This is a genomic window from Pseudomonas sp. PHC1 (assembly GCF_046487845.1).
Taxonomy (GTDB): domain Bacteria; phylum Pseudomonadota; class Gammaproteobacteria; order Pseudomonadales; family Pseudomonadaceae; genus Aquipseudomonas; species Aquipseudomonas sputi.
The window spans coordinates 228,975-286,645 of record NZ_JBJXHJ010000003.1; the positions used below are offsets into that span (position 1 = coordinate 228,975).

The 57,671-nt window shown below is 59.9% G+C and carries 47 protein-coding genes and 2 tRNA genes (2 of these 49 cut by a window edge); 34 read left to right on the top strand and 15 right to left on the bottom strand.

The genetic code is table 11. The features are described 5' to 3' along the window. From ACKJSM_RS06060 to ACKJSM_RS06080, 5 genes are all read left to right on the top strand, one after another. Positions 1–786, top strand: the 3' portion of a protein-coding gene (locus ACKJSM_RS06060; protein WP_410236931.1) for an esterase-like activity of phytase family protein. 204 nt of this gene lie to the left of the window's left edge; the window shows 786 of its 990 coding nt (coding positions 205–990); its start codon lies off the left edge, out of view; its stop codon occupies positions 784–786. A gap of 314 nt (positions 787–1,100) precedes the next feature. Further along, entirely contained in the window at positions 1,101–2,108 is a 1,008-nt protein-coding gene (locus tag ACKJSM_RS06065; RefSeq protein WP_410237068.1) for an esterase-like activity of phytase family protein, read from the top strand. Continuing rightward, positions 2,105–2,629, top strand: coding sequence for a TIGR02281 family clan AA aspartic protease (locus ACKJSM_RS06070; protein ID WP_410236932.1), 525 nt, complete (start codon positions 2,105–2,107; stop codon positions 2,627–2,629). The genes ACKJSM_RS06065 and ACKJSM_RS06070 overlap by 4 nt, the downstream gene beginning before the upstream one ends. 7 nt (positions 2,630–2,636) lie before the next feature. Beyond that, positions 2,637–4,901 (top strand): DNA topoisomerase IV subunit A, encoded by a 2,265-nt coding sequence (gene parC / locus ACKJSM_RS06075; RefSeq protein ID WP_410236934.1) that lies wholly within the window; start codon positions 2,637–2,639, stop codon positions 4,899–4,901. A 177-nt stretch (positions 4,902–5,078) separates the two neighbouring features. Then, entirely contained in the window at positions 5,079–5,789 is a 711-nt protein-coding gene (locus ACKJSM_RS06080; protein WP_410236936.1) for a membrane integrity-associated transporter subunit PqiC, read from the top strand. Between the two features lie 149 nt (positions 5,790–5,938). Here the strand turns inward: ACKJSM_RS06080 and ACKJSM_RS06085 are convergent, their stop codons facing one another. Continuing rightward, positions 5,939–7,447, bottom strand: a complete 1,509-nt coding sequence (locus tag ACKJSM_RS06085; protein WP_236181189.1) for an AhpA/YtjB family protein — start codon at positions 7,445–7,447, stop codon at positions 5,939–5,941. Between the two features lie 134 nt (positions 7,448–7,581). On the opposite strand from ACKJSM_RS06085, the gene serB reads away from it, so the two are divergent. Next, complete coding sequence (serB, locus tag ACKJSM_RS06090) at positions 7,582–8,796, top strand: phosphoserine phosphatase SerB (protein WP_410236938.1); 1,215 nt, start codon at positions 7,582–7,584, stop codon at positions 8,794–8,796. A 39-nt stretch (positions 8,797–8,835) separates the two neighbouring features. On the opposite strand, the gene ACKJSM_RS06095 is transcribed toward serB, so the two are convergent. Beyond that, on the bottom strand, positions 8,836–10,590 hold the full coding sequence (locus ACKJSM_RS06095) for a molecular chaperone (RefSeq protein ID WP_410236939.1): 1,755 nt from the start codon (positions 10,588–10,590) through the stop codon (positions 8,836–8,838). Positions 10,591–10,812: 222 nt separating this feature from the next. On the opposite strand from ACKJSM_RS06095, the gene ACKJSM_RS06100 reads away from it, so the two are divergent. Beyond that, a complete protein-coding gene (locus tag ACKJSM_RS06100) occupies positions 10,813–11,214 on the top strand; it encodes a hypothetical protein (protein WP_064379080.1) in 402 nt (133 codons plus the stop codon). A 60-nt stretch (positions 11,215–11,274) separates the two neighbouring features. Here the strand turns inward: ACKJSM_RS06100 and asd are convergent, their stop codons facing one another. Genes asd through ACKJSM_RS06115 form a run of 3 tightly spaced genes read right to left on the bottom strand, consistent with a single transcriptional unit; the run spans position 11,275 to position 14,547 of the window. Beyond that, on the bottom strand, positions 11,275–12,135 hold the full coding sequence (asd, locus tag ACKJSM_RS06105) for an archaetidylserine decarboxylase (protein WP_134021611.1): 861 nt from the start codon (positions 12,133–12,135) through the stop codon (positions 11,275–11,277). A gap of 18 nt (positions 12,136–12,153) precedes the next feature. Continuing rightward, positions 12,154–12,969: a rhodanese-like domain-containing protein gene (locus ACKJSM_RS06110; RefSeq protein ID WP_236181191.1), complete on the bottom strand. Its 816-nt coding sequence runs from the start codon at positions 12,967–12,969 to the stop codon at positions 12,154–12,156. Between the two features lie 39 nt (positions 12,970–13,008). Further along, complete coding sequence (locus ACKJSM_RS06115) at positions 13,009–14,547, bottom strand: HDOD domain-containing protein (RefSeq protein ID WP_410236940.1); 1,539 nt, start codon at positions 14,545–14,547, stop codon at positions 13,009–13,011. Between the two features lie 167 nt (positions 14,548–14,714). Between ACKJSM_RS06115 and motA the strand changes: the two genes are divergently transcribed. Beyond that, the gene (gene motA / locus ACKJSM_RS06120; protein WP_236181193.1) at positions 14,715–15,566 is read left to right on the top strand and encodes a flagellar motor stator protein MotA; all 852 of its coding nucleotides are present in this window, start codon (positions 14,715–14,717) and stop codon (positions 15,564–15,566) included. 3 nt (positions 15,567–15,569) lie between these two features. After that, positions 15,570–16,637, top strand: coding sequence for a flagellar motor protein MotB (gene motB / locus ACKJSM_RS06125; protein WP_410236942.1), 1,068 nt, complete (start codon positions 15,570–15,572; stop codon positions 16,635–16,637). A gap of 55 nt (positions 16,638–16,692) precedes the next feature. Here motB and ACKJSM_RS06130 read toward each other — a convergent pair whose 3' ends face one another. The 4 genes from ACKJSM_RS06130 to rsgA all read right to left on the bottom strand — a co-directional run bounded on the left by ACKJSM_RS06130 (position 16,693) and on the right by rsgA (position 19,790). Beyond that, positions 16,693–17,178 (bottom strand): toll/interleukin-1 receptor domain-containing protein, encoded by a 486-nt coding sequence (locus ACKJSM_RS06130; protein ID WP_236181195.1) that lies wholly within the window; start codon positions 17,176–17,178, stop codon positions 16,693–16,695. Then, on the bottom strand, positions 17,178–18,137 hold the full coding sequence (locus ACKJSM_RS06135; protein ID WP_410236944.1) for a caspase domain-containing protein: 960 nt from the start codon (positions 18,135–18,137) through the stop codon (positions 17,178–17,180). Before ACKJSM_RS06135 ends, ACKJSM_RS06130 begins: the two co-directional genes overlap by 1 nt. 2 nt (positions 18,138–18,139) lie before the next feature. After that, positions 18,140–18,547 carry a TIR domain-containing protein gene (locus tag ACKJSM_RS06140; protein WP_236181197.1) on the bottom strand — a complete coding sequence of 136 codons (408 nt, stop codon included), beginning with the start codon at positions 18,545–18,547 and terminating at the stop codon, positions 18,140–18,142. A 211-nt stretch (positions 18,548–18,758) separates the two neighbouring features. Then, positions 18,759–19,790, bottom strand: a complete 1,032-nt coding sequence (gene rsgA / locus ACKJSM_RS06145; RefSeq protein ID WP_039766628.1) for a small ribosomal subunit biogenesis GTPase RsgA — start codon at positions 19,788–19,790, stop codon at positions 18,759–18,761. 107 nt (positions 19,791–19,897) lie between these two features. On the opposite strand from rsgA, the gene orn reads away from it, so the two are divergent. The 6 genes from orn to ACKJSM_RS06175 all read left to right on the top strand — a co-directional run bounded on the left by orn (position 19,898) and on the right by ACKJSM_RS06175 (position 30,184). After that, on the top strand, positions 19,898–20,440 hold the full coding sequence (orn, locus tag ACKJSM_RS06150) for an oligoribonuclease (RefSeq protein WP_007950739.1): 543 nt from the start codon (positions 19,898–19,900) through the stop codon (positions 20,438–20,440). Positions 20,441–20,523: 83 nt separating this feature from the next. Further along, entirely contained in the window at positions 20,524–21,135 is a 612-nt protein-coding gene (locus tag ACKJSM_RS06155; protein ID WP_064379088.1) for a trimeric intracellular cation channel family protein, read from the top strand. Positions 21,136–21,305: 170 nt separating this feature from the next. Beyond that, positions 21,306–22,337, top strand: a complete 1,032-nt coding sequence (locus ACKJSM_RS06160; protein ID WP_410236945.1) for a hypothetical protein — start codon at positions 21,306–21,308, stop codon at positions 22,335–22,337. A 185-nt stretch (positions 22,338–22,522) separates the two neighbouring features. Next, positions 22,523–24,040, top strand: coding sequence for a leucine-rich repeat domain-containing protein (locus ACKJSM_RS06165; RefSeq protein ID WP_410236947.1), 1,518 nt, complete (start codon positions 22,523–22,525; stop codon positions 24,038–24,040). A 354-nt stretch (positions 24,041–24,394) separates the two neighbouring features. After that, a complete protein-coding gene (locus ACKJSM_RS06170; RefSeq protein ID WP_410236948.1) occupies positions 24,395–25,381 on the top strand; it encodes a hypothetical protein in 987 nt (328 codons plus the stop codon). A gap of 81 nt (positions 25,382–25,462) precedes the next feature. Then, positions 25,463–30,184: an RHS repeat domain-containing protein gene (locus ACKJSM_RS06175; protein WP_410236949.1), complete on the top strand. Its 4,722-nt coding sequence runs from the start codon at positions 25,463–25,465 to the stop codon at positions 30,182–30,184. A gap of 49 nt (positions 30,185–30,233) precedes the next feature. On the opposite strand, the gene queG is transcribed toward ACKJSM_RS06175, so the two are convergent. Continuing rightward, positions 30,234–31,334 (bottom strand): tRNA epoxyqueuosine(34) reductase QueG, encoded by a 1,101-nt coding sequence (gene queG, locus ACKJSM_RS06180; RefSeq protein ID WP_236181202.1) that lies wholly within the window; start codon positions 31,332–31,334, stop codon positions 30,234–30,236. A 63-nt stretch (positions 31,335–31,397) separates the two neighbouring features. Between queG and ACKJSM_RS06185 the strand changes: the two genes are divergently transcribed. The 12 genes from ACKJSM_RS06185 (at position 31,398) to ACKJSM_RS06240 (ending at position 46,393) form a co-directional block, all read left to right on the top strand. After that, entirely contained in the window at positions 31,398–32,897 is a 1,500-nt protein-coding gene (locus tag ACKJSM_RS06185; RefSeq protein ID WP_410236951.1) for an NAD(P)H-hydrate dehydratase, read from the top strand. After that, positions 32,885–33,355, top strand: a complete 471-nt coding sequence (gene tsaE, locus ACKJSM_RS06190; RefSeq protein ID WP_007950729.1) for a tRNA (adenosine(37)-N6)-threonylcarbamoyltransferase complex ATPase subunit type 1 TsaE — start codon at positions 32,885–32,887, stop codon at positions 33,353–33,355. Before ACKJSM_RS06185 ends, tsaE begins: the two co-directional genes overlap by 13 nt. Before the next feature lie 51 nt (positions 33,356–33,406). Beyond that, positions 33,407–34,792: an N-acetylmuramoyl-L-alanine amidase gene (locus ACKJSM_RS06195; protein ID WP_410237069.1), complete on the top strand. Its 1,386-nt coding sequence runs from the start codon at positions 33,407–33,409 to the stop codon at positions 34,790–34,792. Then, positions 34,789–36,696, top strand: coding sequence for a DNA mismatch repair endonuclease MutL (mutL, locus tag ACKJSM_RS06200; RefSeq protein ID WP_085667723.1), 1,908 nt, complete (start codon positions 34,789–34,791; stop codon positions 36,694–36,696). The genes ACKJSM_RS06195 and mutL overlap by 4 nt, the downstream gene beginning before the upstream one ends. Then, positions 36,696–37,667: a tRNA (adenosine(37)-N6)-dimethylallyltransferase MiaA gene (gene miaA / locus ACKJSM_RS06205; RefSeq protein WP_410236953.1), complete on the top strand. Its 972-nt coding sequence runs from the start codon at positions 36,696–36,698 to the stop codon at positions 37,665–37,667. Before mutL ends, miaA begins: the two co-directional genes overlap by 1 nt. A 93-nt stretch (positions 37,668–37,760) precedes the next feature. Continuing rightward, entirely contained in the window at positions 37,761–38,021 is a 261-nt protein-coding gene (gene hfq / locus ACKJSM_RS06210) for an RNA chaperone Hfq (protein WP_007902656.1), read from the top strand. Between the two features lie 12 nt (positions 38,022–38,033). Next, entirely contained in the window at positions 38,034–39,335 is a 1,302-nt protein-coding gene (gene hflX, locus ACKJSM_RS06215) for a ribosome rescue GTPase HflX (RefSeq protein WP_236181917.1), read from the top strand. A gap of 96 nt (positions 39,336–39,431) precedes the next feature. Then, positions 39,432–40,604, top strand: coding sequence for an FtsH protease activity modulator HflK (gene hflK, locus ACKJSM_RS06220; RefSeq protein WP_410236956.1), 1,173 nt, complete (start codon positions 39,432–39,434; stop codon positions 40,602–40,604). Beyond that, on the top strand, positions 40,604–41,473 hold the full coding sequence (gene hflC, locus ACKJSM_RS06225; RefSeq protein WP_410236957.1) for a protease modulator HflC: 870 nt from the start codon (positions 40,604–40,606) through the stop codon (positions 41,471–41,473). Before hflK ends, hflC begins: the two co-directional genes overlap by 1 nt. 313 nt (positions 41,474–41,786) lie before the next feature. After that, the gene (locus ACKJSM_RS06230) at positions 41,787–42,974 is read left to right on the top strand and encodes an ATP phosphoribosyltransferase regulatory subunit (RefSeq protein ID WP_011332186.1); all 1,188 of its coding nucleotides are present in this window, start codon (positions 41,787–41,789) and stop codon (positions 42,972–42,974) included. A gap of 54 nt (positions 42,975–43,028) precedes the next feature. Beyond that, positions 43,029–44,318, top strand: a complete 1,290-nt coding sequence (locus ACKJSM_RS06235) for an adenylosuccinate synthase (protein ID WP_236181920.1) — start codon at positions 43,029–43,031, stop codon at positions 44,316–44,318. Positions 44,319–44,458: 140 nt separating this feature from the next. Then, positions 44,459–46,393 (top strand): methyl-accepting chemotaxis protein, encoded by a 1,935-nt coding sequence (locus ACKJSM_RS06240; RefSeq protein ID WP_236181921.1) that lies wholly within the window; start codon positions 44,459–44,461, stop codon positions 46,391–46,393. A gap of 41 nt (positions 46,394–46,434) precedes the next feature. On the opposite strand, the gene ACKJSM_RS06245 is transcribed toward ACKJSM_RS06240, so the two are convergent. The 4 genes from ACKJSM_RS06245 to ACKJSM_RS06260 all read right to left on the bottom strand — a co-directional run bounded on the left by ACKJSM_RS06245 (position 46,435) and on the right by ACKJSM_RS06260 (position 49,555). After that, positions 46,435–48,000, bottom strand: a complete 1,566-nt coding sequence (locus ACKJSM_RS06245; RefSeq protein WP_236181922.1) for an ABC transporter permease — start codon at positions 47,998–48,000, stop codon at positions 46,435–46,437. Then, positions 48,000–49,010 carry an extracellular solute-binding protein gene (locus ACKJSM_RS06250; protein WP_410236959.1) on the bottom strand — a complete coding sequence of 337 codons (1,011 nt, stop codon included), beginning with the start codon at positions 49,008–49,010 and terminating at the stop codon, positions 48,000–48,002. Before ACKJSM_RS06250 ends, ACKJSM_RS06245 begins: the two co-directional genes overlap by 1 nt. A 191-nt stretch (positions 49,011–49,201) precedes the next feature. Next, a tRNA-Leu gene (locus ACKJSM_RS06255) sits at positions 49,202–49,288 on the bottom strand. A 180-nt stretch (positions 49,289–49,468) separates the two neighbouring features. After that, positions 49,469–49,555: transfer RNA gene (locus ACKJSM_RS06260), tRNA-Leu, on the bottom strand. A gap of 224 nt (positions 49,556–49,779) precedes the next feature. On the opposite strand from ACKJSM_RS06260, the gene rnr reads away from it, so the two are divergent. The 7 genes from rnr (at position 49,780) to dnaB (ending at position 57,013) form a co-directional block, all read left to right on the top strand. Next, positions 49,780–52,410 (top strand): ribonuclease R, encoded by a 2,631-nt coding sequence (gene rnr, locus ACKJSM_RS06265; RefSeq protein WP_236181924.1) that lies wholly within the window; start codon positions 49,780–49,782, stop codon positions 52,408–52,410. Next, the gene (rlmB, locus tag ACKJSM_RS06270; protein ID WP_236181925.1) at positions 52,407–53,174 is read left to right on the top strand and encodes a 23S rRNA (guanosine(2251)-2'-O)-methyltransferase RlmB; all 768 of its coding nucleotides are present in this window, start codon (positions 52,407–52,409) and stop codon (positions 53,172–53,174) included. The genes rnr and rlmB overlap by 4 nt, the downstream gene beginning before the upstream one ends. Before the next feature lie 240 nt (positions 53,175–53,414). Next, the gene (rpsF, locus tag ACKJSM_RS06275) at positions 53,415–53,843 is read left to right on the top strand and encodes a 30S ribosomal protein S6 (protein WP_236181926.1); all 429 of its coding nucleotides are present in this window, start codon (positions 53,415–53,417) and stop codon (positions 53,841–53,843) included. A 28-nt stretch (positions 53,844–53,871) separates the two neighbouring features. Beyond that, positions 53,872–54,102 (top strand): 30S ribosomal protein S18, encoded by a 231-nt coding sequence (gene rpsR, locus ACKJSM_RS06280; protein WP_002551829.1) that lies wholly within the window; start codon positions 53,872–53,874, stop codon positions 54,100–54,102. 36 nt (positions 54,103–54,138) lie between these two features. Next, the gene (locus ACKJSM_RS06285) at positions 54,139–55,029 is read left to right on the top strand and encodes a hypothetical protein (protein ID WP_011332192.1); all 891 of its coding nucleotides are present in this window, start codon (positions 54,139–54,141) and stop codon (positions 55,027–55,029) included. A 19-nt stretch (positions 55,030–55,048) separates the two neighbouring features. Next, positions 55,049–55,495 (top strand): 50S ribosomal protein L9, encoded by a 447-nt coding sequence (gene rplI / locus ACKJSM_RS06290; RefSeq protein ID WP_003186385.1) that lies wholly within the window; start codon positions 55,049–55,051, stop codon positions 55,493–55,495. Between the two features lie 120 nt (positions 55,496–55,615). After that, positions 55,616–57,013, top strand: a complete 1,398-nt coding sequence (gene dnaB / locus ACKJSM_RS06295) for a replicative DNA helicase (RefSeq protein WP_011332193.1) — start codon at positions 55,616–55,618, stop codon at positions 57,011–57,013. Between the two features lie 102 nt (positions 57,014–57,115). Here dnaB and ACKJSM_RS06300 read toward each other — a convergent pair whose 3' ends face one another. After that, on the bottom strand, positions 57,116–57,671 hold the 3' end of the coding sequence (locus tag ACKJSM_RS06300) for a hypothetical protein (RefSeq protein WP_410236966.1). 1,964 nt of this gene lie beyond the right edge of the window; the window shows 556 of its 2,520 coding nt (coding positions 1,965–2,520); the start codon falls outside the window, past its right edge; its stop codon occupies positions 57,116–57,118.

Consider the following 57,671-nt stretch of genomic DNA (forward strand, 5'->3'; position numbering starts at 1 on the left):
CGCGACCGGGTCTGGCAGGCCACGGCCGTGCGTATCGATCCGCCGAAAGTGCCGGACAGCGGTTTGCCGTGGGGCATCAGTTCGCGCACCTGGGCGGCGTCATTCATTCGTGGCGGCGATCTGGATTTCGAGGGCATCAGTTGCGACGGGGCCGGCAACCGTTACATCGTCAGCGAGGCCCATGCCGCGGTGTTGCAAGTGCCGCCGCAGGGGCCTTCGGCGTGGCTGAAAATCTCGCCGATGATGGTTCGCGAAGCGCGGGCCAGCGGGATGCTGCTGCAGTTCAACGCTCTGTTTGAAGGCTTGGCGATCAACCCGGCGGGCGACCAGATGTGGCTGGCTGCCGAGCGGCAGAGTCGCGGCTTGCTGCTGATCAAGCGCCAGCAAACGGTGTGGGATTGTGACGGCCGCTGCGTATTGCTCAGCGAAGGCGGGATGGAAATGCAACCGCCGCAGTTCCCGAAAGCCCGGCCGGTCAATCGCGATTTTTCCGACGTGTCCCTGTTCAACGGCAAACTGTTTACCCTTGAGCGCAACGCCTACCAGATCTGCCGTCGCGATGCGCAGACGGCCAAGGTCGAGCTCTGCTGGTCGTATGCGGCCGAACTGTTGCAGGCCAATCGTCGTTACGAGCAGAACTTCGGTCTGGAAGAGGCGCTTGTGGTTGATGCACAGGGTGCCTGGATCGGCGTCGACAACAATTTCGGCCCTCGCGCCGATGGCGAGGTTCGCCCGATCATCTGGCGTTTCGCCGCGCCGGACGGTGGCTGGAGTGCCAAACCTTAAGCTTCCATTTTCTCGCGTTGCTGATTGTTCTCCATCCGCAGCAGAACCGGAATCCCTGTAATACTGGAGTCAGGAACGATTTGCCCATCATTGAAGCTCTTGCCCGAACAGGCTTGTGATACGCACGCTGATGATAAGAAGCGCTCAATGATTTACAGCTTTGCTGCATTGGCCAGTGGTTGAAATCATTGGCCTCAAGTGCAGGCAATGAAGCTCTGAAGCAATGCTGTCGAGACAGTAGTGAAGTCGTTGAATTCCGACATGTCGTGCAAGGCTCGGGGAAACTTGAAACGCCGACTGCGGGAGATTCAATGATGAAACTCAATTATGTTGTTGCGGGTATTTTGTTCGTCTGTAGTTCACTGGTACTGGCCGCTGATCCTGAGTTACGGATGCTGTCGGAGCATCCGGTAGATGGCATGCGCGGTGGTAATCTATCCGGCCTGGCCAGGTGCGGTGAGCAGTTGTGGACGATTTCGGATCGGGATGACGATCGCCTCTACAAGCTCGATACACGAGCCACGGTGTGGCAGGCCGAGGCTGTTTTGATTAATGTTCCACCAGTGCCTGACGATATCGGGCGGACTCTGGGCATGAAAACCCAGAGCTTTTTCAGGTCGCTTGCGGGTAATGGTGCGTTGGACTTTGAAGGCATCACCTGCGACTCTGCCCGGAATCTGTACGTTCTCAGTGAAACGTATTCGGCGATTCTCAAGGTCCCGTCAGATGGAGCCTCGGCCTGGTTTTTGACCATCTCACCGAAGGTGCTGTCGAAGGCGAGGGAAGCCGGGTTGTTGGCGCACGCCAATGCGCTGTTTGAAGGGTTGGTGATTACTGGCATCGCCAGTACTGAAATCTGGCTGGCTGCGGAGCGGCAAAAAAGAGGGTTGGTAAAAATCGAGCGACGTATTACTCCCATTTATTACACATGGGTTTGCACGCCTGGTTGTGTGGTGATGGCCGAAGCAGGGCTGGCGCCACAACCGCCCCAATTCCCGGGTTCAAAATTGGTCGAGAAGGATTTTTCGGATATTGCTCTATTCAATAACAAGCTGTTTCTGCTGGATCGCAATGCTTTCAAAATCTGTCGCCATGAAATGCTGACGGGCAAGCAGGAGCGTTGCTGGTCATTCGCTGCGGATGCATTGGTTCCGAGCCGTCAATACAACGCCGAACACGGAATGAGTGAGGCCTTGCTGGTCGATGCTCAAGGCGCGTGGATAGGTGTCGACAACAATTCTTCAACCCGCGCCGATGGCGAGTCTCGCCCTATTGTGTGGCGTTTTGCTGCTCCTGCGGGCGGCTGGGATGCGAGCCTTTGAGTCAGCAACCACCAGGCAAGCGCGCCGGCCGGGTGCTGATGATTCTGGCGTGGTGTGCGGCGCTGTTTCTGGCCACGCGGTTTTTCGGCCAGTGGGAAGAACGCCAGCGTAATCCCAATGTGGAAGTGGCTTCGCAGCAGGGTAAGGGCTTTATCGAAGTGAAATTGATCGGCAACGCCCAGGGACATTTTGTCGCCAGCGGCCTGATCAACGGTCGGCCGGTGGAGTTCATGCTCGACACCGGCGCGACCGACGTGGCAATCCCGGCCAAGGTGGCGAAAGATCTCAGGCTGGAAGAAGGTTTCGGTGTGACCCTGAGCACGGCCAATGGCCTGAGCCAGGGCTATCGCACCCGTATCGACCGCCTGCAACTGGGCGACATCGTGCTGCGGGACGTCCGCGCACTGGTGGCGCCCGGCCTGCATGGCGATCAGGTGCTGCTCGGCATGAGCGCCCTGAACAAACTTGAATTTACCCAGCGCGGTGGCACCATGCTGCTGCGCCAGACAACGAACCGATGAGGCCCGCATGAGCGACTCCCTTGATCTCAGCCTGGACGGTGTAGAACGCCGCTCGCTGGCTGACTTCACCGAAAATGCCTACCTCAACTACTCCATGTACGTGATCATGGACCGCGCCCTGCCGCATATCGGCGACGGCCTGAAACCGGTACAGCGGCGTATCGTCTACGCCATGAGCGAGCTGGGGCTGGATGCCGATTCCAAGCACAAGAAGTCGGCGCGTACCGTCGGCGACGTGCTCGGCAAGTTCCACCCGCACGGCGACTCGGCGTGTTACGAAGCGATGGTGCTGATGGCCCAGCCGTTCAGCTACCGCTACACGCTGGTGGACGGCCAGGGCAACTGGGGTGCGCCGGACGACCCCAAATCCTTCGCCGCCATGCGTTACACCGAAGCGCGGCTGTCGCGTTACTCCGAAGTGCTGCTCAGCGAATTGGGCCAGGGCACCGCGGACTGGGGTCCGAACTTCGACGGTACCCTGCAGGAGCCTTTGGTGTTGCCGGCACGTTTGCCGAACATCCTGCTCAACGGCACCACCGGTATCGCCGTGGGCATGGCCACCGACGTGCCGCCGCACAACCTGCGCGAAGTCGCCACCGCGTGCGTGCGCCTGCTCGATGAGCCAAAAGCCACGGTCGAACAGCTCTGCGAACACATTCAGGGTCCGGACTACCCGACCGAAGCGGAAATCATCACCCCGCGCGCCGACCTGCTGAAAATGTACGAAACCGGCAAGGGCTCGGTGCGCATGCGCGCCGTGTACCACGTCGAGGACGGTGACATCATCGTCACCGCGCTGCCGCACCAGGTCTCCGGGGCCAAAGTGCTGGAGCAGATCGCTGCGCTGATGCAGGCCAAACCGTCGAAAGCGCCGCAGATTGCCGATCTTCGCGACGAATCCGACCACGAAAATCCGTGCCGCATCGTGATCATCCCGGTCAACAGCCGCGTCGATCACGACGCGCTGATGCAGCATCTGTTCGCCAGCACCGAGCTGGAGTCGACCTACCGGGTCAACGTCAACATCATCGGTCTGGACGGCAAGCCGCAGTTGAAAAACCTCCGTGCGCTGCTGGTTGAGTGGCTGGAGTTCCGCGTGCTGACCGTGCGTCGCCGCCTGCAATTTCGCCTCGACAAGGTCGAGCGCCGCCTGCACCTGTTGGACGGTTTGCTGATTGCCTACCTCAACCTGGATGAAGTGATCCACATCATCCGCACCGAAGAGCATCCGAAAGCCAAGCTGATCGAGCGTTTCGCCCTCAGCGAAATCCAGGCCGACTACATTCTCGACACCCGTCTGCGTCAGTTGGCGCGACTGGAAGAGATGAAACTGCGCGACGAGCAGGACGAACTGCTCAAGGAACAGGCCAAGCTGCAAGCCCTGCTGGGCAGCGAAGCCAAGTTGAAGAAGCTGGTTCGCACTGAACTGTTGAAAGACGCCGAAACCTACGGCGACGACCGTCGGTCGCCAATCGTCGAACGCGCTGAAGCCAAGGCGCTGACCGAGCACGATCTGCTGCCGAATGAGAAAGTCACCGTCGTGCTGTCGGAAAAAGGCTGGATCCGTTCGGCCAAGGGCCACGATATCGATGCCACTGGCCTGTCATACAAGGCCGGGGATGGCTTCAAGACTTCGGCGGCGGGGCGTTCGAACCAGTCGGCCGTGGTCATCGACTCCACGGGTCGCAGTTACTCGCTGGCAACCCATACCCTGCCATCGGCACGGGGCCAGGGCGAGCCGTTGACGGGCCGTCTGACGCCGCCGCCGGGGGCAACGTTCGAATGTGTGCTGATGCCTGAGGAGGACTCGCTGTACGTGATCGCCTCCGATGCCGGCTACGGTTTCGTGGTGAAAGGCGAAGACCTGCAAGCCAAGAACAAGGCTGGCAAGGCTCTGTTGAGCCTGCCGAACAACGCCAAGGTGATTGCGCCGCGTCCGGTCGCCGACCGCGAGCACAACTGGCTGGCTTCGGTGACGACCGAGGGTCGCCTGTTGATCTTCAAGATCAGCGACCTGCCACAATTAGGCAAGGGCAAAGGCAACAAGATCATCGGTATTTCCGGTGAGCGCGTGGCCAGTCGCGAAGAATATGTCACGGACATCGCCGTTCTTCCTGAAGGCGCAACCTTGGTGCTGCAGGCCGGAAAACGCACCTTGTCGCTGAAGGCCGACGACCTCGAACACTACAAAGGTGAGCGTGGTCGCCGTGGCAACAAACTGCCACGAGGCTTCCAAAGGGTGGATGCGCTGCTCGTCGAAAACCTCAATTAAGCGTCCTAGAGGCTCCGATCTACGATTTAACCCGTAGATCGGCGCTTTGGCGCTGGAGTCGGAACGCATATTCACGGATGATATGGCCTTTCAAAGCGTCGGCGTGGCCGAGCGTTCTTCATATTTTTTGAGTATTTTCACTGTGGTCAGCCTTGTGGCGGCCACCTGGACGGGATGATGACTTCTCTGCGCCCCCTTATTTTCCTGCTCGCCGGCGTTCTTGGCCTGGCGGGTTGCAGTGTTCACCAGCCGGTGTCGCTGTATCAGCTGGACAGCGGAAGTCCGGCTCAGCCTGCGCAAAGCGCGGGCATGGCAGTTTTGCTGGGCCCTGTGATCGTTGCCGATTACCTGCAACGGGAAACGTTGTTGCAACGTCAACCGGACGGCAGCCTGCAGGCTTCGACCGATGGTCGCTGGGCCGGTAGCCTTTCGTCGGACATCGATCAATTGCTGTTGCGTCAGGTTGCCGGGCATCTGGACAGTCAGCGCGTAGTGCTGGCGCCGGCCACGGTGGGCTTCACCCCGGATGTGCAGGTGCTGTTGACCATCACTCGTCTGGATTCCGGTGCCAAGCAACCGGCGATTCTGGACGCGCAGTGGCGTCTGATCGACCGTCGTGGTCAGGTGCGGGACAACCGCATCGTGCATCTGCAGGAACAGCATGCCGGCACCACCGCCGCTCAGGTACAGGCGCAAGGCGTGTTGTTGCAGCGCTTGGCCGAGCAATTATCGGTAGCGCTCAAGCCCTTGGCCAATCAGCCACCGGTCGCCGAGGCGCCGCGCAAATCGGCAGCGAAACCGGCAGCACCGGCGGCGGAAGCCGAGAAGCAGCCGAAGATTCCTATGGCTTCGCCGATTCGCACCGACATGGAAGTGTTTCGCTTCTAGGACTGGATCGACTCAGAACAGAGCCCGCCTTGTGCGGGCTTTGTTGTTTCTGGGGCTCCAAAGCCTGGCGCAATCATCAAAACACCACGCACAAAAAAGCCCACAGACAATCACTCGTCTGCGGGCTTCTTCACATCAAGGGCAAGGCCTCAGGCCCGGCGCTCATGCATCCGCGCCAGTTGCCGCTCGAGCATCGACGGATAGGGCTCCATCAACCGCTCCACGCAGCACGCACCCTCAGGGCTGGCGATCGGCCGGATCCGCGCACGCTGACGGATCAGTGCATCGTCACCGATCTTGCGCTCAACCAGCAGCAGGTTGCGGCTGTGTTGCGACAGGGCCAGGGCGTCCTGGGCGGAGTCGGTCAGCAGCAGGTCGATCTGGCTCAGGCCGAACAGCTCGTCGCCCAGGGTCAGGCCCAGCTGCAATTGCAGGGTGATGCCGCTGTCGGCGACTTCGATCTGCAACTGGTGGCCCAGTGCCCGCAGCAGTTCGCCGCAGCAGATGGCGTTGGTCAGGTAATCGTCGCCGCTGTCCTCGGTGTGGAACAGCATTAGCGTACTGCCGTCGTTCAGGGTTTCGATTTCGCCCTGATACAGCGAAGCAGCCTGCTCCAGGCAATCGCGATAGCGATCCTGCAACTCTTCCAGGCGTGCCCGCGGCAAACGCCGAAGTTGTTCCTGTGAGCCCAGTTGCACCGCCAGCACCGCCGAGTGCTGCGGCACGCTCGGAGTCGGCCGGCGCACCGCCGGTTGTGCGACATCGCTCAGCGATTCGTCACGCAGATCGGCGAACGGGTCTTCGTCATCGTCGTCTTCAACGGTGCTGACGACATGGCGTGGCGCAGGTTTCTGCGCGGTCATCGGGCGGCTTTCGTCGAAACTCGGATCACGCAGGTTGCGCACTTCGAATTCCGGCTCGTCGTCCTCGAATTCGGGTTCCGGCTCTGGCTCCGGTTCCGCCGGCTCCGGGGCGTAGTTGGCGTGCAACTGGCGGGCAAGATCGCCGATCTCATCCTGGCGCTCGATACCCGGGGTGTATTCGTCGATCCGGCGCAGCCACACGCGCAGTTGCAGCAGCGGTGTAGAGATGTGCCGACCCAGACGCAGGCTCAGGGCCAGGGACAATGCCAGCAGGATCGCACTCAGGATGCCCATGCTTTGCAGGCTGATGGTCATCGGCTGCTGGAACTGATCCATGTCCAGGCTGATGCGCAGTTGCCCGGCGGTCACGTCCTGGAAGGTGATCTTGCTCTCGTACATGCCCTCGGCCTCGCCCAGCAGGCCGTGCTTGGGCCGCTGGCCGGACTCGGCGAGGATGCGGTTGTCCACGCTGTAGATGGCGGCGTGGGCCACCAGCTTGTTCTTGGTCAGGTTGTTGAGCAGCACGTTGAGGCTGAGGATGTCGTTGGACACCAGCAGCTCGGTGGCGGAGGTGGCGGTCTGCGTGGTCAGGCTTTCGCCCAGCGCATCGGCCTGCTCGTGCATGGCCTGCTTGAACTGCAGGCCCATCACGCAGGCATAGATCACCAGGGCCAGAGCGACCAGGATCACGTTATGGCTGGCAATGCGCAGTGCAATCGGTACACGGCGGTGGCGCAGTGCACGGAAGATCAGCAGAAAGAAGTTATCGGTTTTAACTGGCGTGGGCCGGTTCACTGAGCTCGGCTCTTTTGTCCGTGAAGTTGACGCGCAGTATAGCGACAGGCCCTAGACCGGCAAAGCGCTGGCGGTGCCCGATGGTCACTGAAAGTGGGTAGAATGCGGTTTTTTTCCAGTTGCGGGGGTGCGCGTTGCGCGAAATCGTCCTGATTAACATCACGGGAGTCGACCGTCCGGGTCTGACGGCGGCCATTACCGGTGTTCTGGCCCAGGGTGGTGTGAATATCCTCGACATCGGTCAGGCGGTGATCCACGACATGCTCTCGTTCGGCATCCTCGTGGAAATTCCCGACACCGAGCAAGGCAAGTCGGTGCTCAAGGACATCCTGTTCAAAGGCTACGAGCTCGACCAGCAGGTGCGCTTCACCCCGGTGTCCGAAGAGGATTACCAGCAATGGGTGGGCAATCAGGGCAAAAAACGCCACATCGTCACCCTGCTGACCCGCAAGGTCACCGCCGGCCAGTTGCAGGCGGTGAGCTCGATCACCGCCAAATACGGTCTGAACATCGACCATATCGACCGTCTGTCGGGTCGCATGCCGCTCGACACCCCGGCCGACAAGGGCAAGGGCTGCATCGAATTCTCCGTGCGTGGCGAAGCGGCCGACCCGCAGGCCCTGCGCGCCGAGTTCCTCAGCGTAGCCCAGGAACTCAACGTCGATATCGCCTTCCAGGAAGACTCGCTGTTCCGTCGCAATCGTCGTCTGGCGGTGTTCGACATGGACTCGACCCTGATCGAAGCCGAAGTCATCGATGAACTGGCCAAAGCCGCCGGCGTTGGCGATCAGGTTTCGCAAATCACCGAACGGGCAATGGCCGGCGAGCTGGACTTCCGCGCCAGCTTCAAAGAGCGTCTGGCCTTGCTCAAGGGGCTGGACGTGAGCGTGCTTGACTCGATCGGCGCCTCGCTGCGTCTGACCGAAGGTGCCGAGACCCTGTTCGCCGAACTCAAGCGTCTGGGCTACAAGACCGCGATCCTGTCCGGCGGCTTCACCTACTTCGCCAAGCAATTGCAGGCCAAACTCGGCATCGACTATGTGTTCGCCAACGAGCTGGAAGTGGTCGACGGCAAGTGCACCGGCGTGGCGATCGAGCCGATTGTCGATGCCCAGCGCAAGGCCGATCTGCTGAAACAGCTGGCTGAAAAAGAAGGTTTGCGCCTGGAACAGACCATCGCCGTGGGCGATGGCGCCAACGACCTGCCGATGCTGGCGATTGCCGGTCTGGGCGTGGCGTTTCGCGCCAAACCGCTGGTCAAGCAGTCGGCGAAGCAGGCGATCTCGACCCTCGGGCTGGATGGCGTGCTGTACCTGCTGGGCTTCCGCGATCGCGACGGGCAGCTCTGACCAAGGCACAGGACCGCAGCCCTGGGCGGCGGTCCTGGCTCAAAGGGATTTCCACAACGAGTCGAAATCCTCTTCGCTGCCGCCATCCTGCGCGGTTTCCAGCGAGCGATAGGCAAACTGATTGAAACTGTGGGTGCTGGCCACTCGCCGATCCAGCCCGGCGCGGTGCTCTTCACCCTGGGTGTTGATCAGCACTTTATTGCCTTCCTGAAACGGCAGCCGTGGCGCCAGTAACGTCGCCGGCAAGTCGATCGCACTGATCTCCGGCAATAACAACCCTCGCAGGTAATGGCTGTGATCATCCCGAGTGCGCACCAACTGCAAGCCGCAGGGCTGAGCGTGTGGTGCTACCAGTTCGATGCCCATCTGCGTGCCGGCGCCGCGTACCTGGCGGATCCAGCGCACCACGGCAATGCTCCAGCCCTGATTGAGATTGTCCTGAATCCCGACCATTTCCCCGGCCTGCAATTCGGCAGGTACTTCTTTTGGCCAGGCCAGGCAGTAACCGCCGGGGCTGTGGTTGATGACGGGCAACGCATAGGTCGGGTAATGCGGCGGGCTGTCGGAGTCGCTTTCGTCGTCGGCCAGGGGTTCGTAGCGGATTTCTTCGTAGGGCAGCAATTCGTCGGACGTGCCCTGCGGCGCGGCATCGAACGCCTGGCTCCAGCTGTCCTTCTCGCCCTGAGCCACCGCGCGGCTGAAATTTGCCGCACGGGTTCCGGGGTGCTTGAGCAGTTCGCTGAAGGTGCGTTCACCGCCGAGGTAGAAGTGCAGGGCGCTCATGCCGACGCACACGGTCAGGTTGCCCTGGCCGACGGTGCGCTGGAAGCTGCGCTCGGCGGCTTCGCCCCAGGTCGCGTGCAAATGGTGCAGGGTGTCGAGGGTCAATCCGGCCGGCACCGGCAGTGGTGTCGTTGCGTCCTGATGCAGCAGGTGAGCCTCGATGGCATTCACCAGCGGTTGCGGATCGAAGCCGAGCAGCCCTGATTGTTGCTGGCTGCGAAACTGCGAGCGGTAGCGCGGACCGGCGTCGATGTCTGCCGAGACCGCGAACAAGCCCTCGCCCGGGTTGGCGGGATGCAGCTTCAGCCACGCGCTCCAGGGCTCCACCACTTGAGCCAGGCGTGCGATCTGATTCTGCCGCAACTGATTGCAGCGGGCGCTACCCAGCAACAGGGCCGCAAGGTAGGTCTGCTCGACGCTCAGCTCTGCGGTCAGACTGGCGAGGTCGTCGCGTACCCGGCGATGCTGCAATTGCAGTTCACAGGCGCAGCGAAACAATTGATGCAGTTCAAACCACAGCTGTTCCGGCGGCGGGCTGTACAACTGCGTGGCGCGAACCAGTTGCCCTTTCAGTGCATGAGCCGCACGTTGCAGCGCTTCGCTCACCAGGGCTGCGCGATCCCGGGAGTACTTGGGGGCGATCCGCAGAATGATGTGTTTGTAACCGATGGCCAGCTGACTTTGCAGGGCCTGGCACAGGTTGCTGATCTTGCGTGAGCGCTCATCGAGCATGATCGCCTGATGCAGAAAATGCCGCTCAAGGTGCTGGCAGACGAAATACACCTCGGGCCGCAGCAGTTCCAGCAGGTGCAGGCGGTTGTCGCTGGGGGTCAGCAGTTGATTGAGTTCGCCCAGGCCCTGGTACAGCAGGCGGGCGGTCTCGCCGATGTTGGCCTTGGGCAGGTCGGCGATCCAGCGTTTGAGGTCGCGCGGGGTGGCTTCACAGAAGGACAGGCGCAGCTGCGTGGGCGTCGGGGCGCTCAGTGGTGGTCGGAATCGTGGCTCACTCATGCCGTGACAAGCTCCGGCGGCGAATAGGGCAATGCCAAAAACTCTAGCAGTTGTGGTCTGTTTCGCAGGCGTTTGTCAGGCTTTTTTACCGTTGGTCTGCTGGCCTGGTGCCATTTCCGCAGGCGCTACTAGGCTCTCAGACGTGCGATCGGAAACGCACGGTTGCATGGCCTGCCGTCCACGTCGGGGCAGGTCTCCCGAAACTTCAAGGAGATGAGGTTCATGTCTAAATACGCAGTGGCAAATCAATGGGGCGGTAGTTCGGCACCCTGGCATCCGGGTGGAACCTGGGTGCTGGGCGCGCGGGACAACCAGAACGTCGTCGCGATCGACATCAAGTCCGGCGACGGTGGTAAAACCTTTACCGGCACCATGACCTACGCCGGCGAAGGCCCCATTGGCTTCAAGGCTCAGCGCACTGGCCAGAACCAGTACAACGTCGAGAACCAGTGGGGTGGCAACGATGCCCCCTGGCATCCAGGTGGCAAGTGGGTGATCGGCGGGCGGGATAACCAGAACGTTATCGCGTTGAGCGTCACGTCCAATGACGGAGGGAAAAACCTCAGTGGCACCAACACCTACGCCAACGAAGGGCCGATCGGCTTCCGTGGGCAGATAGAGTAACGGCGCCACCCAGGTCGTATCCGCCCCTTCGCAGACGTGCGAAAGGGCGGATCAACCGGTTCAGGCGTTCGACAGTGCCAAGGCCTGGCCCATCTGTACCGGCGAGCCGGCTCTCAGTTCTTCAACCCATTTCACCTGATCCGGCCCGAACAGCACGATCGCGGTCGAACCCAGCTTGAAGCGCCCCAGTTCCGCACCTTTTTCCAGATGAATCGGCGCACGGGCGGCTTCGTCGTAACGGAAGGTTTTCAGCTCGCGCTTCGGCGGCGTGACCAAACCGGCCCACACGGTTTCAATCGATGCCACGATCATCGCGCCCACCAGCACCACGGCCATCGGCCCGCGCTCGGTGTCGAAGATGCACGCCACGCGCTCGTTGCGGGCGAACAGTTCCGGAACGTTTTCTGCGGTGGTCTGGTTGACCGAGAAGATCCGGCCCGGGATGTAGACCATTTCGCGCAGGGTGCCGGCCAGCGGCATGTGTACGCGATGGTAATCCTTCGGCGACAGGTAAACGGTGGCGAACTCGCCGCCCATGAACGGCGCCGCATTGGCCGCATCGCCTCCCAGCAGTTCCAGCACGCTGAAGCTATGGCCCTTGGCCTGGAAGATACGACCGTGCTCGATCGGGCCGAGCTGGCTGATCGCACCGTCGGCCGGGCTGAGGATCGCGCCCGGGGTCTGGTCCAGTGGACGTGCGCCGTCTTTCAGCGCACGGGTGAAGAAGGCATTGAAGTGCTCGTAAGCGGTCACGTCTTCAACCAGTGCCTGCGACATGTCCACTTGATAACGCTTGGCGAACCAGGTGGTGAAGGCATTCTTGAACCAGCGCACGCGGCACTCGGCGACGCAGCCGGCCAGGCGCGACAGCAGGTGATGCGGCAGCAGGTATTGGCTGATGATAAACAAACGCTCTTTCATGACTGTCCTTAAAAATCCTTAAAGCTCGACGGGGGTGTCGGGGTGGTTGCCCCATTCGCCCCAGGAACCGGCGTAGCCCTTGACCCGCGGATAACCGAGGGCCTTGGCCACCAGATAGGTGAAACCGGACCGGTGATGGGTCTGGCAGTGGGTAATGATTTCTTTGTCCTTGGTGATCCCGAGGTTTTCCAGGATCTTCGGCATGTCGGTACGGATGCGCAACTGGCGCGCCTGATCCATGCCTGCGGTCCATTCGAAGTTGACCGCGCCGGGGATGTGTCCACCCTTGGCCGCCAGGACCTTTTCGCCAGAGTATTCCAGCGGCCCGCGGGCGTCCCAGATTGCCAGGTCAGCGGCGCCGAGACGGCTTTGCAGGTATTCGCGGGTGGCCGTCGGGTCCTCGTGCAGGGTCAGGGCAACCGGCCCACCCACCGCCGGAGGCACCTGGATCGACATCGGCGAACCTTCTGCCAGCCACGCCGGCAGACCGCCGTCGAGGTAGTGGTAGTTGGCGTGACCGATTACGTCGAGCAGCCAGATGAAGCGCCCGGCCCAGCCGCCGCCTTCGTCGTCATAGACCACGTAGACCGCGTCCTTGCGATGACCCAGCTCACCGAACAGTTCTTCGAGTTTTTCCTTGCTCGGCAACAGCCCCGGAGCCGGCGCCTGACCCAGCTGGGTGCGTTTCGGATCGACGAAGCGTGCGCCGGGAATGTGTCCCTCGGCGTAGCGGGCGGCACTGGTCAGATCCACCAGAATCAGATCGCGGGAGTCGAGGCGCGGCAGCAGGTCGCTCGGCTCGATCACCAGGGCCAGGCCAGAGAAATCAGACATGTGAGGTCTCCAGAGCACAAAGGGGAAGGATTGTAGCTGTCATTGGCCGCGCTGGCTAAAACTGTGCAGGGCTTTCTCGATGCACTGCGCGGTTTTGCCGAAGGCTTGTACGGTGATGTCGGCGAGCGGCCCGCCACCCTGGTCGGCGACCACGATCATGATCACTCGGCCGTTGTTCACCAGCGAACGCAGGAACAGGTGTTCGCCACGGAACAGCGTACGCAGCGAAGGCGGCAGCAGGGCGGAAAACTGGGCGTTGTTGTCCGGGGTGATCCGCACTTGCGCCTGCTGCGCGAGCAAGCGTTGCAGCACCGAACTCTGGCTGACGACGAAATTCAGTGCAGCAGCGTCCTTCGGCAATCCCGAAATTTGATGGACGCGCAGATTGGCGTGGCTGCGGTCGGCCATCAGGATCATCACCCGGCGCATGCCGCTGGCGACCAGCGCGTCGCGGGCGGCGACGGTCAGGCTCATGGCATTGGTGAAACGGCTTGGCACCGCCAGCAGCTCGGCGCATTGCCGGCGCCACTGGGTCAGGTCTTCAGCGGACGGCGCCGCGGCCGGCAGCATGCCGGCGGGCAGGCGCCGGGTGCCCCAGGGCCACAGCAGCGAGACCGCCGGGTGCCAGAGGTCAGGCATGAAATGATGGCGAGCGCTGACGGCGGCTTGCTGGTGCAACTGCTGTTGCACTTCATCCATGGAAATTTGCAGGTAAAGACTGGTCAGGTATTGCCAGCGCTCGCTGTGCGGACAGTCCCAGGCCTGTTGCGCCGAGAGTGCCAGACCGTTGGCCAACAGCACGGTGTTGGCCGGCTGGTTGAGCCAGCGGCGCAGGGTCGGATCGTCGTCGAGGCGGTTTTGCGGGCGCAGCGGGTGATCGACATCGCGAGCGATGCGCAGGACCTTGACCAGTTCACGTTGCTCGGTCAGCAACAGCCGATAGCCTTGCTGCACCCAGATCGGCAAACGCCAGGCTTGCACCAGCGCTTCGCCGATTTTCAGCAGACGCACGCCGAACAGCTGTTTTTCCACGACTCGCGCGGATTCACCCTTGTGGATAACCCGCACTTCCCACTCTTCAAGCAGTTTGGGAAAGGTCAGCGCCAATGGCCACAGCGGCGACAGAAACAGCAGGCTGCCCCAATGAATGTCCTGCCACAGCCGCGCGAGGCGACTGGCGAAAAAACCGTTGGCCTGTTGCGTGGCGTGCTGGCTGATCATCTGCAACTGGCGCAGGGCCTGGGGGATCTGTGCGGCAGGTTCGGCGGGCAGGCGCGCCAGCAACTCTTCGGTGCGGGCCAGGCCGAGGCGATTGATCGCCACTTCGAGGTTTTCTGCCGGTGCGGCCATGTTGCCGTGGGTGTGGCGGTTGGCCTCCCGGATGATGCTCAGGGCCAGTGCCGGACTGTCTTGCATCAGGTCGGCGATGTCGCGCAGCGATCTGCGGTCATCGCGAATCGCCCGGCACACCCGGTCATGGGCATCTTGCGGCACCGGCAGGCGAACGCTGTCGAGCAGCTTCACCCAGCCATCGAGTGTGGTCGGTTGTGCGTGTGGGACGTTCGTTTCATTAGCCATGTCTGGACGAGATCTTCACTGACTGTAGACGCGCCCGGCGTGGGCTAAATTGGCTTTTCGCCTGAACTGGCTATAGTCTGGCGCAGTTTTGCCGATAAGTAGAAGAAGAGATTTTTTAACTTCCGAATATGACCTTGAACCCGACTTAAACAAGTACCTTTCTACCTATGGCTAAAATTATCGGCATCATCGTCGTATTCGCGAGCGTGCTCGGCGGATACGTGCTCTCCCACGGCAAGATTGCCGCTCTGATCCAGCCCTTCGAGGTGCTGATCATCGGCGGTGCGGCACTCGGAGCATTCCTCCAGGCCAACCCCGGCTACATGACGATGCACGTGCTCAAGAAGTCCTTGAGCATGTTCAGTTCGCGTTTCAGTCACACGTTCTATCTTGAAGTGCTGGGCCTGATCTACGAGATCCTCAACAAGAGCCGCCGCGAAGGCATGATGGCCATCGAAGGCGACATCGAAGACGCCGCCGCGAGCCCGATTTTCGCCAAGTACCCGGCGGTACTGAAAGACGAACGCATGACCGCGTTCATCTGCGATTACCTGCGCATCATGTCCTCCGGCAACATGGCTCCCCACGAGCTGGAAGGCCTGTTCGACATGGAGCTTTACAGCCTGAAAGAAGAACTGGAGCACCCGTCGCACGCCGTCAACGGCATTGCCGACGGCATGCCGGGTTTCGGTATTGTCGCGGCGGTACTGGGTATCGTGGTGACCATGGCGTCTCTGGGTGACGGCGATCAGAAGTCCATCGGTCTGCACGTAGGTGCGGCACTCGTGGGTACCTTCTTCGGTATTCTCGCGGCGTACGGTTTCTTCGGCCCGCTGGCGCACTCCCTGGCCCACGATGCCAAGGAAGAGCTGAACGTCTACGAAGCCATCAAGGCCTCGCTGGTGGCTTCGGCTTCCGGCATGCCGCCGTCGCTGGCTGTCGAGTTCGGTCGCAAGGTTCTGTACCCGGCTCACCGTCCAAGCTTTGCCGAGCTGGAACAAGCCGTTCGCGGTCGCTAAGTCATGGAAAATAACCAGCCGATAATCATCAAGCGCGTCAAGCGCATCGCCGGCGGGCACCACGGCGGGGCGTGGAAGATCGCCTTCGCCGACTTCGCGACGGCGATGATGGCGTTCTTCCTGGTGTTGTGGCTGCTGTCCACCGCGACCCCGGAACAGAAGATCGCCATCGCCGGTTACTTCAAGGACCCGGTCGGTTTCTCCGAGAGCGGCACACCCTACATCATCGATCTGGGCGGCACGCCGACCCTGGCGCCGGAAAACACCCTCAACCCTGAAGTGAAGTCGCAGCCGCAGCCGGACAAGGTCACGATCGATACCGATCAGGTCGAAGGCATGGCCGAGCAGGTCGAGAAAGAACGCCTGGAACTGTTGCTGCAGGAACTGCAGAACAAGGTCGACGAGAACCCGCAGCTGCAGAAGTTCAAGGATCAGATCCTGTTCGAGATCACGCCGAACGGCTTGCGCATCCAGATCATGGACGCCGAGAACCGGCCGATGTTCGACTCCGGCTCTGCACGCCTTAAGCCGTACTTCGAAGACATCCTGCTGGCCATGGCCGACACCATCAAGGCGGTGCCGAACAAGATCAGTATCAGCGGTCACACCGATGCCAAGCCTTACGTGGGCAACGGCGACTTCGGCAACTGGGAGCTCTCGGCCAACCGTGCCAACGCCGCCCGGCGTGCGCTGGTGGCGGGCAGTTATCCGGACTCGCAAGTGGCGCGCGTGGTGGGTTATGCCTCGTCGGCGCTGTTCGACAAGGAGAACCCGTTCAACCCGGTCAATCGCCGTATCGACATCGTGGTGCTGACCAAGAAGGCCCAGGCCGCCATCGAAGGTGCGCAAGGCGCCGATGCGGCAACACCGGCAGACCAAGGTCAGAACGGCGCGGCTCCGGCTACCCCGGTCGACCCGAACGCCTTGCCGGCGGATCAGCAACCGGTACCGGCCCACGAGTTGCGCGAACGGCTGAACCTGTTCGACGACCCGTTGCCGAAACCGACTGAACCGGGCAGCACGGCGCCAGCCCCGGCGCCTGCTGCACCGGCGCCTGCGCCGAAACAGTGATGTGTCTCGTCCTGAATAAGGTTTACACCTGTTTCAGGACTAGACACTAGACATGTCAGAGCCCGCGCCGAATACGGTTTTTCAGTTGTTCATGGAATATCTCGGCGTTGCGTCTGTAGGTGCCGCTGAAGGATTCGTTACTTGAATCCAGCGTCATCGAGCGTTTGTTCGTCACCTCTTCGCGGTAGGCGTCGATGAAGAAGTTCAGGTCCTTGGCCGTGCTCAGCTTCGGCCATTTGTCCAGGTACAGCGGCAGCTGTGCGGCGCCCGTTCTGAAGGAGCAGATTCGCCGGTTGCTGATCGTCGCCTCGCCGATCTCGAACGGCACCCACCATGACAATGCGGTCGATTCCGAGACCACCGCCAGCAGGTGGGTACATTCGGTGATATTGCGGGTGATGACCCCGGTGATGTCGTCGGTGGTCTGGGATTCGGGGTCCAGCACGTCCAGATAGGTTTTGATATTGGCCTGCTTCAGGCGGGCATCGATCGCGAGGGCGTGGGCGCGGTCCATGTGGCGGTAGCTGATGAATACGGGCATCAGAAATGTCCTTTGAGGGCGAGTTCGCGGTAATAGGCACCAAGAGCTGTCAGGCGACAACCGGTAGAGTGCATGGCGGCGTAATACATGTGTTCGGCGTCTACTGGCTCGATCAGGCTGTGGCGGTTGCACATTTGCAATTGTTTGAAGATGTCACCGTGATCGGGATCGAACGAGGCGGCGGTGGGTTCGAAACTCGGGTCTAGCCGGAACACAAAACTCGGCTCTGGAAACCAGTCCTTGAGTTTGCGCAAGGTCTCCTCGGCAATCAGCGGTGCAACTTCGCGCAACGGTACGAACTGCGACACATTGGTCTTGAACACCGGCCGCTGCTCCCATGCCCCCAAGGCATTGTCGACGAACGAGTAAACGCTGCCGGGAGTGACCTTGCCGAGCACGTTGGCCGCGCCGCCGTGCAGTGCTTGAAGCAACAGATCCGTGAACACGCCATGGCCACGACTTTCCAGGGCGTACTGCTCTTTTTTGCAGGCGGTGAGAATGGTCACGCCTTCGCCGATCACGCTGCTGCCGCCGCGCAAGTTGCGCAGGGCACCGGCGGCGCCAGCCTGGCAGCAGTCGAGGATGATGATTTTGTTCTTGATTTGCTGGGCGTTGTCGGCCCACTGCAGAATGTCGCTGATGCGAATGCCGTCGCCGCCAGGCTGGTAATCCTGCGGGATCAACAGCCCTTCATCGATGCTGGTGTCGAACTGGCCATGGCCGGCGAAATACAGAAGCGCAACATCGCAGTCGCCCGAAAACAGGCTTTGTATGTGTTGCCTCATTGCCGCTAGCGTGAGGTTTTCCTCCGACGAAGTCAGCACCTTGCTGCTGAAGTTCGGTCGCCCGCTGGCATGGCGCTCCAGCACCGAGGCCATGGCCATTGCATCATTGTTGCAGCCGCTGAGCGGCGAAACGTGGGTGTAGTGGTTAATGCCGATAAACAGTCCCTTGCGCATGATTACACCGCCGTATGAAGGCGTATGGCACTGACGATGCTATTGGTATTCCACGCACATTCGACGTGCGCGGCGTCGCTGACCACTTTTGCGGTGCGTTCGGCGCCATGGGGACGAATCGCGATGATCACCTTGCCAAGACGCTTGGCGATCTCGATTTCCTTCTGGATCCACTTGCTGTAGGCCGAGTACATCCCGGCCATGACCAGCACTGCCGAGCAGGGGCGGATCTTGTTTTCGATGGCTTCTTCCAGCTGTTTGTCAGTGCGCGCATCGGTAATCGGATTATGCGGTGGCACCGAGAAATTCTTGAAGGTGAAGGTCGGGTGATCGCTGAGCAGGCGGATCAGATTGTCGTGGGAGCCGGAGTAGTTCCACGAGTGACTGATGAACAAATGATAGGTTTGCATGAGGTTCCTCGGAGGTCGCGTAGTGCGAAAGAGGAACCCAATTTAGGCATCTGGCGCGTGCCGGCAAGGTCTGAGCGGTGAAAGAGAAATGTCCTGCAAGCAGGTGCAGTCGGGGCTTTCAGAAGAGTCTGACGTTTAACGGATTACCGGATTTGTCAGACGCGGTCCGACATCCGGCAGCCCTCGGGCGAGGTGCTGCCGTCGCGGATATTCAGTAACCGTTTTCCGGCAAGCTGGCGATGATCGAGCGGTAGCTGTTCATTCGCTGCTGCTGCACGCGGCCATCTTCCAGGGCCTTGAGCAGGGCGCAGCCCGGTTCGCGGTCGTGCTTGCAGTCGCGGAAGCGGCAGGTGCCGAGCAGGTCGTTGAACTCGATGAACCCGGCTTCGACGTCGGCGCGGCTGACGTGGCCGAGGCCGAATTCACGGATGCCCGGGGAGTCGATCAGCTCGCCGCCACCGGGGAAATGGAACAGGCGCGCAGTGGTCGTCGTGTGCGTGCCCTGACCGGACAGCTCGGACAGCGGGCCGACGCGGGTTTCAACTTCCGGCAACAGGCTGTTGACCAATGACGACTTGCCGACACCGGACTGACCGACGAACACGCTGATGCGCCCGTCGAGTTGTTTCTGCAATTGCTCCATGCCATTGCCGTGGTGCGCCGAGACTTCCAGCACCGGATAACCCAGCGTGCGGTACACCGCCAGCAGGGCATTCAGCGCCGGGGCGTTCTGCTCGTCGATCAGGTCGAATTTGTTCAGCAGCAGCAATGGGCGGATGCCGGCGTGCTCGGCGGCGACCAGATAGCGGTCGATCAGGTTGGCATGGGGCTCGGGCAGCGGGGCGAAAACGATGACGATCATGTCGACGTTGGCGGCCACCGGTTTGAGCTGGCCACGGCTGTCCGGACGGCACAGCTCGGTGGTGCGCGGCAGTTGCGCAACGATCACGCCGATGCCCTGGTTGCCGGCGCGCCAGACCACCCGATCGCCGGTCACCAATGCAGGCAGGTTGGCCCGCAGGTGGCAGCGGAAGACCTGGCCGGCCAGTTCGCCGTCAACGGCCTCGACCTCGACCTGCACACCGAAGTGGGCGATCACCAGGCCGTGCTGTTCCGGGCCCAAATCGCCGCCTTCGAGCGCCTCGACGGCCGAGGACTCGCGTTTGGCGGCGCGGGCGGCGCGCTCGCCCTGAATCTTTTCGATGCGCCAGTTTTGACGACGATTGAGTTGGCGTTTGGCCATGGGTGTTCCGTCTGAAGAATGCAGCGATTAGGTAAAACGGCCGCGAGTTTAGCACGCCCGGCAGGCTGCCTAGGCTAAACTGCGCAGCATTGCTCAGGAGCCGAAATATGCAAAACCCGCAGAATCTGATCTGGATCGACCTCGAAATGACCGGTCTGGATCCTGAAAACGACGTCATCATCGAAATGGCCACCATCGTCACCGACAGTGACCTGAACACCCTGGCCGAAGGCCCGGTGATCGCCATCCACCATAGCGATGAAGTCCTCGCGCGCATGGATGAGTGGAACACACGCACCCACGGCAACTCCGGCCTGACTCAGCGTGTGCGCGACAGCCGCGTGAGCATGGCCGAGGCCGAGGCCGAAACCATCGCCTTTCTGGAAAAATGGGTGCCGAAAGGCAAGTCACCGATCTGTGGCAACAGCATCTGCCAGGATCGGCGCTTTCTTTATACCCACATGAAGTCGCTGGAAAGCTACTTCCACTACCGCAACCTCGACGTTTCCACGCTCAAGGAACTGGCCGCGCGCTGGGCGCCGGACGTGCGTGACAGCTTCAAGAAGGGCAGCACTCACCTGGCGCTGGACGACATCCGTGAATCCATCGCCGAGCTGCAGCACTACCGCAAGCACTTCATCAAGTTCTGAGATCGGCACCCACGCCGAGGCGCCCTCTTTTGGTGCCTCGGTGAAGTGAGTAGACTGCGCGCCTTCCTGCCAGGATCGCCACCATGTTGCTGATGCTCTACCTCGTCGCCATTACTGCCGAAGCCATGACCGGCGCCCTGTCTGCGGGCCGTCGCGGCATGGACTGGTTCGGCGTGGTGCTGATTGCCTGCGTCACGGCATTGGGCGGCGGTTCGGTGCGCGACGTGCTGCTCGGGCACTACCCGCTGACCTGGGTCAAACACCCGGAATACCTGGTGCTGACGACGGTTGCGGCGATGATCACCGTGTTCACCGCACGGTGGATGCGTCACCTGCGTTCGCTGTTTCTGGTGCTCGACGCGGTCGGTCTGGTGGCGTTCACCCTGATCGGTTGCATGACCGCCCTGGAAATGGGCCACGGCATGCTGGTGGCCTCGGTCAGTGGCGTGATCACCGGCGTGTTCGGGGGCATCCTGCGCGATATCTTCTGCAACGATATTCCGTTGATCTTCCGCCGCGAGCTGTATGCCAGCGTCTCTTTTGCAGCGGCCTGGTGTTACATGCTGTGCCTGTACCTCAATGTGCCGAGTGAACAGGCAATCCTGATCACCTTGTTTGGCGGTTTTTTGTTGCGGTTGTTGGCGATTCGTTTCCATTGGGAAATGCCAAAGTTTGTCTATAACGACGAGCATTGATATTTTTTTGCCGCGAATTGTTTTTGCTCGATTGCAGATGGTGAGGGACTTGCAAGTGCATGTTTCTTACATTTTCCGCTTTGTTGGTTATTCTGAAGTCGTGTTATTTCTTTTGTTGATGGGTTGTTCAAGGACAATCCTTAAATAGAACTTCTCAAAGGAAATACTTCATGAGTGAAGATGTGAGCGCAACACGGCATCAGCAAACTACCCCGCCTGTTCTCGAAGGACTCGCCAGTTTCAAAGTAAAGTTTGATACCGGTGATGGCACTAGCAGTAAATCGCTTTACGGCAATGGCCGTATGCAGGTGAAAGTGCAAGTTCTGGTTTCCGGGGTGGACGCCGACGGCGACGCCATGCACGTGCCGGATGATGTAATGAATAGCATAGAGCTTATCCATTACAGCACTGGCAGGACGTTACGTGATGGCTGGGCCGCGAGCACCGAGCAAGGGCGTTACACCCTTGAAGCACAGACTTCGGCTGCAGTCGGGATCGTTCACGAAGACGATGCCGAAAGTGATAGCGTCCATCCTCAGGTTCGCACTTTCTGGGTATCCTCGTCGGTCGCGGGAACGACCAGAATTGCTGCACGCTTGTCGCTGAACGGGGTGAGGGTTCTCAGTAACGGGACCACGCTTTCCAGCGTCCATGACAGCAGCATCACGATCGAATCACAGACGCCTGTGGCCTATGCCATTGAACAGTTCCGCTGGTATCAATCCCGGCGCGGCAATGAACAACCCGGTAATCGTATCTTTAACTATTATCTGGGGCTTTACCCGCAGGGACAGCAGATCAAACTGATTGATTGGATTGCAGACGGCGCTCAAGCAGGGGAGGACTACGCCTTTGCTGGAGGGAACAAGTTAGAGGAGTCGAGAACCAATTATATGCTGGCCACTTTTGTCCGCCCGGAACGACACACTCTGGACGTGCAACTGCCATTTAATGGAGATCCTATTGCGTTCCTTTTTCCCGATGCCATCACAAGAAAATCTAAAAAGTATTCTGTAAGGGTCAATGATCACGACGGAGAACTGACGGTTGTTCAGGCGCTGTCCGAGTATTCTGAACTTGCCCCAGTCTCCAGGTACGGCGAAGTTCTTCACTTTCGTGCCATTGATCAACATGGCACCGAGCACAAGCTGGCGTTCAGGCTGGATTTTTACACGCGCAACTTCACGCTGGAGCGAGGTTGATTTGCTGGTTTGCTGATGCACATGCGGTGGGAGTAGTAGGTATATATGCGCTTTTATACTGCGAGTATCGATAGGCTGTGATGTCCAACCATCAGGTATTCGCATAGACAGTGCAGTACTCATGACTCGCGTTGGCCCTTTGGTTTTGCGGGGCCAGCGCAACGACACCTCAAGGATGAGAGCTCATGGCCGACAAAATGCCAAAGGTCAAACCTGTTACTACCCCAAACCATTCACCCGATTTCAGCATCGATTTTTCACATCGGCCACCGCCCCCCACTTCTGCAGCGCCGCAGATATCCATGCCGCATCGACGGGAGCCGGCGCACGCTTTTTCCCGGCAAGATTTGGGCGCACTGACGCAGGAGGCCAGTATGAGCGCGACCCCGATCTCTTTGGCGACCAGTGAGCTTGCGATACTTCCCGCGCTCCCCTCGCTGGCTGACTACCGGATACCCAAATCAACACACCTCGGCGACGCCGATGCGCAGGGCATCCGGATGTACAAGGGGCGTCAGTTTGTGGAAGTCGCCGAGAACCAGTTCGTGCAAGTGGTTCCGGACGCGGAGAGTGGCTTGTTTCGTGCCACACAAGCCAGAGAGTTCAACCCTTCCGGCCCGCTGCTGAAGCCCAGTGGCGAAGGCAGGTTCTGGCATGCGGTGGACAGCCATGATTCGCTTGACCGCCTTGCAAGTCTCGACCCGGTACACAGACGGATGTCTGTTGCCGAGCGCGTACGTGATCTTTATCCACAGATCTCGGACGAGGAGGTCGCGACGTTTATCAACCAGCACTTGAGGAGTGATCCATCCGGCGTAATGAAGCGGCTTGAAAAAGAGTTCGCGATGTTGCGTGATGAACTGGCGATATGGAGTGCCGGCGAGGCCTCGCCTCGTTCGGAATCGTCAGCGCCGGGCAGCGCGCCGATGTTCGCCGCAGAACGCCAGGCTCGTGAGCAATTCAGCGCAATGCTGCAAGATATCTGGCAACGCAAGTCAGTGTCGAGATGGGGGTACGGTGACTACCATTTTTCTTCCAGCGTCGATTTTTCTGGTGAATTGCCAAGGTTGTCCACCCGCTTCGAGTACGTAACAGAGTTAATACTGACCGCGCCGGTAACCAGTGTACGAATAGGCGCGTTCCTTGACAGTTTTCCCAATGTTCAATACTTGATGGTCACTGGCGTAAGAGCGGAAGAGTTTCCGTCAGGCATCTTTCAAATGCGTGAGTTGCGCGAACTTACATTGAAAAATTGCTCGCTCAGACTGACAGAGGTGACGGCTGAGGGGCTGTCTCGAATAGAAACGCTCACATTGTTGAATCTGGCGCACAATCCCCTGACAGTCGCGCCGCACGTGGGCTTCATGTCGGAGTTGACAGAGTTGATACTGCATGACGGCAATCTCTCCAATGTTCCTTCAGGAATACATACGCCGAAAGAACTCGGGGTGTTGGCGTTGCAGAATAATAATATTTCCAATGTGGGCGATGATTTGTTCGATATTCCGGACACGCAGAGCTTGTTTGTCGGGCTGGTGAATAACCCCTTGAGTCACGTATCGCGGCAGCGGATTGAGCAATATCTGGACAATTCCAGCCTGGATCGAAAAATAGAAATCCAGATGGACGAGCCACTTTCAGAGGTGGAGTCCGACAGTGAATCCTCAGAGAGCGGATTCGGGACGGATTCAGACAGTGACTGAATGTTGGAGGAAGTAACAAACCTCCAGTTTGTCTAACATGTTTTGATAACTATGGACAATCCATCTGCCCTCTTCCGCTCCGGCTTCACTTGGGGCAGGAAGGGAAGGGGGCAATAAGGCTTCAGAATCAAGGGGCCGGGAAAGATGGTCTTTAAGTTTGTCTGCGAAGGGTGCCGCTTTTTTGAAAGTTTGAAAAATGTGTGTGAGTTTTTATTTGATATTCAGGTGTTTCCTCGCTTGGGTCTGTTAATAGTTTGTAGAGTGTTAAGGGTTTTATTGTCGTTTTGATCGTGCGTCAATACTTCGGCACGTCCTGAGAGGGGCGAAACTTATTCATTGCCAAGGTATTATTTGATGTTTGATGAGCAGCTTAGTATTTCCCGTATCGAGGTGAAGTTTGACGCCGGCAGGTCTGGCCAGCATAAAGTGCTTTACGCCAACGGTCGCATGCAAGTACGCGTGTTGGTACTTTTACACGGCGTTGATAATAGTGGAGACAACGCGTCCCTGTATGGGCATCCCGCCTTGCAGACGCTGCGACTGATTGCCTATAACGGCGCCCGGCCTCTGGAGGGCGACTGGAGCGTGTCCACCCAGGAAAATCGCTATGCACACGAAATGTCGGGTGGGGCACCGCGTATTACTGAAGTCCCTCGTGTAACGGACAATCGAATCAGTGACGATTCTGACCCTGTGCAGGTTTTTGAATTCTGGGTTTCCGCCTCCAGGCCTGGAACTATGGAAGTGGCTGCCGAGATCGTCATGAATGACGTGACATTGCGAACTAACGGAATCGGTTTTGATAGCAGTGTTACCCTGGAAGCTATTCCTCCGAAGGTTTATCCGCTGAGCAGCTTTTCGTTGAGGAAATACGGAGAGATGCAGCGGAGGGCTAATTACGACTGGATTCAGCATTATCATATTGGTCTGCACGCGGAAGGAAGGCAGGTTCATCTCCTCGACTGGTACAGCAGTGAGGTAAAACTTGACCCTTATGACTCCGAAGAAGCGGTGCGAGTCTACGTATCCGGCAATATTCCCGGTACACAGGATGGTCGTAGAAATTTTTACGGTTATCTGGCGCCGATTTATGGGGGAAAAGCCACGTTTCGCAGTCCTCTCGGCTACGTAACCGTACCGATTAACAAAGTGCCCGGGCAATTGACACTTGTTCAGTATATTTCAGCAGACCTGCAAGTGGCTCGAGAGAACGAAAGCGCATTCGAGTTTGCAGTAATCGATGAGTTTGGCACGGAGCACAGGCTCTCTCTCGACGGTAATAAGGAACAGCGTACTTTTATTTTGGATGGGTCTCGGCGATCAATGAAACAGCTTGCCTGATTTCGGCATGTGACCAGCGAATTATTGCAGGTCACATGATGTTTCCAATGTCTGAATCTGAAAATAAAGGACGTTTTTTCAATGGAAAGTAACTCTTCTTCCAATGCTCATTCAAATGCTTTCAACTTCAGTGAGTTCGTTTCCGGGGGCGTTGATCCTCGCACCGGTATGTATACGTGTGCGCTGTCCTTGGGCAAGTTGCACTCGGCGGAGCTCAATGGCCCTGAGCTTGTACTTTCGTTGGGCTTCAATCCGCTCAGTCAGGTGGATACCGGTTTCGGCGTAGGCTGGTCTTTGACCATGGCGCAATACGACTTGCGCAGCAAAGTCATGACGCTGGCCAACGGTGAACGTTATAAGGCGGTGGAGACGTCTACCGGCTTGAAGTTCAAGGAGATGAAACTGCAAACCGCCAAGGTGCTGGAGATCGGGGCGGGGCGCTATGAAATTCGCTACAAGGACGGTCGGCGTGAGCTGCTGAAGGTTCAGGCTGGCACTCAAGTTGCGGTAGTGGAAAAAATCATTGCCCCTAATGGTGTGAGCATCACGCTGAAGCATGTGTTGTTCAATCAGTTTCCCATGTTGGCTGAAATCAGTGACACCAAGCGATGCCTGCTGAAAATCACACGCAATGCAGGTCAGGTAACGCTGATCCGGCATCCCGATACTTCGGCTCGTTCCGATTATGGATTGATCCTGAAAAACAGTCAGGTAACGGCAATCGAGCTTCCGGTCGGCAAAGGCTGGGAGCTGGAATATGAAGTCATTGATCAGGCTATCTATTTGCGGCGTATCGTCAACCCGTTGCGCGGTGTAGAAATCATTCGCTACAAGCGACAAGGTCACCGCTTCGTGAATGGCGTCGAACAAACACTGCCATTTGTCATTGCCCACGAGATCTACCCCGGGCGCCATCAACCCAGGATCTGCAAGGCCTACTCGTATTCTGACCATAATTTTCTCGGGCAGGGCCTCATCCCGACCAGAAGCAATGACGGAGACCCTCTCTATCTGGCACCCGCCAGCTACGTCTATTCCTCGGACGAGCAATTGGTGGTCAACGGTAAGGTGCACACTCGCATCAATCGCACCTACAACAAATTCCATTTGTTGGTCGCAGAGGTCACGACAAGTGGCGATGCCCAGACCTCAACGACTATCGAGTATCACTGTAGCGTCACCAAGCCATTCAATGAGCAGCCCGCCCAGTTCCGCATGCCGAAGGTTCAGAAGGTGACCTACCTCGACCGGCGTACCCAACACAAGCGTGAGGAAGTCACCGTTACCGAGTTCGATGGTGAAGGCAACTTGATCAGGTTTGTCGAGCCGAATGGAATGACCACTGTGTCGGAATTTTATCCGGCAAGTGGTGGGGACAACTGCCCTGAGGATCCGCTGGGTTTCGCCAGGTTTCAAAAAAGAAGAACGGTCACCGCAGCCGCGGGGGGCGGAAACTCGACGGTTACGTACTATGACTATGCTCTGCATCCCGCACTGGACGGTGCGGAACTGGCCTTCGTCCTGCCGGTTGAGGAGCGTTTTTTCGAGCTGGTGGAGGGGGTTGAAATCCTGCGATCGAAGACCGGCAAGCGTTACCTGAATACACCCGAGGACCCGCTCAAGCACGGGGCCATGAAAGAGCAAAGCATCACCCTGGCGGGTAAAACAACCTGTACTGAATTTTCCTATGAGCTCAAGGGCACCCGACTGGAGGTAAAGTCCAGTACACACGGGTTTGATGGCTCGCTGCAGACCAGTGAGAAAGTGCTCTCGACGCTGAGCGGATTACAGGTCGCGAACATCGGTGTCGATGGAGAACGCATCGAATATGAATATGACGCGATCGGCCGGGCAGTGTGCAAAACGGTTGCCCGTGATACCCCCTGCGAAACCTTTACCCGATGGGCCTATTTACCCTCCAGCAAGCAGCAGCCCGCTACGGTAGTGACCACCGATCCAGCCGGTGGTGAGCAAAAAGTGGCCTATGACGGCCTGGAAAGGGTGATCGCCGTTGCGGAAAAGGACTGTGATCATCCGGACGAGGATGGACTCATTCAGAGTCGAACGCTTTATTCCGCCATTCATGATTCGGCGGGTCACAAGGTAAAAGTCACGCTGACCGATTGGCGTGATGGCAAGCCTTATCCAGTGGCGACCCGCTACGAATTCGATCACTGGGGCCAGCTCAGCAAGACCCTCCATGCCGATGGGCGTATCGAATACAGCGAGATCGATCCGGTCGCTCGCCAGCAAACGAACTGGTTTCAGGGGATGGGCAAGACAGTCACTCTCATAAACGAGTTTGGTAAACCTCTGAGTGTCGAGCGCTTCAATCTGAGGAGCGAGAGCCTCGGTAAAACCGCTTATACCTATGACGGGCTCGGGCGCACGGTCAGCCAGACCGATCCGGTTGGCAATACCACTCGATATGAATACGACGTCTTTGATCGCCTGATTCGCAATGTCATGCCCGACGCCAGCGTGGTAGTAACCGACTACGCCGATCACACTGACGAAGCGCTTGCGGTCGGGATCCAGGTCGATGGCAAGGTGTTGGGTCGGCAGATCCATGACGGTTTGAATCGGCTAACGGAAAGTACGGTGGGCGGGCGCACGTCGCAGGCTGGTTACGAAGCGGGCTTCAGTCAACCTGAGTGGTACAGAAGCGCCGATGGCAAGAAGACCGAATTCACTTATTTGCGAGATCTGGGCGGTTTACTGACTGAGCGCAAGGCGGGGGCGTTGCTCACGACCATGACGTACGATCCCGTCAGTGGTCATCCGTTGACCTGCACCGAAAACGGCAGAGAACATCGTTTTGCATATCATCCCTCCGGGCGTATCAAATCCGAAACGACGACCTTCGGTGATATCAGCAAAGCAACGTCCTTTACCTATTCCCTCGAGGGGCGACCGCTTACCTATGTCGATGTACTCGGGGTCGAGCAAATTTGCGAATACGATGACCACGGCCGCTTGTTGTCAACTTTGCGGGGGGCGCTGAAAACCGAATTCCACTACAGCACCCTGACCGGGATGCTTGAATGGACGAAGACCGCAGACACTTCGATCAAGCGAAGCATGATCACTCGGTTTACCTATGATGATATCGGTCGTGAGACCTGCCGTACTTTCGAGATCAAGGGCCAGCCCGACCAGACACTGGTGTCGTCATATACGCTCGCCGGCAAACTGGCACAGAAAGTGTCCATGCGCGGTACGCAAATGTTACGTGATGAACGATTTGTCTACGATGTGCGCGGGCGGCTGATCCAGTACGACTGTGCGGGTACCCAGAAACCCCGGGATCCTTATGGCAAGGAGATTATTCAGCAGACATTCACTTTCGATGCGCTGGATAACCTTCTGACCGTACAGACGCGGTTCCCGCTGGGGGTGAATCTGACCACCTTCAGCTACGACAATCCGGACCCTGTACAACTGAGTGCCGTCAGGCATTCCCACGTCGACTATCCACCGGCAGTGACTCTGGAATACGACGCCAACGGCAGGATGATCAAGGATGACCAGGCGCGAGTCCTGGCCTATGACGCATTCGGGCGTCTTGAGCAACTGACCGGTGCAGCAGGCACGGTCATTCGCAACTACCATTACGACGGCTTCGACCATCTGGTTGAACTGTCGCAACCGGAAAATGCACCTACCCAGCGTTATTACCACGAGGGGCGTGTCATCCATGAAGTCAGTGGTAAAAGTTCATCCAGTGTCGTGCGTCACGGTGGACTGCTTGTGGGGCAGCAGCAACTGGGATCGAGCGCCGGCACGCAGCTGTTCGGTACCGATCAGCAACACAGTGTGCTGACAGAACTGGATGAAAAAAATCTGACCGATTGCGTTTACAGCCCGTATGGGCATCGTCCTGCCGAAGGCGGGATGTTCAGTCTGGCGGGGTTCAATGGTGAACAGCTCGATCGGGCAACCGGCCTTTACCTGTTGGGCAATGGTTACAGGGCCTACAGCCCGACGTTGATGCGTTTTCTCAGTCCCGACAGCATGAGTCCGTTTGGCGGGGGTGGATTGAGTGCTTACGCTTATTGCCTGGGCGATCCCGTCAATCGTGTCGACCCGACAGGGCATATATCCTGGCAATCGATACTGGGCGTCGGAGTCGGTGTTCTCGGGATTGTTGCCAGCGTGCTGACGATGGGCGCCGCAACGCCATGGGCGCTGGCGGCGTTGGGACTGACCGTCGCTTCGGGTTTGACCGGTATCGCCAGCGAAGTGGTCAATGGCCATGCGCCGGACTCGCCAGCGGGAGAGGTGTTGGGCTGGATCAGTGCCGGCCTTGGATTGGCTTCGCTCGGTGCCGGTCTGGCGGCTGGCGCCAAAGCTGCTGTTAATGCCGGGAGAAAGCTGGCGTCAGCCTTTGAGCAGGGACTCAGTTCAAAGGGGACGATGAAAATGGGCAAGGTACTCGCCAAGGGAAAAGGCGCCAAGGCCGCGGCCAAGAAAGCCAATGCACCGGTGGAGGAAGAGGTCGACATTCCATGGACACTGGTCAGGCCCAAAGACAAGATGAATTTTCTCAGGATTGAGGCGCGCAAGGCCTCGGAGGACAGGGCAGAAATATTCATGAAGCATGTTGAAGCGAATAACTCCCCGGCCGACGCGGCCAAACTCATTCATGCCGAATATACGCCAATGCACGGTCCGTCCTCCTCGACATCAAGACCCATGCATCTTTACTTGTCGAAGGGGGACCGTATTTATATTACGGAGAACCCTGAAAAAAGGATCGTCATCATCAAACAGTTGGGTGGCCACTATAACGAAAAAAAATAGGCATCAATGACAAGGCCGGGTATTACTGGCATGCGGTAACGGCACTCAACTACGATTTGAGCACGTTGTTCGCCGGTACTGTCTGCGCAGATCTGGAATGCTGTTCCAGTGCCCACTCCACATGCTCTCTGACCAACTCCGACGGATAGTCCCGTCGCGCCTTCAACGCCTCCAGCACCGGAATCGTTGAAGGCGCATTCCCCAACCCCACGGCCAGATTGCGCAGCCAGCGCTCGTAACCGGCTCGCCGCAGGGGCGAGCCTTCGGTGCGGCTGAGGAATTTGTCTTCATCCCACAAGAACAGCTCGGCCAGTTCGGCATTGTCCAGGTTGTGCCGTGGCTTGAAATCGCTTTCGCCGGACGGGCGGGCGAAGCGGTTCCACGGGCAGCAGATCTGGCAATCGTCGCAGCCGAACACGCGGTTGCCGATCAGCGGTCGCAGGTCTTCGGGGATGGCGTTTTTCAGTTCGATGGTCAGGTAGGAAATGCAACGTCGCGCGTCCAGCACATACGGGCCGACGAAGGCGTTGGTCGGGCAGATGTCGAGGCACGCGGTGCAGCGTCCGCAGTGTTCGGTGCCGTGGGGTTTATCCACCGGCAGGGGCAGGTCGACGAACAGTTCGCTGAGAAAGAAGTAACTGCCGGCCTTGCGGTTCAGCACCAGGGTGTTCTTGCCGATCCAACCCAGGCCGGCCTGCTCGGCGATGGCTTTTTCCAGCACCGGGGCGCTGTCGACAAAGGCGCGAAAGCCGAACGGGCCGATTTCGGACTGGATCCTGTCCGCCAGTTGTTGAACACGTTTACGGATCAACTTGTGATAATCGCGGCCCAAGGCATAACGCGAGATGTAGGCTTTTTCCGGTTTGGCCAGCAATTGCGCCATTTGCGTGTCGCCCGGCAGGTAATCCATGCGCAGCGACACCACGCGCAGGGTGCCCGGCACCAGCTCTTCGGGGTGCGAGCGTTTGCTGCCGTGGGCGCCCATGTAATCCATTTCGCCGTGGTAGCCGGCCTCGAGCCAGCGTTGCAGGTGCTGCTCATGCTCGGCCAGGTCCAGACCGCTGATGCCGACTTGCTGGAAGCCCAGCTCGCGGCCCCAGTCCTTGATGGATTGGGCGAGGGCAGGCAGATCTGTGGTGATGGCGGACATGAGGCGAGAGAAACCGGAGCTGAGGTGCGTATAATTCTGCCAGACATCGGAGCCCGAAGACGCATGCCGCACACTAAAGATCAATTACCCGACGCGCTGTACCGCGCCGCGCAGGTTCGGGCACTCGACGCACGGCTGATCGCCGCCGGCACGCCGGGATTCGAATTGATGCAGCGCGCCGCCCACGCCACCTGGCGCGCACTGGTGCGCCAATGGCCGTCCGCGAATGAATTGACGGTGCTGGCCGGACACGGCAACAACGCCGGCGATGGTTACCTGGTGGCAGCGCTGGCGCATCGGGCGGGATGGTCGGTACGAGTGTTGGCTGTCGGCGAGCCGCAGCGTTTGAAGGGGGATGCCGCCGTGGCGCACGCCGAGGCCGTTGCCGACGGCGTCTCGATTGCTCCATGGGATCTGTCCTGCGAGTTGCGCGGTATCGTCGTTGACGCCTTGCTCGGCACCGGCCTGAGTGGTGAGGTGCGTGAGCCCTATGCCGCTGCGATTGCGGCGATCAATGCCAGCGGACTGCCAGTGGTGGCGGTCGACATTCCGTCCGGGTTGTGCGCCGACACCGGCCATGCGCTGGGTGAAGCGGTGCACGCCGACCTCACTGTGACTTTCATCGGGCTGAAACTCGGGCTGTTCACGGGGGCGGCGGCGGATCACGTCGGCGAACTGCTGTTTAACGATCTGCAGGCTTCGGCCGAAACCTTCAGTGACATGCCTCTCGCTGCGCGTCGGCTTGACGTGACTAACCTTGCGCATCTGGCTGCCCGTGCGCCGGCTGCGCACAAGGGGCGTTTCGGCCATGTGCTGCTGATCGGTGGCGATCATGGCTTTGGCGGGGCGATCCTGTTGAGCACCGAAAGCGCGCTGCGCAGTGGCGCCGGGATGGTGTCGCTGGCGACTCGCCCGGAACATGTACCAGCGGCGTTGAGCAGGGTGCCGGAAGCCATGGCGCTGGGCACTTCTTCGGCCAATCAATTGATGGGGCTGCTGGAAAAGGTGTCGGTTTTGGTGGTCGGGCCGGGGCTAGGGCAGGCTGCTTGGGGGCGGGCACTGTTGTCGGCCGCCGCCAATGCATCGCTGCCGCAGGTGTGGGACGCGGATGCACTGAACCTGCTGGCCTCAGGTTTTGTCAGTTTGCCCAAGGATTGCGTGATCACGCCGCATCCGGGGGAGGCCGCGCGACTGCTGGGGGTCAGCACCGCCGAGGTGCAGGCCGACCGTCCCGCGGCGGCACTGGCGTTGAGCAAAAAATATACAGCGGTAGTGGTGCTCAAGGGCGCGGGCAGTTTGATTGCGCATCCCGATGGTCGTCTGGCGCTGTGTCATCAAGGCCATCCGGCCATGGCGACCGCCGGGCTCGGCGATGTACTGGCCGGACTGATCGGCGCGCTGCTGGCCCAGGGCATGGACGGTTTCGATGCCGCGTGTCTGGCGGTTTGGCTGCATGCCAACGCCGGTCTGCAACAAGGTAAATTCGGCCGTGGGCTGGCGGCCAGTGATCTGATCCCAGCCATTCGTCAGTTGTTGGAGGAGCATGCACCGTGTCTGAAGTAACCCTGTACCTGGCCGATGAACAGGCCATGAGCGACTTTGGCGCCCGCATCGCCCGTATCACCCAGGGTCATGGCCTGATCTTTCTCGAAGGCAACCTCGGAATGGGCAAAACCACGCTGTCGCGGGGCATCATTCGCGGTCTGGGTCACGTCGGGGCGGTGAAAAGTCCGACCTTCACGTTGGTCGAGCCCTACGAGATCGGAGACGTCCGGGCATTTCACTTCGACCTGTATCGTCTGGTCGATCCGGAGGAGCTGGAGTTTCTCGGGATCCGCGACTATTTCGAAGACGACGCCCTGTGCCTGATCGAATGGCCCGATAAAGGTGCAGGCTTTTTGCCAAAGCCTGACCTGACCATTACCATTAGCCCGCAAGACAGCGGACGTTCGCTGACCATTTTATCCCAGGGCTCGCGCGGCGAGGCCTGGTGTGCCGCTTTGGCATTGGAAACCAATTGAATGATGGGGTTAGGTATGCGCTTTCGCGCGTTGGTGGCTGCCGCTGGACTGATGTTGATGGCAGTAACCGTCAACGCTGTGGCCGAGACGAAGGTCAACAGCGTGCGCCTGTGGCGGGCGCCGGACAACACGCGACTGGTGTTCGACCTGACAGGTCCGGTGCAGCACAGCGTCTTTACGCTGACCGCGCCGGACCGTCTGGTGATCGATATCAACGGCGCCACCCTCGGCACGCCGCTGAATGTGCAGACCGCCAACACACCGATCACCGCCATTCGCTCGGCCCAGCGCACGCCGACCGACTTGCGGGTGGTCATCGATCTGAAGAAAGCCGTCACCCCGAAAAGTTTCTCGCTGGCGCCGAATGCGCAATATGGCAACCGTCTGGTTGTCGACCTGTTCGACAATCCGGCTGACGCCGCACCGCCGCCCACACCTGCCGCGACCCCGACGGTTGCGACTGTTCCTGCGGTGCCGGTCACCCCGGCCGAACCTGCGATCAAGTTGCCACCGGCTCCGGCCGGCAAGCGCGACATCATTGTGGTGATCGACGCCGGGCACGGTGGTGAAGACCCGGGTGCGTCGGGTTCTCGCGGCCAGCGCGAAAAAGACGTGGTACTGCAGATCGCCCGCGAGCTGCAGCGTCAGGTCAACGGCATGAAAGGCTTTCGCGCCGAACTGACCCGTACCGGCGACTATTTCATCCCGCTGCGCGGCCGTACCGAGATTGCCCGCAAGAAGGGCGCCGACCTGTTCGTCTCGATCCACGCCGACGCTGCGCCGTCTGCTGCGGCCTTCGGTGCTTCGGTGTTCGCCCTGTCCGATCGCGGCGCGACCTCGGAAACCGCCCGTTGGCTGGCCGACAGCGAAAACCGTTCCGACCTGATCGGCGGTGCCGGCAACGTCAGCCTTGACGACAAGGACCGGATGCTGGCCGGCGTTCTGCTCGACCTGTCGATGACCGCCTCGCTGACCTCCAGCCTCAACGTCGGCCAGAAAGTCCTGACCAACATCGGCCGAGTCACGCCGCTGCACAAGCAACGTGTGGAACAGGCCGGGTTCATGGTGCTGAAGTCGCCGGACATCCCGTCGATCCTGGTGGAAACCGGCTTCATCTCCAACGCCAACGAAGCGAACAAGCTTTCAGCGGCAAGCCACCAGCAGGCGCTGGCCCGCTCGATCAGCAGCGGCGTGCGCCAGTTCTTCCAGCAGAATCCGCCACCGGGCAGTTACATCGCCTGGTTGCGCGATTCGGGCAAGATCGCTCAAGGGCCACGTGATCACCGGGTGGGCCCGGGTGAGACGGTGGCGATGATTGCCGTGCGGTATCAGATTTCGCCGGCCACGCTGCGCAGCGCCAACAATCTGAAAAGCGATGATCTGAAAGTCGGTCAGCACTTGACCATTCCCGGCACCGAACTGGCGTCCAAAGAATGAACCAGGTCCTGAACGCGGCCCGCATCGAACTGCTCAGCCCGCGGCTGGCGAACCAGATTGCCGCCGGTGAGGTGGTCGAACGCCCGGCTTCGGTGATCAAGGAGTTGCTGGAAAACAGCCTCGACTCCGGCGCCAAGCGCATCGACGTCGATGTCGAACAGGGGGGTGTCAAACTGCTGCGAGTGCGCGACGACGGCAGCGGCATTTCCGCCGATGACCTGCCGTTGGCCCTGGCCCGTCACGCCACCAGCAAGATCCGTAACCTGGAAGACCTCGAGCAGGTGATGAGTCTGGGCTTCCGGGGCGAGGCACTGGCGTCGATCAGCTCCGTGGCGCGTCTGACCCTGACCTCGCGCACCCGTGATGCCGATCAGGCCTGGCAGGTCGAAACCGAAGGCCGCGACATGGCGCCCCGCGTGCAGCCGGCGGCGCACCCGGTCGGCACGTCGGTGGAAGTCCGTGACCTGTTCTTCAACACCCCGGCCCGGCGCAAATTCCTCAAGACTGAAAAAACCGAATTCGATCACCTGCAGGAAGTGATCAAGCGTCTGGCGCTGGCGCGTTTCGACGTGGCCTTCCACTTGCGCCACAACGGCAAGACAATTCTCAGCCTGCACGAGGCCCACGACGATGCGGCCCGCGCACGGCGTGTGGCGGCGATCTGCGGTTCGGGTTTCCTCGAGCAGGCGTTGCCGATCGAAATCGAGCGCAATGGCCTGCACCTGTGGGGGTGGGTCGGTCTGCCGACCTTCAACCGCAGCCAGGCGGACTTGCAGTACTTTTTCGTCAATGGCCGTGCGGTACGCGACAAACTGGTCGCCCACGCGGTGCGTCAGGCTTATCGCGATGTACTGTTCAACGGCCGGCATCCGACGTTTGCGCTGTTTTTCGAGGTCGATCCGGCAGCGGTGGACGTCAACGTGCACCCGACCAAACACGAGGTGCGCTTCCGTGACGGGCGCATGGTGCATGATTTCCTCTATGGCACCTTGCACCGAGCCCTTGGCGATGTGCGCCCGGAAGACCAGCTCGCCGGTTCGGTCACTACCGCGATCGTTCGGCCAACCGGCCTCGAAGCCGGTGAGTTCGGACCGCAAGGCGAAATGCGCCTGGCGGCCAATGCGTTGCTGGAGCAGCCGCAAGCGCAACCGGCGTTCAATACCTCGTCCGGTGCCAGTGCTGGCGGCGCTTATCAATATCAATACACGCCGCGTCCGCAATCCGCCGTGCCGGCCGCCGAAGCTCAGGCGGCGTATCGCGAGTTTTTCGCGCCGCTGCCCGAGGCGAACGCCAATGCACTGCCGGCCGGTCAGGAAGACATTCCGCCGCTTGGTTACGCGCTGGCGCAGCTCAAGGGCATCTATATTCTGTCCGAGAACGCCCAGGGCCTGGTTTTGGTGGACATGCACGCCGCTCACGAGCGGATCATGTACGAGCGCCTGAAGATCGCCATGGCCAGCGAAGGCCTGAGCGGTCAGCCGCTGCTGGTGCCGGAGTCGCTGGCGGTCAGTCAGCGCGAGGCCGATTGCGCCGAAGAACATGCGGCGTGGTTCCAGCGCCTCGGTTTTGAACTGCAGCGTCTTGGCCCGGAAACCCTGGCCATCCGGCAGATTCCGGCCCTGCTCAAGCAGGCCGAAGCCAACCGACTGGTGGGCGATGTCCTGTCGGACTTGATGGAGTACGGCACCAGCGACCGGATCCAGGCGCACCTGAATGAATTGCTCGGTACCATGGCCTGCCACGGCGCGATCCGCGCCAACCGGCGCCTGGCTCTGCCGGAAATGAACGGCCTGCTGCGCGACATGGAAAACACCGAGCGCAGCGGTCAATGCAACCATGGCCGACCGACCTGGACCCAACTGGGCCTGGACGATCTGGACAAACTGTTCCTGCGCGGTCGTTGATGAGCCAGCTTCCTCCAGCGATTTTCCTGATGGGCCCGACCGCTGCGGGCAAGACCGACCTGGCCATCGAACTGACCAAAGTGCTGCCGTGCGAGCTGATCAGCGTTGATTCGGCGCTGGTTTATCGCGGCATGGACATCGGCACCGCCAAGCCTTCCAAAGAACAGCTGGCGGAATTCCCTCACCGACTGATCGATATTCTCGATCCGGCCGAAGCCTATTCGGCAGCGGATTTCCGCCGCGATGCGCTGGAAGCGATGGCCGAGATCACCGCACGTGGAAAAATTCCGCTGCTGGTGGGCGGTACAATGCTCTATTACAAGGCTTTGATCGAAGGTCTGGCGGACATGCCGGCGGCCGATCCCGAGGTTCGCGCGCAGATCGAAGAAGAGGCTGCACGCCTTGGCTGGCAAGCCCTGCACGATCAACTGGCAGCGATCGATCCGGAGTCGGCGGCACGCATCCATCCGAACGATCCGCAACGACTGAGTCGTGCCCTGGAAGTTTACCGGGTCAGCGGTCAGAGCATGACTAAACTGCGGCTGAAACAATCTGTACAAAGTACCGAAGCGGTCGCATCGGGACTGCAACAATTGCCCTATACTGTCGCGAACCTGGCGATTGCACCAACTAATCGCCAGGTACTGCACGAGCGCATTAAACAAAGATTCACAAATATGCTGGAACAGGGATTCATCGACGAGGTCGTAGCCCTGCGTAATAGAAGTGACCTGCATGCCGGGTTGCCGTCTATACGTGCGGTAGGCTACCGCCAGGTCTGGGACTTCCTGGATGGCAAGCTGACGTCGGCCGAGATGCAGGAACGGGGCATCATCGCCACGCGCCAATTGGCCAAACGCCAGTTCACCTGGCTGCGCAGCTGGAAAGATTTACACTGGCTCGACAGTCTGGATTGCGACAATCTGCCACGCGCCTTGAAATACCTTGGGACGATCTCCATATTGAGCTGAGTCCTTGCAATTGCCGTCTATCCTTGGGGGTGTGGCGGCAAAAGCCATCTGTTTACCTATTTTTTATATTGAATCCTTAAAGGAGTGCGGCACATGTCAAAAGGGCATTCGCTACAAGACCCTTACTTGAATACTTTACGTAAAGAGAAAGTGGGGGTTTCCATCTACCTGGTGAACGGGATCAAACTGCAAGGCACGATCGAGTCGTTCGACCAGTTCGTTATCCTGCTGAAGAACACCGTCAGCCAGATGGTTTACAAACACGCTATCTCTACAGTGGTGCCGGTTCGTCCAATTCGTCTGCCAAGCGCAACCGAATCCGAAGCAGGTGACGCTGAGCCAGGTAACGCCTGATAGGAGTCTCCTTTGTTCTTTGAGCGCCACGGTGGTGGTGAACGAGTCATCCTCGTTCACTTGGATGGACAGGACCCTGAGGCGCGCGAAGATCCGCAGGAGTTTCAGGAGCTGGCAAATTCGGCAGGCGCCGAGACCGTTGCGTTTTTTAACGTGCCGCGTCATCGGCCAACCGCCAAATACCTGATTGGCAGCGGCAAGGTCGAGGAACTGCGCGACCTGGTCCACGCCGAAGAAGCCGATCTGGTGATCTTCAATCACACCCTTACGCCTAGTCAGGAACGTAACCTCGAACGTGTTTTCGAGTGTCGCGTGATCGACCGTACCGGTCTGATTCTGGATATTTTTGCCCAGCGCGCCCGTACCCATGAGGGCAAGCTCCAGGTAGAACTGGCCCAGCTTGACCACATGAGCACCCGGCTGGTCCGCGGCTGGACTCACCTTGAACGTCAGGGTGGCGGTATCGGCATGCGCGGCCCGGGTGAAACCCAGCTCGAAACCGACCGGCGACTGCTGCGGGTACGCCTGCGCCAGATCAAGGGCCGGCTGGAAAAAGTGCGCAGCCAGCGCGAACAGTCGCGTCGCGGCCGCTCGCGTGCGGATATCCCTACCGTGTCTCTGGTGGGATACACCAACGCCGGTAAATCCACGCTGTTCAATAATGTGACGAAGTCCGAGGTGTACGCGGCTGACCAACTGTTCGCCACGCTTGACCCGACCCTGCGCCGTCTGGAACTGGACGATCTGGGGCCGATTGTCCTGGCTGACACCGTGGGTTTCATTCGTCATTTGCCGCACAAGCTGGTTGAGGCATTTCGGTCTACGCTCGAAGAGTCGAGCAACTCCGACCTGCTGTTGCACGTGATCGATGCGGCCGAACCGGATCGCATGTTGCAGATCGAGCAAGTGATGGTGGTGCTGGGCGAGATCGGTGCCCAGGACTTGCCGATCCTCGAGGTCTATAACAAACTCGATTTGCTTGAAGGCGTTGAGCCACAAATCCAGCGCGATGAAAACGGCAAGCCCCAGCGGGTCTGGTTGTCAGCCCGTGATGGCACTGGCCTGGAATTGCTTGAGCAAGCCATTGCCGAATTGCTGGGCAGTGATTTGTTTGTCGGTACCTTGCGTTTGCCTCAGCGGTTTGCGCGTCTGCGTGCACAGTTCTTCGAACTGGGCGCGGTACAGAAAGAAGAATACGACGAAGAAGGCGTCAGCTTGCTGGCCGTTCGATTGCCACGCTCGGAGCTCAATCGACTGGTCAGTCGTGAAGGCGTTGTGCCGACGGAGTTCATCGAGCAACACACTTTGCAATAAAAGCCTGACAAAGCGGTTGTGCCGCAACGGCAGGCATTCTGTAGCATTGGTCGGCGCGCCGTGGGTGCGTCTTTGCTTTATCAGATGGAGAGCGCTATGGCTTGGAATGAGCCGGGTGGCAACTCGAACAATCAGGATCCTTGGGGTGGCAAGCGTCGCAACAACGGCGACCGCAAGGGGCCGCCGGATCTCGACGAGGCCTTCCGAAAGCTGCAGGAAAGCCTGAACGGGTTGTTCGGTGGTGGAAAAAAACGCGGTGATGACGGTGGTGGCTCGGGCAAGGGCGGCGGCTTCGGCGGCCTGCTGGGCATCGGCCTGGTCGTGCTGGCGGCCGTCTGGCTGTACAGCGCGGTGTACGTCGTGGACGAGCAGGAGCAAGCCGTTGTGCTGCGCTTCGGCAAGTACCACGAGACTGTCGGTCCCGGCCTGAATATCTACTTCCCGCCGATCGACAAGAAGTTCATGGAGAACGTCACGCGTGAGCGTGCCTACACCAAGCAGGGCCAGATGCTGACCGAAGACGAAAACATCGTCGAAGTCCCACTCACCGTGCAGTACAAGATCAGCAACCTGCAGGACTTCGTGCTGAACGTCGACCAGCCGGAAATCAGCCTGCAGCATGCGACCGAAAGTGCGCTGCGCCATGTGGTGGGTTCCACCGCGATGGACCAGGTGCTGACCGAAGGTCGTGAACTGATGGCCAGCGAGATCAAGGAGCGTCTGCAACGTTTCCTTGATACCTATCGCACCGGTATCACCGTCACCCAGGTCAACGTACAGAGCGCAGCGGCACCGCGTGAAGTACAGGAAGCCTTCGATGATGTGATCCGCGCCCGTGAAGACGAGCAGCGTTCGCGCAACCAGGCTGAAACCTACGCCAACGGCGTGGTGCCGGAAGCCCGTGGTCAGGCCCAGCGGATCCTTGAAGATGCCAACGGCTACCGTGACGAAACGGTCTCGCGCGCCAAGGGTGAGGCGGATCGCTTCACCAAACTGGTCGCCGAGTATCGCAAGGCCCCTGAAGTGACCCGCGAGCGTCTGTACCTGGACACCATGCAGGAAGTCTTCAGCAATACCAGCAAGGTGCTCGTGACCGGCAACAAGAACGGCCAGAGCAACCTGCTGTACCTGCCGCTGGACAAGATGGTTGAAAGTGGTCGCAACACCAGTGCTCCGGTGAACAGTGCGGCAGCCTCCAGCAATGAAGCCAATGCACGTGCCGCAGCCGATCTGCAGCAACAGCAGGCGCGTACCAGGGAGAGTCGCTGATGAGCAATAAATCGCTGATCGCCCTTATTGTCGGCGTTGTCGTGGCGATCGCTGCCTGGAACTGCTTCTACATCGTCGCTCAGACCGAGCGCGCGGTGTTGCTGCAGTTCGGTCGCGTGGTTCAGGCTGACGTTCAGCCGGGTCTGCATGTGAAGGTTCCTTACGTCAACCAGGTGCGCAAGTTCGACGCCCGCCTGATGACGCTGGATGCGCCGACACAGCGTTTTTTGACGCTGGAAAAGAAAGCCGTGATGGTCGATGCCTACGCCAAGTGGCGGGTGAAGGATGCCGAGCGTTTCTACACCGCAACGTCCGGCCTCAAGCAGATCGCCGACGAGCGTCTGTCCCGTCGTCTGGAGTCGGGGCTGCGTGACCAGTTTGGTAAGCGCACTCTGCATGAAGTGGTGTCCGGTGAGCGTGATGCGCTGATGGCCGATATCACGGCGTCGCTGAACAAGATGGCGGAAAAGGAGCTGGGTATCGAAGTGGTCGATGTCCGGGTCAAGGCTATCGATCTGCCGAAAGAAGTGAACCGCAGCGTGTTCGAACGCATGAGTACCGAGCGTGAGCGTGAAGCTCGCGAGCATCGCGCCAAGGGTAACGAGCTGGCCGAAGGCATCCGTGCCGACGCCGATCGTCAACGCCGCGTGTTGCTGGCTGAAGCCTATCGTGAATCCGAAGAGATTCGTGGTGACGGCGACGCCCAGGCTGCTGCGATCTATTCCAAGGCCTACGGTCAGGATCAGGAGTTCTACGCGTTCTACCGTAGCCTGCGCGCCTACCGTGAAAGCTTCGCGAACAAATCCGACGTCATGGTCCTCGACCCAGGCAGCGACTTCTTCAAGTATCTGGAGAAGGCCAAGCCTTGATGCGACGTTGACCTGAATCATTCCGCCCGGCGGCTAAAACCTCGGGCGGGGTGATCCTTTGGGAAAACGTGTGTATGATGCGGCAGCCGGGAAATTCCCGGCTTTTTTGCGTCTGCACGTTTGATTGCTGTTTTTGTTGCAGAAGATCGGGTTGAATGGCCCGACAGTTTTTCGAGGAAAGTGATGGGCGAAGCCGGTAACAGGCCTTTCGCCGCGTCGTTCATGCGCGTGCGTTTTGAACGGGCCGGTCATTTTCTGCTTCACTCAAGGCTCGCCCTCGGGCTGGCCGCCCGGATCTAAGGGGAATGGCGTAATGGCAACGGTAGACCGCTGGCTGCTGCCAGATGGCATCGAAGAAGTACTGCCACCGGAAGCGGCGCGCATTGAAGTCGCGCGTCGTCAGGTGTTGGATCTGTTCCAGAGCTGGGGTTACGAGTTTGTCGTGACTCCCCATATCGAGTACCTGGAATCCCTGCTGACCGGCGCGGGCCAGGACCTGGATCTGCGTACCTTCAAGGTCATCGACCCGCAATCGGGCCGGCAGATGGGTTTTCGTGCCGACATCACGCCGCAAGTGGCGCGCATCGATGCGCACACCCTGCGTCGCGAAGGCCCGAGCCGTCTGTGCTACGCCGGCAGCGTGCTGCATGCCCAGCCGCGTGCCTTGTCGTCCTCGCGCAGCCCGATCCAGCTGGGCGCCGAGTTGTACGGCGATGCGAGCCCGAGCAGCGACGTCGAAGTCATCAGCCTGATGCTGGCCATGCTGCAACTGGCCGATGTGCCGGACGTGCACATGGACCTTGGGCATGTGGGCATTTACCGCGGTCTGGCCCAGGCGGCCGGTCTGTCGGGTGAAGTCGAGCAGCAGTTGTTCGATGCGTTGCAACGCAAGGCCATCGACGAGGTCATTACCTTGACCGAAGGCTTGCCGGCCGATCTGTCCGGCATGCTGCGTGCGCTGGTCGATCTGTGCGGCGGCCGTGAAGTATTGAGCGCTGCCCGAGAGCGTCTGGCCAATGCGCCGGCGCCGGTACTGGCGGCGCTGGAAGATTTGCTGGCGATCGCCGAGCGTCTGTCGGTGCGCTTCCCGGAGCTGCCGCTGTACTTCGACCTGGGCGAGCTGCGCGGTTATCACTACCACACCGGTGTGGTGTTCGCGGTATTCGTGCCGGGTGTTGGCCAGTCCATCGCCCAGGGCGGTCGCTACGACGACATCGGCGCCGACTTCGGTCGCGCCCGTCCGGCCACCGGCTTCTCCACCGATTTGAAAACCCTGGTGACCCTGGGGCGTGCTGAGATCGAGCTACCGTCTGGCGGTATCTGGATGCCTGACAGTACGGATGCGGCACTCTGGCAGCAGGTTTGCCAGTTGCGCAGTGAGGGTCAGCGTGTCGTTCAGGCGTTGCCTGGGCAACCTTTGGCCGCCGCCCGTGATGCGGACTGCGACCGGCAATTGATCCAGCAGAACGGGCTTTGGCAAGTATCGCCACTGGCTTCTTGAGTTTTCCTGCCGGCTGACGCCGGCACCAAGTTTGCGCGAATGAGGACAAGTGTTATGGGTAAGAATGTCGTAGTCCTGGGCACCCAATGGGGTGATGAGGGCAAAGGCAAGATCGTTGATCTGCTGACCGAACATGCTGCCGCCGTAGTGCGCTACCAGGGTGGCCACAACGCCGGTCACACTCTGGTGATCGACGGTGAAAAAACCGTCTTGCACCTGATCCCGTCGGGCGTGCTGCGCGAAGGCGTGCAGTGCCTGATCGGCAACGGCGTGGTGGTTGCACCTGACGCCCTGCTGCGCGAGATCACCAAGCTGGAAGAGAAAGGCGTACCGGTGCGCGAGCGTCTGCGTATCAGCCCTTCCTGCCCGCTGATCCTGTCCTTCCACGTGGCCCTGGATCAGGCCCGTGAAAAGGCTCGCGGCGAGCTGAAGATCGGTACGACCGGTCGCGGCATCGGCCCGGCTTACGAAGACAAGGTCGCTCGTCGCGGCCTGCGTGTTGGCGACCTGCTCAACATGCCACGCTTTGAAGACAAGCTGCGTGAACTGGTGGACTACCACAACTTCATGCTGGTCGGTTACTACAAAGAGCCTGCCATCGAGTACGAAAAGACTCTGGCCGAGTGCAAGGCATACGCCGAGCTGCTCAAGCCGCTGATGCTGGACGTGACTGCCGAGCTGCACGACCTGCGTCGCGCCGGCAAGGACATCATGTTCGAAGGCGCCCAGGGTTCGTTGCTCGACATCGACCACGGTACCTACCCGTACGTCACCAGCTCCAACACCACCGCGGGTGGCGTGGCGACTGGTTCGGGCGTTGGCCCGATGTTCCTCGACTACATCCTGGGCATCACCAAGGCCTACACCACTCGCGTCGGTTCGGGTCCTTTCCCGACGGAGTTGTTCGATGAAGTTGGTGCGCACCTGGCCAAGCAAGGTCACGAATTCGGCGCGACCACCGGCCGTGCCCGTCGTTGCGGCTGGTTCGACGCCGTTATCCTGCGTCGCGCCATCGATGTGAACAGCATCTCGGGCATCTGCCTGACCAAGCTGGATGTCCTCGACGGCCTGGAAACCATCAACATCTGCACCGGCTACAAGGATGCACAAGGCAACGCCGTTGCTCCGACCGACGCTGACAGCTACGTAGGCCTGCAGCCTGTGTACGAAGAAGTGCCGGGCTGGACCGAATCGACCGTGGGTGCCAAGACCCTGGAAGAGCTGCCGGCCAACGCTCGTGCCTACATCAAACGCATTGAAGAGTTGATCGGCGCGCCGATCGACATTATTTCGACGGGCCCGGATCGCAACGAAACCATCGTTCTGCGTCATCCGTTCGCTTGATAAGTCGTTGATGTAAAAACACAAAGGCCCCTTCATCGGGGCCTTTGTCGTTTATGCCTGTTGGACGGCATGACCTTTGCTGTGATTCTGTCTACAAGAGTGCCATCAAATTAATGGCGTCAGAAGTAGAGGGATTCAAAGTGTCAGCCGTTCTCTCACTGTTACAAAGCCGTTTGTTGCGGCCTGTGTTCGTTACCCTTGGTATCGCCCTTTTGGTGCAAGTGCTGGTGGCCGTCGCCCTGACGCGGAGCACCGTCACCGCGCTGGAAGCCGATCTCGGCACTCGTCTGGGCGCCGATAGCCAGAAATTGTCCGGTGAGCTGGAGCAGGCCGGGCGTGAAGTCACGTCGAGCCTCGACAATCTTTCCTCGAGTACCCGTCAGCGTCTTACCGCCGGTCTTTCTTCGCGTCTGAAGGAAGAACAGGCGCAACTGCGCGCGACTCTGGAAAAAGACCTGAAGGATTCGGCCAATGACATGGCCCAGTTGCTGGCTTCGGTGGCGCCTCGCGCCATGTGGGACAGCGACGTGCCGACCCTGTCCGAATTCGCCCGCCGGGCCCAGCGTAATCCCAATGTGCTGTTCGTGGTGTATGACGACGCCACCGGCCAGCATCTGACCCGCTACCTCAACCGCGAAAACCCGATCAACAAGGCCCTTCTGGAAAAAGGCCAGGGTGAGCGGGCGCTGGACAAGGTGCTGGATGCGGCAAAGAACGATCCGTCGGTCTACTACCTGGAAGCCTCGATCAACCCCAATGGCGTGGAAATCGGCAAGGTGCTGATGGGGGTCTCGACCGCCTCGGTCGAAACCGATCTGGCGGCGCTCGATCGGCGCTTCGCGGCGTTGATTGCCAGCAGCGATCAACTGGTCGGCGACAGCCTCAAGGGCGCCGCTGCCGACAGTGCCACCGCCATGCAGGCTCGCCTGCAATCGGCGCAGTCCACGGCTGCCGAGATGAAAGCCAACACCACCAGTACCGTACAGGACGCTGCAGCAACCCTGCGCTGGCGCATCGGCATGGGCCTGGCGCTGGTGGGGGCCGGCGTGCTGTTGCTGCTGGCGGTGGTGCTCGGTCATCGGGTGGTCAATCGCCTGAAAATGCTCAACGCCGCCATGGATGACCTGGCCGCAGGCGAGGGCGATCTGACCAAGCGCGTGCAGATCAACAGCAAGGACGAGATCGGCGACATGGCTTCGGCGGTCAACCGCTTTGTGGACAAGCTGCAGCCGATCGTGCGCGAGGCCGGGGATGTGGCTCAGCGCACCGGTGTGGAAATCGGCGCCATGACCCTGCGCAACGCCGGTGCCGATGCCGCGGCCGGGATGCAGCGCGATGAAGTGGCTGAAAGTCTGCGGGCACTGTCGCAAATGGCCGATGAGGCGCAGTCGGAGAGTCATGCGATGCAGGCGGCATTGAAGCAGGTAGTGGATATTCGTCAGGCCACCGACGAGAACACTCGCACCTCGGCGAAAGTCGGTAGCCTGATCGAGGCGCTGGCCGGGCAGGTCGACACCGGTGCCAAAGTCATCGAGCGGCTGGCGCAGCAGAGCGAGCAGATCGAAGTGGTGCTGACCGTGATTCACGGCATCGCCGAGCAGACCAACCTGCTGGCGCTCAATGCGGCCATTGAAGCGGCCCGAGCCGGCGAGACCGGTCGCGGGTTTGCAGTGGTGGCGGATGAAGTCCGCGCGCTGGCGAGCAAGACCCAAAGCTCCACCGGCGACATCCAGGCGCACATCGTGGCCTTGCAGCAGGGTGCCCGTGAAGCGGTGGAGGCGATCGGCCAGGCCGGGCGTCAGGCCAGCGAAGGTTTGCTGGTGCTGCGTGACAGCGCGCGACTGCAGCAATCGGTGCAGGCGTCGGTCGAGCAGGTGCATGCGGCGATTGGTCTGGCGACTCAGGCTGCAGCGCATCAGGCGCAGGGCGCCCAGGCGGTGCGTGGGCGGGTCGAAACGATTCATGCCCAGGCCGAGAAAGCTGCTCAGGCGGTGGTCGAAACCACGGCCAGCGGCAAGGTGCTGGATGGTCTGGCGGCGCAACTCAAGGCCAGTCTGGGGCAGTTCCGGGCCTGATATTGCGGGCAAAAAAAATCGCAGCCTCGGCTGCGATTTTTTTATCGGCTCAAATACATCCGGGTCGTCAACAGATACACCGGCAATCCAGATACCACAATCAACAACGCCGCATAAGGTGCCGCCGCTGCGAACTCGACATTCGCGGTGTGCGCCCAGACTTCGGTCGCCAACGTGTTGAGCCCGGTAGGGCTCAGCAGCAGCGTCGCCGTCAGTTCCTTCATGGCATCCAGAAACACCAGCGCAAACGCCGCGCCCAGTGCCGGAAAGATGATCGGCAGGGTCACTCGGCAGAACGCCGTGAACGAAGAGGCGCCGAGCGTGCGAGCGGCTTCTTCCAGTTGCGGCGCCGCCTTGTTCAGCGCCGTTCGGATCGGTGCCTGAGCCAGCGGCAAAAACAGCAGCGCATACGCAATCAGCAACAGCGCGGAGGTCTGGTACAGCGCCGGCACGTAATGCAGGGCGAAATACACCAGCGTCAACGCGATCACCAATCCCGGCAGGGCGTGCAGCAGATAGGGCAGGCGCTCGGCCCAGATCGCCAGCTGGCCTTTGTGGCGCACCACCAGCAATCCGACCGGCACCGCCAGCACCAGACACAATCCGGCACCACCGAGCGACAGCGCCAATGACGACAGCAAGGCTTCAGTGATCGCTGCAACCGGAAAGGCCGCTGACGATCCTACGGCGAGCCAGTAGGCCAGCATGCCCATCGGAATTCCACTGCCGACAATCGCCAGCATCAGGCAATACAACTGACCGGCGATGGACCAGGGGCCCAGCCGCACTTGTTCAGCCCGACGTGCCGCGCCCTGGCCGGTGCGTACGTGGCGGCCCTTGCCGCGCACCCGCAGCTCCAGCCACAACAGCATCAAGCACAGCGCCAGCAATACCGCCGACAGCATCGCCGCGTTGGCATTGCTGAATTCCAGTTCGAATTGCTGATAGATCGCGGTGGTGAAGGTTTGCAGGCCGATGATCGACAGTGCACCGAATTCCACCAGCATGTGCAGCGCAATCAGCAGCGAACCGGCCAGCAACGAAGGCCAGAGCAGCGGCAGGGTAACGCGGAAAAACACGCCCCAGCGATTCTGTCCCAGGGTGCGAGCGGACTCCTCAAGAGAAGGATCAAGATTGCGCAGCGTGGCGGCTACCGGCAGAAAGATCAGCGGGTATTTCGACAGGCTCATCACGAGGATCGCCCCGCCAAGGCCTTCAAACTGTGCGCTCAACGACACCCAAGTGAAGCTGCTGACAAACGCCGGCACCGCGAACGGCAGGCAAAGAATCACGCCCCACAGCCGTCGGCCCGGCAGGTTGCTGCGCTCCAGCAGCCACGCCAGCGACAGGCCGATTACGCCGCAAGTCACGGTCACGCCAACCATCAGCGCCAGCGTGTTGCGCAGCAGGCCGAACACATAGGGGCGCCACAGTAAATGCAACGCTTCGGTCCAGCCCGCCTGCCAGGCTTTGAGCCCGACGTAGGCCAGCGGCAACAGGCTCATGACCACCAGCAGCAATACCGGGAGCACCAGCCAGATCGACGGCCGCTTGCGCCGTGGGACGTAACCCCCGCGTATGGCGCGGGCGGATAACGATGCGCTCATCAGTTCAGGCCAACCTCGCGTTCCAGCTCCAGCGCCTCTTCAGCATTGCCCAAATCCGCTGGCGTGACGTCCGGTGCTTCCAGTTCACTGAACGGCTTGAGACCGCGATCCGATTCCATGCCTTTGTGCAGCGGGTATTCGGCGGTGGTCTGGGTGATCACACGCTGACCTTCTTCGCTGGCCATGTAGGCGAGGAATTGCTGGGCTTCTTTTGGATGTTTGCTGGACTTCAGCACGGCTGCGCTGGAGACAGTGATCAGACCGCCCACATCGCCGCCGGTGAAGTAATGCAGTTTCGAATCAAGCTTGCCTTTCTCCCGCTGCAGGGCGAACCAGTAATAGTTGTTCACCAGCACGGTGGCGACTTCGCCGTTTTCCACAGCCTTGAGGGCGACCATGTTGTTGCTGTAGGTCTTGCCGAAAGCGCGCAGGCCGGTCAGCCATTCTTCGGCGGCGTCGCGACCGTGCTTCTTGATGATGGCCACGGCCTGTTCCTGGAACGCGCCGCTGGTCGGGACGAAGCCGACCTTGCCTTGCCATTGTGGATTGGCGAAATCGAGCACCGATTTGGGCAGGTCCTTTTCGTCGATCAGTTTCGGATTGAAGGCCACCACACGAACCCGGGCGGTGACGCCGATCCAGGTGCCATTGCCGGCGACGTATTCCTTCGGCAAAACGGCCAGGGTCGCGTCGTCGGCCTTGGCCAGCAGGCCTTGTTCGCCGAGATTGTTCAGCGGCGGGGATTCTTCGGTGTAGATGACGTCGGCGGGGGAGCGGTTGCCTTCTTCGATGATCTGGCTGGCGAGCTGATTGCTGCTGCCCTTGCGCACATTGACGTGAATGCCGGTCTTGGCTTCGAAGGCTTTGGCGATGGCGTCGCCGACTTCCTTGTGTTGACCGTTATAGAGCGTCAGGGAAACCGTGTCGGCAGCCTGGGAGAGGGGAGTGGCGAGTGCCAGGCCGAGCAGGGTGAAGGTCAAGCCGCGGCGCAGGGTATTTCGAAACATCATTCGCAGGGTTCCTCACTGTCGCATTGCAAAAACTTGCAACAATGATAAACGATATTGTTTCTCAAGTGCGCCTTGCGGGGAGGGGATGGGTCTGATAGGCGTTGGGTTTTAGATTTTCCAAATCCCGGAAACGCAAAAACCCGCTTTCGCGGGTTTTTGTGAGATTCAAGATCGTGACCTTGAATCTGAATTGGTGCCCAGAAGAAGACTCGAACTTCCACGACCGTAAGGTCACCAGCACCTGAAGCTGGCGTGTCTACCAATTTCACCATCTGGGCTTTATCTTCAGCGTTGCCGCTGTTGATGTGGCGCACTATACGGAGCGCCTTTTGATCTGTAAACCCCTGATTTGATTTTAATAAATCAATTTCAGAAAAAGGCGGGGCACAGAATGCAAAAACCCGCTTTCGCGGGTTTTTGTGTGAGTCTTGAAACTGATCTAGTCTCAAACTCGAAATTGGTGCCCAGGAGAAGACTCGAACTTCCACGACCGTAAGGTCACCAGCACCTGAAGCTGGCGTGTCTACCAATTTCACCACCTGGGCATCTCGTCAACGTGTGTACGTCGTCGATGGCGCGCACTATACGGAGCGACTTTTTAACTGTAAACCCCTGCCGGCAAAAAAAATGATTTTTTTTACCAGCGGTGTTCAAAACGGCTTTTGAACGTCGATAGAGAGCTTCAGAAGAGCCTTTATAGTCGGAAATTTCCCGTTTGATGGCGCCTATGCCAAACTAACCCGCATATAGACAAGGTGAAAACTCTCTAATGGCCGATTGGCAGTCCCTCGATCCCGAGGCCGCTCGTGAAGCGGAAAAATACGAAAACCCTATTCCCAGCCGCGAACTGATCCTTCAGCACCTTGCTGATCGGGGTTCGCCTGCTGCCCGCGAGCAACTGGTCGAAGAGTTTGGTCTGACCACAGAAGACCAGATCGAAGCCCTGCGCCGCCGCCTGCGCGCCATGGAGCGCGACGCTCAACTGATCTACACCCGCCGTGGCACCTATGCGCCGGTGGACAAGCTCGATCTGATCCTCGGTCGCATCAGCGGTCATCGCGACGGCTTTGGCTTCCTGGTGCCGGATGACGGCTCCGACGACCTGTTCATGAGCCCGGCGCAAATGCGTCTGGTGTTCGATGGCGACCGTGCCCTGGCCCGTGTTTCCGGCCTGGACCGTCGCGGTCGTCGTGAGGGCGTGATCGTCGAAGTGGTGTCCCGTGCCCACGAAAGCATCGTCGGCCGTTATTTCGAAGAAGGCGGCATCGGCTTCGTCGTTGCGGACAACCCGAAGATCCAGCAGGAAGTGCTGGTGACGCCGGGCCGTAACGCCAACGCTCAGATCGGTCAGTTCGTCGAGGTGAAAATCACCCACTGGCCGACGCCGCGCTTCCAGCCCCAAGGCGATGTGATCGAAGTCGTCGGCAACTACATGGCGCCGGGCATGGAAATCGATGTTGCCCTGCGCACCTACGACATTCCGCACGTCTGGCCTGAAGCCGTTCTGAAGGAAGCCGGCAAGCTCAAGCCGGAAGTCGAAGAAAAAGACAAAGAGAAGCGCATCGACCTGCGCCATCTGCCGTTCGTCACCATCGACGGCGAAGATGCACGCGACTTCGACGACGCGGTCTACTGCGAATCCAAACCAGGCAAACTGCGGCTGTTTTCCGGTGGCTGGAAGTTGTACGTGGCGATTGCCGACGTTTCCAGTTATGTGAAGATCGGTTCGGCCCTGGACAACGAAGCCCAGGTCCGTGGCAACTCGGTGTACTTCCCCGAACGCGTGGTGCCGATGCTGCCGGAGCAACTCTCCAACGGCCTGTGCTCGCTGAATCCGCACGTCGACCGTCTGGCCATGGTTTGCGAGATGACCATCTCCAAGTCCGGCGAGATGACCGATTACTGCTTCTATGAAGCGGTGATCCACTCCCACGCCCGCCTGACCTACAACAAGGTCAGCGCGATGCTGGAAACGCCGAAAGCCACCGAGGCGCGCAAGCTTCGCGGTGAATACACCGACGTCTTGCCGCATCTGAAACAGCTCTATGCGCTGTACAAGGTATTGCTGGCCGCCCGTCACGTACGCGGCGCGATCGATTTCGAAACTCAGGAAACCCGGATCATCTTCGGTTCCGAGCGCAAGATCGCCGAAATTCGTCCGACCACCCGTAACGACGCGCACAAGCTGATCGAGGAATGCATGCTGGCGGCCAACGTGGCCACCGCCGAGTTCCTGAAAAAGCACGAAATCCCTGCGTTGTACCGTGTCCACGACGGCCCGCCGCCGGAGCGTCTGGAAAAACTGCGGGCGTTCCTCGGTGAGCTCGGCCTGTCCCTGCACAAAGGCAAGGAAGGTCCGTCGCCAAAGGACTATCAGGCCCTGTTGGCCAGTATCAAGGATCGTCCGGATTTCCACCTGATCCAGACTGTGATGCTGCGCTCCCTGAGCCAGGCGGTGTACAGCGCCCAGAACGAAGGCCACTTCGGCCTGAATTACGAAGCCTATACCCACTTCACCTCGCCGATCCGTCGTTACCCGGACCTGCTCACGCACCGGGCGATCCGCAGCGTGATCCATTCGAAGCAGGACACCCCGCACGTTCGCCGTGCCGGTGCGATGACTATTCCGAAGGCGCGCATCTATCCGTACGACGAAGCGGCGCTGGAGCAACTCGGCGAGCAATGCTCGATGAGCGAGCGCCGTGCCGACGAAGCGACCCGCGACGTGGTGAACTGGCTCAAGTGCGAGTTCATGAAAGACCGCGTGGGCGAATCGTTCCCGGGCGTGATCACCGCGGTGACTGGTTTTGGCCTGTTCGTCGAACTGACCGATATCTATGTCGAAGGCCTGGTGCACGTGACGGCACTGCCGGGTGACTACTACCACTTCGACCCTGTGCACCACCGCCTGGCGGGCGAGCGCACCGGTCGCAGCTTCCGCCTTGGCGACACCGTTGAAGTGCGGGTCATGCGCGTCGATCTCGACGAGCGCAAGATCGACTTCGAGATGGCGGAAAAAACCATCAGCGCGCCGATCGGCCGCAAGAAGCGTGGCACCGAGACGACCGCTCCAGCGGCCAAGGTTGTGGAAGAAAAGGCTCCGGCAAAATCTGCCAGCCGTCGTCCGGCCAAGGAAAAGGCTGTCGAGGCCTATCGTCCGAGCGATGCCGTGGCGAAAAACGCCGAGCTGCGCAAAAGCCGTGAAATGAAGAAGGCCTTGCTGGCCGATGCCAAAAACGGTGGTAAAGCGGCGTCCGGGGGAAAGACCGGACGGTCGGCGCCTGACAAGGCCTCCGGCGGCAAGCCAGCCAAACCGAGCAAACACCGTAAGGGCCCGCCGAAAGCGGGTTCCGCTCCAGCCAAAAGTGGCGGGGCGCGTAAACCGAAGGCGAAGTCATGAGTCAGTTGGAAAAAATCTACGGCGTTCACGCGGTAGAAGCGTTGCTGCGTCACCACCCAAAACGCGTCAAACAGATCTGGCTGGCCGAAAGCCGCAACGATCCGCGCGTGCAAACGCTGATCGAACTGGCCAACGAAAACCGGGTCCAGATCGGTCAGGCCGAGCGCCGCGAAATGGACGCCTGGGTCGAAGGTGTGCATCAGGGCGTGGTGGCGGACGTCAGTCCGAGCCAGGTCTGGGGTGAGGCGATGCTCGACGAGCTGCTCGATCGCACCGAAGGCGCGCCGCTGTTGCTGGTGCTCGACGGTGTGACCGACCCGCACAACCTCGGCGCTTGCCTGCGTTCGGCGGACGCTGCCGGTGCGCTGGCGGTCATTGTGCCGAAAGACAAGTCAGCCACTCTGACGCCTGTCGTACGTAAAGTGGCTTGCGGCGCGGCGGAAGTGATTCCGCTGGTGGCCGTCACCAACCTTGCCCGCACCCTGGAAAAGCTTCAGCAGCGTGGATTGTGGATTGTCGGTACGGCGGGAGAGGCTGAGGTCAGCATCTATGACCAGGACCTGACTGGCCCGACCATCCTGATCATGGGCGCCGAAGGCAAGGGCATGCGTCGCCTGACCCGCGAGCATTGCGACTATCTGGTACACCTGCCGATGGCCGGTAGCGTCAGCAGTCTCAACGTCTCGGTTGCGACAGGTGTGTGCCTGTTCGAAGCCCAGCGCCAGCGCGGTGCCAAGGCCAAGGTCGCTTCGCGCAAGCCGTAAGCGCTGAGCTGCAAGCCTCAAGCTAACAGCGGCCCTCGCTTACAGCTTGAGGCTCAATGCTTGCAGCTGCTGTTCAAATAATCACCAATTGCCTTGCACCTCTTCAGTCCCTTCTCTACAATTGCGCCCCTTGCTGTGGCGGCAGGTACGCATGTGCCCCGCGCCAGCAAGTCCATAAGTGTCATTCACTCCTTGTCTGACCGTTTTTGAGCGGCAGGCTACAACCCGTAAGGAGCATTCATGCGTCATTACGAAATCATCTTTCTGGTCCACCCTGACCAGAGCGAGCAAGTCGGCGGCATGGTTGAGCGTTACACCAAGCTGATCGAAGAAGACGGCGGCAAGATCCACCGTCTGGAAGACTGGGGCCGTCGTCAACTGGCCTACGCAATCAACAATGTTCACAAGGCTCACTACGTGATGCTGAACGTTGAGTGCACCGGCAAGGCCCTGGCCGAGCTGGAAGACAACTTCCGCTACAACGATGCTGTGATCCGTAACCTGGTCATCCGTCGCGACGAAGCCGTTACCGGCCAGTCCGAGATGCTCAAGGCTGAAGAAAACCGCAGTGAGCGCCGTGAGCGTCGCGAACGTCCTGAGCACGATGGCAGCGCCGATGGCGATGACACCGATAGCGACAGCGACAACAGCGATAACGCTGACGAGTAATCCACGGACCTTTTAAGGAGCCTATCAAATGGCACGTTTCTTCCGTCGTCGTAAATTCTGCCGCTTCACCGCTGAAGACGTGAAGGAGATCGACTACAAAGATCTCAACACTCTGAAAGCCTACGTATCCGAGACCGGCAAAATCGTTCCAAGCCGCATCACCGGTACCAAAGCTCGTTATCAGCGTCAGCTGGCCACCGCTATCAAGCGCGCCCGCTTCCTGGCCCTGCTGGCCTACACCGACAGCCACGGCCGCTGAGACCGGGCAGTCGACAAGTAGCAAAGGATTGAATGCATGCGTGCCTTAGCTGAGTTCATCATGCGCGGCCGCATGCAGGCCACTCTCGTAGTGGCCGGGTGTGCAACATTGCCGTTGTTGTATTGGTTGGGTGCCGCCGCCGGGAGCCTGGTGCTTCTGCGGCGCGGATTGGCCGACGCTCTTGGTGTCGTGTCGCTGGGACTGCTGCCGGCATTGATCTGGTGGCTGTATGCCGATGACCCACGGGCACTTCTGGTGCTGCTGGGGTCTTCGGGGCTTGCGCTGGTATTGCGCGCAAGCGAGTCCTGGGTTCGTACGCTGCTGGTCAGCGTAGCCATGGGGCTGGTGTTTTCAGTGGTGCTCGGGGCGGCGTTCGCGCCCCAGATCGAGATGCTGGCGCAGGCCTTGATAAAGGTCATGCCCGCGCTTCTCGGTGATGCCTACCAACATTTGTCGGTAGACGAGCAGGCGCGTTTCGCGTCGCTGATCGCACCAGTCCTGACCGGCCTGATTGCGGCCTTGTTGCAGATCGTCAGCGTGCTGAGCCTGATTGTCGGGCGTTACTGGCAGGCGTTGTTGTACAACCCGGGTGGTTTTGGTCGCGAGTTTCGCGCCATCAGGATCCCGCTGGGGCCGGCGATGTTACTGCTGGCGTTGATGCTTCTGGGCCCGAATCTCGGTGCGCAGATGGCCATGTTGACGCCGTTGTGCAGTGTACCGCTGGTGTTCGCCGGGCTGGCCCTGATTCACGGGCTGGTGGCGCAAAGGCGACTGGCCGGTTTCTGGCTGGTGGGGTTGTACGTGACGCTGTTGCTGTTCATGCAGCTGATCTATCCGTTGCTCGTGGTTCTGGCCATTGTCGACAGCCTGATTGATTTTCGCGGTCGGGTGTCGAAAGACACCGATAACGCGAACGGTGAAGGTTAAAAGTTAAGAGGATTTCCACATGCAACTGATCCTTCTGGAAAAAATCGCCAACCTGGGCAACCTGGGCGACAAAGTAAACGTTAAGGCCGGTTACGGCCGTAACTACCTGCTGCCTTTCGGCAAAGCGACCGCTGCGACCGCTGCCAACCTGGCTGCGTTCGAAGAGCGTCGTGCTGAGCTGGAAAAAGCCGCCGCAGACCGTAAGGCATCGGCTGAAAGCCGTGCTGCCCAACTGGCCGAGCTGGAAGTGACCATCACTGCCACCGCTGGCGACGAAGGCAAGCTGTTCGGTTCGATCGGTACTCACGACATCGCTGACGCACTGACCGCCTCCGGCGTTGAAGTGGCGAAAAGCGAAGTTCGTCTGCCGAACGGCACCATCCGCAACGTGGGTGAATTCGACGTGGCCGTGCACCTGCACGCCGAAGTTGAAGCCACCGTACGCGTTGTCGTGGTAGCAGCTTAAGCAACACCCTGATCGACTGGCGGCCTGTCCGTCAGACGGTTAACATCGGGCACGATCCTGTTTACAGGTCGTGCCCTTTGTCTTTCTGCACTCCCTGCTTTTCCTGATTAAAAAGTGGCCATGAACGAAATCTCCGCTCCCGAGCAATACGATCTGCAAACCGCCGCGCTGAAGGTGCCGCCGCATTCCATCGAGGCCGAACAGGCCGTGCTCGGTGGTCTGATGCTGGACAACAACGCCTGGGAGCGCGTGCTCGATCAAGTCTCCGACGGCGATTTCTACCGGCATGACCACCGTCTGATTTTCCGCGCGATCGCCAAACTGGCCGATCAGAACTTGCCGATCGACGTCGTCACCCTTGCCGAGCAACTGGACAAGGAAGGTCAGACCTCGCAAGTCGGCGGCCTCGGTTACCTGGGCGAGCTGGCGAAAAACACGCCGTCCGTCGCCAACATCAAGGCCTATGCGCAGATCGTCCGCCAACGCGCGACGTTGCGCCAGTTGATCGGTATCAGCACGGAAATTGCCGACAGCGCCTTCAATCCCGAAGGTCGCACCGCGGAGGAAATCCTCGACGAAGCCGAGCGGCAGATCTTCGCGATTGCCGAGGCCCGGCCAAAAACCGGCGGCCCGGTGGGTGTGAATGACCTGTTGACCAAGGCCATCGACCGCATCGACACCCTGTTCAACACCGCCGATTCGATCACCGGCCTGTCCACCGGTTACACCGACCTCGACGAGAAGACCAGCGGCCTGCAACCGGCCGACTTGATCATCGTTGCCGGCCGTCCATCGATGGGTAAGACCACCTTCGCGATGAACCTGGTGGAAAACGCCGTGTTGCGCAGCGACAAGGTAGTGCTGGTGTACTCCCTCGAGATGCCAGGCGAATCGCTGATCATGCGTATGCTGTCGTCCCTCGGTCGTATCGACCAGACCAAGGTGCGTTCCGGTCAGTTGGAAGACGACGACTGGCCGCGGCTGACCTCAGCGGTCAACCTGCTCAACGACCGCAAGCTGTTCATCGATGACACCGCCGGCATCAGCCCGTCGGAGATGCGTGCCCGGACCCGGCGCCTGGTTCGCGAGCACGGTGACATCGGCCTGATCATGATCGACTACCTGCAGTTGATGCAGATCCCGGGTTCCAGCGGTGACAACCGGACCAACGAGATTTCCGAGATCTCCCGATCCCTCAAAGCCCTGGCCAAGGAATTCAACTGCCCGGTAGTTGCTCTGTCGCAGCTCAACCGCTCCCTGGAACAACGTCCCAACAAGCGTCCGGTGAACTCCGACTTGCGGGAATCCGGAGCGATCGAGCAGGACGCCGACGTGATCATGTTCGTGTATCGGGACGAGGTTTATCACCCGGAAACCGAACACAAGGGCATCGCCGAAATCATCATCGGCAAGCAGCGGAACGGTCCGATCGGCTTCATTCGCCTGGCGTTCATCGGCAAATACACCCGTTTCGAGAACCTTGCCCCGGGCAGCTACAACTTCGACGACGACGAATAATGGCCCAGTGTTTCAACCGGCTCCCCGGGCCGGTTGAAACGAAGCGTCCGACCGTCTCTGTTGCTGTCGGCGGGCCAGACGGTCATTGACGGGTTGGGCGGGCTATGGCCGAACCTGTGTGCCGACGGGTGGTTCATTCGCGCAGTCGAAGAGCTTCTGTGCAACCTTCGGGCTGATGTATTCCCGCCATATGGGCTGATGGGCAAGCCCCGCCTGCTCCTGGCGTTGCTGGAATACGCTGCCCGTTCCGGCCTGGGCAAGGGTTTTCATGTGGGCCCCCCTGACCGTGTAATCCAGCGGACGTCGATCCTGTCGGTCGTAATGGAAGTGGGCTTCCCACAGCGGGGTATTGGCGGAGCGATCATTGATCGAATAGACATCGAGAAACGATTTGTCCTTGCCCTTGCCCAACTGCTTTCGGGCGACGGTCTTGATGACATTGAGTTCGGAATGTTCGAGCAGGTAGTTCAGTCGCAAAACGTCCAGTACGGTCTTGTCCTTGTACATGCGGACCATGATTTTGCGTCCCGCTGCACTGAGCGAATCACCCGCTGCTTTGAGGCGCGCGATGACGCTGGCGGCCTGCGCATCGCTGGCAACCCCCTCGATGTTCTCCAGGCGTCTGGCCAATCCGTGAAGCTCGTCGGCGCTCTCGTCC

Excerpts from the sequence above, each read along its gene's own strand:
- ACKJSM_RS06235 (WP_236181920.1), top strand. The coding sequence starts at position 43,029 with ATGGGTAAGAATGTCGTAGTCCTGGGCACCCAATGGGGTGATGAGGGC.
- ACKJSM_RS06155 (WP_064379088.1), top strand. The coding sequence starts at position 20,524 with ATGTTGCTGATGCTCTACCTCGTCGCCATTACTGCCGAAGCCATGACC.
- ACKJSM_RS06080 (WP_410236936.1), top strand. The coding sequence starts at position 5,079 with ATGACTTCTCTGCGCCCCCTTATTTTCCTGCTCGCCGGCGTTCTTGGC.
- ACKJSM_RS06245 (WP_236181922.1), bottom strand. The coding sequence starts at position 48,000 with ATGAGCGCATCGTTATCCGCCCGCGCCATACGCGGGGGTTACGTCCCA.
- ACKJSM_RS06115 (WP_410236940.1), bottom strand. The coding sequence starts at position 14,547 with ATGGCTAATGAAACGAACGTCCCACACGCACAACCGACCACACTCGAT.
- ACKJSM_RS06065 (WP_410237068.1), top strand. The coding sequence starts at position 1,101 with ATGAAACTCAATTATGTTGTTGCGGGTATTTTGTTCGTCTGTAGTTCA.
- motB (WP_410236942.1), top strand. The coding sequence starts at position 15,570 with ATGGAAAATAACCAGCCGATAATCATCAAGCGCGTCAAGCGCATCGCC.
- hflK (WP_410236956.1), top strand. The coding sequence starts at position 39,432 with ATGGCTTGGAATGAGCCGGGTGGCAACTCGAACAATCAGGATCCTTGG.
- queG (WP_236181202.1), bottom strand. The coding sequence starts at position 31,334 with ATGTCCGCCATCACCACAGATCTGCCTGCCCTCGCCCAATCCATCAAG.
- orn (WP_007950739.1), top strand. The coding sequence starts at position 19,898 with ATGCAAAACCCGCAGAATCTGATCTGGATCGACCTCGAAATGACCGGT.
- ACKJSM_RS06230 (WP_011332186.1), top strand. The coding sequence starts at position 41,787 with ATGGCAACGGTAGACCGCTGGCTGCTGCCAGATGGCATCGAAGAAGTA.
- ACKJSM_RS06100 (WP_064379080.1), top strand. The coding sequence starts at position 10,813 with ATGTCTAAATACGCAGTGGCAAATCAATGGGGCGGTAGTTCGGCACCC.
- mutL (WP_085667723.1), top strand. The coding sequence starts at position 34,789 with ATGAACCAGGTCCTGAACGCGGCCCGCATCGAACTGCTCAGCCCGCGG.
- hfq (WP_007902656.1), top strand. The coding sequence starts at position 37,761 with ATGTCAAAAGGGCATTCGCTACAAGACCCTTACTTGAATACTTTACGT.
- ACKJSM_RS06160 (WP_410236945.1), top strand. The coding sequence starts at position 21,306 with ATGAGTGAAGATGTGAGCGCAACACGGCATCAGCAAACTACCCCGCCT.
- ACKJSM_RS06175 (WP_410236949.1), top strand. The coding sequence starts at position 25,463 with ATGGAAAGTAACTCTTCTTCCAATGCTCATTCAAATGCTTTCAACTTC.
- rlmB (WP_236181925.1), top strand. The coding sequence starts at position 52,407 with ATGAGTCAGTTGGAAAAAATCTACGGCGTTCACGCGGTAGAAGCGTTG.
- dnaB (WP_011332193.1), top strand. The coding sequence starts at position 55,616 with ATGAACGAAATCTCCGCTCCCGAGCAATACGATCTGCAAACCGCCGCG.
- ACKJSM_RS06110 (WP_236181191.1), bottom strand. The coding sequence starts at position 12,969 with ATGTCTGATTTCTCTGGCCTGGCCCTGGTGATCGAGCCGAGCGACCTG.
- ACKJSM_RS06095 (WP_410236939.1), bottom strand. The coding sequence starts at position 10,590 with ATGAGTGAGCCACGATTCCGACCACCACTGAGCGCCCCGACGCCCACG.
- ACKJSM_RS06140 (WP_236181197.1), bottom strand. The coding sequence starts at position 18,547 with ATGCAAACCTATCATTTGTTCATCAGTCACTCGTGGAACTACTCCGGC.
- rplI (WP_003186385.1), top strand. The coding sequence starts at position 55,049 with ATGCAACTGATCCTTCTGGAAAAAATCGCCAACCTGGGCAACCTGGGC.
- ACKJSM_RS06165 (WP_410236947.1), top strand. The coding sequence starts at position 22,523 with ATGGCCGACAAAATGCCAAAGGTCAAACCTGTTACTACCCCAAACCAT.
- motA (WP_236181193.1), top strand. The coding sequence starts at position 14,715 with ATGGCTAAAATTATCGGCATCATCGTCGTATTCGCGAGCGTGCTCGGC.
- ACKJSM_RS06130 (WP_236181195.1), bottom strand. The coding sequence starts at position 17,178 with ATGCCCGTATTCATCAGCTACCGCCACATGGACCGCGCCCACGCCCTC.
- rpsF (WP_236181926.1), top strand. The coding sequence starts at position 53,415 with ATGCGTCATTACGAAATCATCTTTCTGGTCCACCCTGACCAGAGCGAG.
- asd (WP_134021611.1), bottom strand. The coding sequence starts at position 12,135 with ATGAAAGAGCGTTTGTTTATCATCAGCCAATACCTGCTGCCGCATCAC.
- ACKJSM_RS06135 (WP_410236944.1), bottom strand. The coding sequence starts at position 18,137 with ATGCGCAAGGGACTGTTTATCGGCATTAACCACTACACCCACGTTTCG.
- hflC (WP_410236957.1), top strand. The coding sequence starts at position 40,604 with ATGAGCAATAAATCGCTGATCGCCCTTATTGTCGGCGTTGTCGTGGCG.
- ACKJSM_RS06170 (WP_410236948.1), top strand. The coding sequence starts at position 24,395 with ATGTTTGATGAGCAGCTTAGTATTTCCCGTATCGAGGTGAAGTTTGAC.
- ACKJSM_RS06195 (WP_410237069.1), top strand. The coding sequence starts at position 33,407 with ATGTTGATGGCAGTAACCGTCAACGCTGTGGCCGAGACGAAGGTCAAC.
- ACKJSM_RS06185 (WP_410236951.1), top strand. The coding sequence starts at position 31,398 with ATGCCGCACACTAAAGATCAATTACCCGACGCGCTGTACCGCGCCGCG.
- rnr (WP_236181924.1), top strand. The coding sequence starts at position 49,780 with ATGGCCGATTGGCAGTCCCTCGATCCCGAGGCCGCTCGTGAAGCGGAA.
- ACKJSM_RS06285 (WP_011332192.1), top strand. The coding sequence starts at position 54,139 with ATGCGTGCCTTAGCTGAGTTCATCATGCGCGGCCGCATGCAGGCCACT.
- miaA (WP_410236953.1), top strand. The coding sequence starts at position 36,696 with ATGAGCCAGCTTCCTCCAGCGATTTTCCTGATGGGCCCGACCGCTGCG.
- parC (WP_410236934.1), top strand. The coding sequence starts at position 2,637 with ATGAGCGACTCCCTTGATCTCAGCCTGGACGGTGTAGAACGCCGCTCG.
- ACKJSM_RS06250 (WP_410236959.1), bottom strand. The coding sequence starts at position 49,010 with ATGATGTTTCGAAATACCCTGCGCCGCGGCTTGACCTTCACCCTGCTC.
- rsgA (WP_039766628.1), bottom strand. The coding sequence starts at position 19,790 with ATGGCCAAACGCCAACTCAATCGTCGTCAAAACTGGCGCATCGAAAAG.
- rpsR (WP_002551829.1), top strand. The coding sequence starts at position 53,872 with ATGGCACGTTTCTTCCGTCGTCGTAAATTCTGCCGCTTCACCGCTGAA.